Annotated in this window: 52 protein-coding genes and 4 tRNA genes (2 of these 56 cut by a window edge); 28 read left to right on the top strand and 28 right to left on the bottom strand. The window is 62.1% G+C overall.

Going from position 1 to position 56,671, the window contains the following annotated elements; genetic code table 11:
* The 3 genes from ACI3KW_RS12980 to ACI3KW_RS12970 all read right to left on the bottom strand — a co-directional run.
* On the bottom strand, positions 1–102 hold the 5' end (the start) of the coding sequence (locus ACI3KW_RS12980) for an SPOR domain-containing protein (RefSeq protein ID WP_404848423.1). Its footprint begins 1,941 nt before the window's first position; only the first 102 of its 2,043 coding nucleotides appear in the window; its start codon is at positions 100–102; the stop codon falls past the left edge of the window.
* A gap of 280 nt (positions 103–382) precedes the next feature.
* Entirely contained in the window at positions 383–2,128 is a 1,746-nt protein-coding gene (gene argS, locus ACI3KW_RS12975) for an arginine--tRNA ligase (RefSeq protein WP_404848422.1), read from the bottom strand.
* 30 nt (positions 2,129–2,158) lie between these two features.
* Positions 2,159–3,352 (bottom strand): deoxyguanosinetriphosphate triphosphohydrolase, encoded by a 1,194-nt coding sequence (locus ACI3KW_RS12970; protein ID WP_404848421.1) that lies wholly within the window; start codon positions 3,350–3,352, stop codon positions 2,159–2,161.
* An 86-nt stretch (positions 3,353–3,438) separates the two neighbouring features.
* On the opposite strand from ACI3KW_RS12970, the gene ACI3KW_RS12965 reads away from it, so the two are divergent.
* The 6 genes from ACI3KW_RS12965 to ACI3KW_RS12940 all read left to right on the top strand — a co-directional run bounded on the left by ACI3KW_RS12965 (position 3,439) and on the right by ACI3KW_RS12940 (position 8,559).
* Positions 3,439–3,789: a HesB/IscA family protein gene (locus ACI3KW_RS12965; protein ID WP_404848420.1), complete on the top strand. Its 351-nt coding sequence runs from the start codon at positions 3,439–3,441 to the stop codon at positions 3,787–3,789.
* A 53-nt stretch (positions 3,790–3,842) separates the two neighbouring features.
* On the top strand, positions 3,843–4,961 hold the full coding sequence (locus ACI3KW_RS12960) for a serine hydrolase domain-containing protein (protein WP_404848419.1): 1,119 nt from the start codon (positions 3,843–3,845) through the stop codon (positions 4,959–4,961).
* Between the two features lie 49 nt (positions 4,962–5,010).
* Entirely contained in the window at positions 5,011–6,120 is a 1,110-nt protein-coding gene (locus tag ACI3KW_RS12955) for a serine hydrolase domain-containing protein (protein WP_404848418.1), read from the top strand.
* Positions 6,121–6,146: 26 nt separating this feature from the next.
* Positions 6,147–6,926, top strand: coding sequence for an exodeoxyribonuclease III (xth, locus tag ACI3KW_RS12950; protein WP_113120610.1), 780 nt, complete (start codon positions 6,147–6,149; stop codon positions 6,924–6,926).
* Positions 6,927–6,937: 11 nt separating this feature from the next.
* Positions 6,938–7,147 carry a hypothetical protein gene (locus ACI3KW_RS12945; RefSeq protein ID WP_404848417.1) on the top strand — a complete coding sequence of 70 codons (210 nt, stop codon included), beginning with the start codon at positions 6,938–6,940 and terminating at the stop codon, positions 7,145–7,147.
* Positions 7,148–7,518: 371 nt separating this feature from the next.
* Complete coding sequence (locus ACI3KW_RS12940; RefSeq protein ID WP_404848416.1) at positions 7,519–8,559, top strand: hypothetical protein; 1,041 nt, start codon at positions 7,519–7,521, stop codon at positions 8,557–8,559.
* Between the two features lie 159 nt (positions 8,560–8,718).
* Here the strand turns inward: ACI3KW_RS12940 and ACI3KW_RS12935 are convergent, their stop codons facing one another.
* The 7 genes from ACI3KW_RS12935 to ACI3KW_RS12905 all read right to left on the bottom strand — a co-directional run bounded on the left by ACI3KW_RS12935 (position 8,719) and on the right by ACI3KW_RS12905 (position 17,467).
* Positions 8,719–9,528, bottom strand: coding sequence for a tetratricopeptide repeat protein (locus ACI3KW_RS12935; RefSeq protein ID WP_404848415.1), 810 nt, complete (start codon positions 9,526–9,528; stop codon positions 8,719–8,721).
* A 531-nt stretch (positions 9,529–10,059) separates the two neighbouring features.
* Positions 10,060–11,067, bottom strand: a complete 1,008-nt coding sequence (locus ACI3KW_RS12930) for a CorA family divalent cation transporter (RefSeq protein ID WP_113120613.1) — start codon at positions 11,065–11,067, stop codon at positions 10,060–10,062.
* Between the two features lie 8 nt (positions 11,068–11,075).
* A complete protein-coding gene (locus ACI3KW_RS12925) occupies positions 11,076–13,835 on the bottom strand; it encodes a valine--tRNA ligase (protein WP_404848414.1) in 2,760 nt (919 codons plus the stop codon).
* Positions 13,836–14,034: 199 nt separating this feature from the next.
* Positions 14,035–14,799 carry a PopZ family protein gene (locus ACI3KW_RS12920; RefSeq protein ID WP_404848413.1) on the bottom strand — a complete coding sequence of 255 codons (765 nt, stop codon included), beginning with the start codon at positions 14,797–14,799 and terminating at the stop codon, positions 14,035–14,037.
* Between the two features lie 197 nt (positions 14,800–14,996).
* Positions 14,997–16,349: a TolC family outer membrane protein gene (locus ACI3KW_RS12915; protein ID WP_162740100.1), complete on the bottom strand. Its 1,353-nt coding sequence runs from the start codon at positions 16,347–16,349 to the stop codon at positions 14,997–14,999.
* A gap of 146 nt (positions 16,350–16,495) precedes the next feature.
* Positions 16,496–17,152 carry a protein-L-isoaspartate O-methyltransferase family protein gene (locus tag ACI3KW_RS12910; RefSeq protein ID WP_404848412.1) on the bottom strand — a complete coding sequence of 219 codons (657 nt, stop codon included), beginning with the start codon at positions 17,150–17,152 and terminating at the stop codon, positions 16,496–16,498.
* A gap of 132 nt (positions 17,153–17,284) precedes the next feature.
* Positions 17,285–17,467 (bottom strand): hypothetical protein, encoded by a 183-nt coding sequence (locus ACI3KW_RS12905; RefSeq protein WP_262168248.1) that lies wholly within the window; start codon positions 17,465–17,467, stop codon positions 17,285–17,287.
* A gap of 201 nt (positions 17,468–17,668) precedes the next feature.
* Here ACI3KW_RS12905 and ACI3KW_RS12900 point away from each other — a divergent pair.
* Positions 17,669–17,742: transfer RNA gene (locus ACI3KW_RS12900), tRNA-Cys, on the top strand.
* Positions 17,743–17,752: 10 nt separating this feature from the next.
* Here the strand turns inward: ACI3KW_RS12900 and ACI3KW_RS12895 are convergent.
* Entirely contained in the window at positions 17,753–18,046 is a 294-nt protein-coding gene (locus tag ACI3KW_RS12895) for a hypothetical protein (RefSeq protein ID WP_262168250.1), read from the bottom strand.
* A gap of 352 nt (positions 18,047–18,398) precedes the next feature.
* Between ACI3KW_RS12895 and ACI3KW_RS12890 the strand changes: the two genes are divergently transcribed.
* The 6 genes from ACI3KW_RS12890 to cls all read left to right on the top strand — a co-directional run bounded on the left by ACI3KW_RS12890 (position 18,399) and on the right by cls (position 23,809).
* Positions 18,399–19,613: a benzoate/H(+) symporter BenE family transporter gene (locus tag ACI3KW_RS12890; protein ID WP_404848411.1), complete on the top strand. Its 1,215-nt coding sequence runs from the start codon at positions 18,399–18,401 to the stop codon at positions 19,611–19,613.
* Entirely contained in the window at positions 19,610–20,221 is a 612-nt protein-coding gene (locus ACI3KW_RS12885; RefSeq protein ID WP_262168253.1) for a molybdenum cofactor guanylyltransferase, read from the top strand. Before ACI3KW_RS12890 ends, ACI3KW_RS12885 begins: the two co-directional genes overlap by 4 nt.
* 103 nt (positions 20,222–20,324) lie before the next feature.
* Positions 20,325–20,400: transfer RNA gene (locus tag ACI3KW_RS12880), tRNA-Asn, on the top strand.
* A 133-nt stretch (positions 20,401–20,533) separates the two neighbouring features.
* Positions 20,534–20,998, top strand: a complete 465-nt coding sequence (locus ACI3KW_RS12875; protein WP_262168254.1) for an SRPBCC domain-containing protein — start codon at positions 20,534–20,536, stop codon at positions 20,996–20,998.
* 164 nt (positions 20,999–21,162) lie between these two features.
* Positions 21,163–22,212 (top strand): cysteine synthase A, encoded by a 1,050-nt coding sequence (locus ACI3KW_RS12870; protein WP_262168255.1) that lies wholly within the window; start codon positions 21,163–21,165, stop codon positions 22,210–22,212.
* Between the two features lie 145 nt (positions 22,213–22,357).
* The gene (gene cls / locus ACI3KW_RS12865) at positions 22,358–23,809 is read left to right on the top strand and encodes a cardiolipin synthase (RefSeq protein WP_262168256.1); all 1,452 of its coding nucleotides are present in this window, start codon (positions 22,358–22,360) and stop codon (positions 23,807–23,809) included.
* A gap of 207 nt (positions 23,810–24,016) precedes the next feature.
* Here the strand turns inward: cls and ACI3KW_RS12860 are convergent, their stop codons facing one another.
* The 5 genes from ACI3KW_RS12860 to ACI3KW_RS12840 form a co-directional block, all read right to left on the bottom strand.
* A complete protein-coding gene (locus ACI3KW_RS12860) occupies positions 24,017–25,051 on the bottom strand; it encodes an amino acid ABC transporter substrate-binding protein (RefSeq protein ID WP_262168257.1) in 1,035 nt (344 codons plus the stop codon).
* A gap of 105 nt (positions 25,052–25,156) precedes the next feature.
* The gene (locus ACI3KW_RS12855; protein WP_315974524.1) at positions 25,157–25,957 is read right to left on the bottom strand and encodes an amino acid ABC transporter ATP-binding protein; all 801 of its coding nucleotides are present in this window, start codon (positions 25,955–25,957) and stop codon (positions 25,157–25,159) included.
* Positions 25,958–25,961: 4 nt separating this feature from the next.
* Positions 25,962–27,083, bottom strand: a complete 1,122-nt coding sequence (locus ACI3KW_RS12850; RefSeq protein WP_404848482.1) for an amino acid ABC transporter permease — start codon at positions 27,081–27,083, stop codon at positions 25,962–25,964.
* Between the two features lie 9 nt (positions 27,084–27,092).
* A complete protein-coding gene (locus ACI3KW_RS12845) occupies positions 27,093–28,631 on the bottom strand; it encodes an amino acid ABC transporter permease (RefSeq protein ID WP_404848410.1) in 1,539 nt (512 codons plus the stop codon).
* A 202-nt stretch (positions 28,632–28,833) separates the two neighbouring features.
* Positions 28,834–29,853 (bottom strand): amino acid ABC transporter substrate-binding protein, encoded by a 1,020-nt coding sequence (locus ACI3KW_RS12840; RefSeq protein WP_404848409.1) that lies wholly within the window; start codon positions 29,851–29,853, stop codon positions 28,834–28,836.
* Between the two features lie 226 nt (positions 29,854–30,079).
* Here ACI3KW_RS12840 and metC point away from each other — a divergent pair, with 226 nt between their 5' ends.
* Complete coding sequence (gene metC, locus ACI3KW_RS12835; protein ID WP_404848408.1) at positions 30,080–31,267, top strand: cystathionine beta-lyase; 1,188 nt, start codon at positions 30,080–30,082, stop codon at positions 31,265–31,267.
* Here metC and ACI3KW_RS12830 read toward each other — a convergent pair.
* A complete protein-coding gene (locus tag ACI3KW_RS12830) occupies positions 31,255–32,001 on the bottom strand; it encodes a phosphatase PAP2 family protein (RefSeq protein WP_404848407.1) in 747 nt (248 codons plus the stop codon). The genes metC and ACI3KW_RS12830 overlap by 13 nt on opposite strands.
* A gap of 101 nt (positions 32,002–32,102) precedes the next feature.
* Here ACI3KW_RS12830 and ACI3KW_RS12825 point away from each other — a divergent pair.
* The 4 genes from ACI3KW_RS12825 to ACI3KW_RS12810 all read left to right on the top strand — a co-directional run bounded on the left by ACI3KW_RS12825 (position 32,103) and on the right by ACI3KW_RS12810 (position 34,299).
* Positions 32,103–32,179, top strand: a tRNA-Pro gene (locus tag ACI3KW_RS12825).
* A 77-nt stretch (positions 32,180–32,256) separates the two neighbouring features.
* Positions 32,257–32,562, top strand: a complete 306-nt coding sequence (locus ACI3KW_RS12820) for an ETC complex I subunit (protein WP_113120625.1) — start codon at positions 32,257–32,259, stop codon at positions 32,560–32,562.
* A 95-nt stretch (positions 32,563–32,657) separates the two neighbouring features.
* Positions 32,658–33,377, top strand: coding sequence for a sulfite exporter TauE/SafE family protein (locus ACI3KW_RS12815; RefSeq protein WP_262168263.1), 720 nt, complete (start codon positions 32,658–32,660; stop codon positions 33,375–33,377).
* 58 nt (positions 33,378–33,435) lie between these two features.
* Positions 33,436–34,299 carry a TraB/GumN family protein gene (locus ACI3KW_RS12810; RefSeq protein WP_404848406.1) on the top strand — a complete coding sequence of 288 codons (864 nt, stop codon included), beginning with the start codon at positions 33,436–33,438 and terminating at the stop codon, positions 34,297–34,299.
* Positions 34,300–34,307: 8 nt separating this feature from the next.
* Here the strand turns inward: ACI3KW_RS12810 and ACI3KW_RS12805 are convergent, their stop codons facing one another.
* The 8 genes from ACI3KW_RS12805 to ACI3KW_RS12770 all read right to left on the bottom strand — a co-directional run bounded on the left by ACI3KW_RS12805 (position 34,308) and on the right by ACI3KW_RS12770 (position 43,182).
* Positions 34,308–35,459, bottom strand: coding sequence for a Gfo/Idh/MocA family protein (locus tag ACI3KW_RS12805; protein WP_404848405.1), 1,152 nt, complete (start codon positions 35,457–35,459; stop codon positions 34,308–34,310).
* Positions 35,460–35,650: 191 nt separating this feature from the next.
* Complete coding sequence (locus ACI3KW_RS12800; protein WP_404848404.1) at positions 35,651–36,706, bottom strand: sugar phosphate isomerase/epimerase family protein; 1,056 nt, start codon at positions 36,704–36,706, stop codon at positions 35,651–35,653.
* A gap of 147 nt (positions 36,707–36,853) precedes the next feature.
* Complete coding sequence (locus tag ACI3KW_RS12795; RefSeq protein WP_404848403.1) at positions 36,854–37,996, bottom strand: Gfo/Idh/MocA family protein; 1,143 nt, start codon at positions 37,994–37,996, stop codon at positions 36,854–36,856.
* Positions 37,997–38,002: 6 nt separating this feature from the next.
* Complete coding sequence (locus ACI3KW_RS12790; protein WP_404848402.1) at positions 38,003–38,752, bottom strand: sugar phosphate isomerase/epimerase family protein; 750 nt, start codon at positions 38,750–38,752, stop codon at positions 38,003–38,005.
* Positions 38,753–38,923: 171 nt separating this feature from the next.
* Positions 38,924–40,015: an ABC transporter ATP-binding protein gene (locus ACI3KW_RS12785; RefSeq protein ID WP_404848401.1), complete on the bottom strand. Its 1,092-nt coding sequence runs from the start codon at positions 40,013–40,015 to the stop codon at positions 38,924–38,926.
* Positions 40,016–40,019: 4 nt separating this feature from the next.
* Positions 40,020–40,910, bottom strand: coding sequence for a carbohydrate ABC transporter permease (locus tag ACI3KW_RS12780; RefSeq protein ID WP_113123934.1), 891 nt, complete (start codon positions 40,908–40,910; stop codon positions 40,020–40,022).
* 12 nt (positions 40,911–40,922) lie between these two features.
* A complete protein-coding gene (locus tag ACI3KW_RS12775) occupies positions 40,923–41,750 on the bottom strand; it encodes a carbohydrate ABC transporter permease (RefSeq protein WP_262172098.1) in 828 nt (275 codons plus the stop codon).
* 187 nt (positions 41,751–41,937) lie between these two features.
* Positions 41,938–43,182, bottom strand: a complete 1,245-nt coding sequence (locus tag ACI3KW_RS12770; protein ID WP_113123932.1) for an ABC transporter substrate-binding protein — start codon at positions 43,180–43,182, stop codon at positions 41,938–41,940.
* Between the two features lie 223 nt (positions 43,183–43,405).
* Here ACI3KW_RS12770 and ACI3KW_RS12765 point away from each other — a divergent pair, with 223 nt between their 5' ends.
* Positions 43,406–44,443 carry a LacI family DNA-binding transcriptional regulator gene (locus ACI3KW_RS12765; RefSeq protein WP_404848400.1) on the top strand — a complete coding sequence of 346 codons (1,038 nt, stop codon included), beginning with the start codon at positions 43,406–43,408 and terminating at the stop codon, positions 44,441–44,443.
* Positions 44,444–44,507: 64 nt separating this feature from the next.
* Positions 44,508–44,584, top strand: a tRNA-Arg gene (locus tag ACI3KW_RS12760).
* 27 nt (positions 44,585–44,611) lie between these two features.
* Here ACI3KW_RS12760 and ACI3KW_RS12755 read toward each other — a convergent pair.
* Genes ACI3KW_RS12755 through ACI3KW_RS12745 form a run of 3 tightly spaced genes read right to left on the bottom strand, consistent with a single transcriptional unit; the run spans position 44,612 to position 47,385 of the window.
* Positions 44,612–45,745, bottom strand: coding sequence for an alanine racemase (locus ACI3KW_RS12755; RefSeq protein WP_404848399.1), 1,134 nt, complete (start codon positions 45,743–45,745; stop codon positions 44,612–44,614).
* A 54-nt stretch (positions 45,746–45,799) separates the two neighbouring features.
* Positions 45,800–46,438: a helix-turn-helix domain-containing protein gene (locus tag ACI3KW_RS12750; RefSeq protein WP_404848398.1), complete on the bottom strand. Its 639-nt coding sequence runs from the start codon at positions 46,436–46,438 to the stop codon at positions 45,800–45,802.
* Between the two features lie 2 nt (positions 46,439–46,440).
* The gene (locus tag ACI3KW_RS12745; protein ID WP_404848397.1) at positions 46,441–47,385 is read right to left on the bottom strand and encodes an N-carbamoyl-D-amino-acid hydrolase; all 945 of its coding nucleotides are present in this window, start codon (positions 47,383–47,385) and stop codon (positions 46,441–46,443) included.
* Between the two features lie 246 nt (positions 47,386–47,631).
* Here ACI3KW_RS12745 and ACI3KW_RS12740 point away from each other — a divergent pair, with 246 nt between their 5' ends.
* The 8 genes from ACI3KW_RS12740 to ACI3KW_RS12705 all read left to right on the top strand — a co-directional run.
* A complete protein-coding gene (locus ACI3KW_RS12740) occupies positions 47,632–48,639 on the top strand; it encodes a BMP family protein (protein ID WP_404848396.1) in 1,008 nt (335 codons plus the stop codon).
* Between the two features lie 40 nt (positions 48,640–48,679).
* Complete coding sequence (locus tag ACI3KW_RS12735) at positions 48,680–50,179, top strand: ABC transporter ATP-binding protein (protein ID WP_404848395.1); 1,500 nt, start codon at positions 48,680–48,682, stop codon at positions 50,177–50,179.
* Positions 50,176–51,255: an ABC transporter permease gene (locus tag ACI3KW_RS12730; protein WP_404848394.1), complete on the top strand. Its 1,080-nt coding sequence runs from the start codon at positions 50,176–50,178 to the stop codon at positions 51,253–51,255. Before ACI3KW_RS12735 ends, ACI3KW_RS12730 begins: the two co-directional genes overlap by 4 nt.
* A gap of 2 nt (positions 51,256–51,257) precedes the next feature.
* Entirely contained in the window at positions 51,258–52,208 is a 951-nt protein-coding gene (locus ACI3KW_RS12725; RefSeq protein ID WP_404848393.1) for an ABC transporter permease, read from the top strand.
* A gap of 6 nt (positions 52,209–52,214) precedes the next feature.
* Positions 52,215–53,006 carry a TatD family hydrolase gene (locus tag ACI3KW_RS12720; RefSeq protein WP_404848392.1) on the top strand — a complete coding sequence of 264 codons (792 nt, stop codon included), beginning with the start codon at positions 52,215–52,217 and terminating at the stop codon, positions 53,004–53,006.
* Between the two features lie 383 nt (positions 53,007–53,389).
* Complete coding sequence (locus tag ACI3KW_RS12715; protein WP_404848391.1) at positions 53,390–55,060, top strand: MGH1-like glycoside hydrolase domain-containing protein; 1,671 nt, start codon at positions 53,390–53,392, stop codon at positions 55,058–55,060.
* 109 nt (positions 55,061–55,169) lie between these two features.
* Entirely contained in the window at positions 55,170–56,459 is a 1,290-nt protein-coding gene (locus tag ACI3KW_RS12710; protein WP_404848390.1) for an ABC transporter substrate-binding protein, read from the top strand.
* A gap of 53 nt (positions 56,460–56,512) precedes the next feature.
* Positions 56,513–56,671, top strand: the start of a protein-coding gene (locus ACI3KW_RS12705; RefSeq protein WP_404848389.1) for a carbohydrate ABC transporter permease. Its footprint extends 750 nt past the window's final position; only the first 159 of its 909 coding nucleotides appear in the window; it begins with the start codon at positions 56,513–56,515; its stop codon lies off the right edge, out of view.

The raw sequence follows: 56,671 nt of genomic DNA, 5'->3' as shown, positions 1-56,671 counted from the left end.
AGGGCTTTGTTCAGGCTCGCGCCGCGGCGGAACAGGCTGTTGCGCAACCGGCTGCGGCGCCGGAGGCGTTTCGGCAGGACGATTGAAGTCGAAACGCGGCACGGGCGTTGGACTGGCTGCGGCAGGCGACTCGCCGCCCGGAATACGGACCGGGAACGGCGTGGGCTGAGGGGAAGCTGGCTGAGGGGTGGACGGCGCAGGAGTATCCGTGCGCGCATCCTGCGCCATCAATTTCGCGAGTTCTGCGATCAGGTCGTCTGCGTCAGATTGTCCGGCCATTGGCTGCGGTTTCGCTGTTGTCATCAAGCAGCGCCTTCTTGGTTACTGCAACGGCGCCCAATATAGGCATTTTGCCGCGAGTCATCACAGTAATGCGCCCGAATTATGAAAGCTCAGTCGGGGCGGAAACGCCTAGAATTGCTAGGCCATTCACCAGAACCTGACGGACGGCGTCGACGAGCGCGAGTCGAGCCAATGTCAGCTTGGGATCGTCAGCGTTAACAAACCGCAAAGATACATCATCCTTGCCCTTTGCCCAGAAGCTATGGAAGGCGCCAGCCAGGTCATGGACATAGAAGGCGATCCGATGGGGTTCATGCGCCACGGCGGCCGCCGTGACAGTGCGCGGCCAGGCGGCCAGAACCCGCACGAGGTCGAGTTCTTCGGGGGTCTGGATCAGTTCGATTTCGGCCTTGGCCAGCGCTTCGGGCGACAGATCGAGGGCCGGCAGATCGCGATTGGCGGTCTTGAAGATCGAATAGGCCCGAGCGTGGGCATACTGGACATAGAAGACCGGATTATCGCGGGTCTGTTCCTTGACCAGAGCAAAGTCGAAATCCATCGCCGCGTCATTGCGCCGGAACAGCAGCATGAAACGGGTGGCGTCGGCACCCACTTCATCCACCACATCGGCCAGGGTCACCAAATCGCCAGAACGCTTGGACATTTTGAACGGCTCGCCGTTCTTCATCAGCCGGACCAGCTGGCAGATACGGACATCCATATCGGCGGCATTGAGCGAGACGGCTTTGGTGGCGGCCTGCAGGCGTTTGACATAGCCGGAATGGTCGGCGCCGAGCACATTGATCATGTGTTTGAAGCCGCGCAGGAACTTGTTGCGGTGATAAGCGATATCGGCGGCGAAATAGGTGTAGGACCCGTCCGACTTGATCAGGGGGCGATCGACATCGTCGCCATAATCGGTGGCGCGGAACAGGGTCTGCTCGCGATCTTCCCATTCGTCCGGGGTCTTGCCCTTGGGTGGCTCGAGCCGGCCTTCGTAGATCATGCCTTCCTGGCGCAGCCAATCGAGCGTGGTGTCGATGGCGCCACCCTGCCCGTGCAGGGTCCGCTCGGAGAAGAAGACATCGTGATGGATATTGAGCTTGGCCAGATCTGCCTTGATCAGCTCGAGCATGGCGGCAAGCACCCGGTCCTTGACCAAAGCCAGGGCTTCGGGCTCAGGCTTGTCGAGCAGGCTCGTGCCGAACTCTTCCTTGAGCGCCTGTCCGACCGGGATCAGGTAATCGCCGGGGTAGAAGCCGGGGGGGATCTCGATGGTTTCGCCCAGGGCCTCGCGATAGCGCAGGAAAGTGGAGCGGGCGAGCGTGTCGATCTGGCTGCCGGCGTCGTTGATGTAATATTCGCGGGCCACTTCGTAGCCGGAATAGGCCATGAGCGCGGCCAGCGTGTCGCCGAAAACGGCGCCGCGGGTGTGGCCGACATGCATGGGGCCGGTGGGATTGGCCGAGACATATTCGATATTGACCGCTTCCCCCTGCCCTAGCGTCGAGCGGCCGTAATCATCGCCCTGCTGGGCGATGGAGCGCAGCACCTGATGCCAGATGGGCGTGGCGAGGCGGAAATTGATGAAGCCGGGGCCGGCGACCTCGACGGCTGTGACGTCAGGGTCCTTGCCGAAATGCTCGGCCAGCGTGGTGGCGATTTCGCGCGGATTCTTGCCCAGGGGCTTGGCGACGACCATGGCCGCATTGGTGCTGAGATCGCCATGGGCGCTATCTCGCGGCGGCTCGACCACGATGCGGGCCAGAAGATCGGCACCAACTTCGGGGTAGAGAACCGAGAGGGCGTTGGAAACGCGCGCAGCGAAAAGGGCGAAAACGTCCATGACAAACCTGAAAGTAGCGGAAAGCCGGGGTTAGCGGAATTCCACCCGAGCGTCAAACAGCCGGGCATATTCGTCGAGGGCATAGGGGTCGGTCATGCCGGCGATGAAGTCGGCAACGATGCGGGCGAGAGCGGTGTCGGTGGTCGCATTGGCGACGGCGAGGCCCCAGCGGCCGGGCAGATCGCGGGATTGCATGTAGCGGGCGAAAAGGTCGGTGACGACCGCCTCGCTCTGGCGGACGGGGACCATCACCGATTCATGGCGATAGACGCGCTCGAAAAGGAATTGCTTGAGGCCGCGTTCGGCCTCGGTGGTGGCGGGGGAGAAGGTGAGCAGGGTCTTGCCGGCATTGCGGACGTCTTCGACGGTGGTGATACCAGCGGCGGCGATATTGGCGGCGGTGGTGGCGATGACGTCTTCGATGGAGCGGGTGATGAGGCGCCGCTGGACTTCGTGGGCCTGGCGATTGGGTGCGATATCGGGGTAGCGGGCGAGGACTTCGCGCACGACCGGGCCGGCGAGCGGCACGTCGGCAAGGTCATCGAGGACGATGAGGCCGGCGCGCAAGGCGTCGTCGATGTCGTGGGCATTGTAGGCGATGTCGTCAGCAATCGCAGCGGCCTGAGCTTCGAGCGAGGCGTGGGTGGAGAGGCGCAGGTCGGCAATGGCGGGGATGTCATCGAGTCCGGCGGGGAGGCCTTCATGGGCGTATTTGCCATAGGGAGCGCCGTCGGGGTGGATCAGCGGGCCATTGTGCTTGAGGATGCCTTCGAGGGTTTCCCAGGTGAGGTTGAGGCCATCATGCTCGGCATAGCGGTTTTCCAGCCGCGTGACGGTGCGGATGGCCTGGATATTGTGATCGAAGCCGCCGAAGGGGGCCATGGCGGCGTGCAGCGCGCGTTCGCCGGCATGGCCGAACGGGGTGTGGCCCAGATCGTGGCTGAGGGCGACGGCTTCGGCCAGGTCTTCGTCAAGCCGCAGGGCGCGAGCCATGGAGCGGGCCATCTGGCTGACTTCGAGCGTGTGGGTCAGCCGATTGCGGAAATGGCGGCCTTCGTGATGGAGGAACACCTGCGTCTTGTGCTGCAGGCGGCGGAAGGCGGTGGAATGGATGATACGGTCGCGGTCGCGCTGGAATTCGGAGCGGGTGGGACTGGGGCCGGTGCCATAGAGGCGGCCCAGGGACAGTTCGGGCTTGGATGCGTAGGGCGCGGTTTCGCTCATCGGTGATCACAAGCCCCTTTTCATTTTCGGCAAGAGTTACTATTTTAGCCTGACCGTTATGACATTACGAACGGCATGGATTGCAAATGACCGAAGCTATGCTTGCCCCCACCCAAGTCGTGCTGACTGATCGCGCCGCCAAGCGCGTGTCGCGCATTCTTGCCAAAGAACCGGAAGGCACGGTGTTGCGCATTTCGGTGGCGGGCGGTGGCTGCTCCGGATTTCAGTATGAATACAACCTCGTACAGGAAAAGGCGGCCAGCGACGATATCGTTCTGCAAAAGGGCGATGCAGTGGTGCTGATCGATTCGATGAGCCTGGAATTCATGGGCGGATCGGAAATCGACTTCGTGGATAGCCTGATCGGCCAGGCCTTCGAGATTCGCAACCCGAACGCTATTGCCTCCTGCGGCTGCGGCACGAGTTTCGCCGTTTAGCTTCCCCTGGCGATAATGCCCGGCTAACGTCCTCCAAAAGTGGAGGAATCGGCATGGATATCGAACAGCGTCTGGATCAAACGGTTGCACGGGCAATCGCGGAAAAGCGCGTTGTCGGTTCGGTGCTGATTGTCCGCAATGATGGCAAGGTTCTCTACGAAAAAGCACAAGGATTTGCCGACCGGGAAGCCGGGCGGGCGATGGCGCTCGACGCGATTTTCCGGCTGTCGTCGCTGACCAAGCCGGTAATTGCAGCGACGGTGCTGGCGCTGGTGGATGCGGGCAAGCTGGCGCTGGATGATCTGGTGACCAAGCATTTGCCCGCTTTCAAACCGGCTTTGGCTGATGGCAGCGTGCCCGAGATCACCATCCATCATCTGTTGACGCATACGTCTGGGCTGAATGGCGCGCAGATTTTGAGCGCGGACGAGCAGGCCGCCGGGGTCAATCGCTGGCATTTGGGGGGCGAGGAGATTGTGGCGCGGATTGGCGCCCTGCCCTTGCTGTTTGCGCCGGGCACGGCCTGGTCTTATGGGCCATCCATTGATGTGCTGGGCTTTATTGCCGGCAAGCTCGTGGGCGGCACGCTGGAGGATGCGACACGGCGCTATGTAACTGATCCGCTGGGCATGGGTGATACGCGGTATGGCGTGACGGACAAGGCGCGGCTGGCGGCGGCCTATGCGGATAGCCCGGGTGGCGCGGTGTTGATGAGCGATCCGCATAGTGTGCCGAACATGTTTGGCAGCGTGACGACGTTTGATCCCGGCCGGATATTTGATGCCAAGGCATTTCAATCGGGCGGTGGCGGCATGGCGGGCACGGGGCCGGATTTCATGGCGCTGCTGGAAGCGCTGCGAACGGGTGGCGGCCCGATCCTGAAGCCGGAAACGCTGCGGGAGGGATTTGCCGACCAGACGCCGCAACTGGCTTTTTCGCAGACGCCGGGGTGGAAATTCAGCTATTTCGGCGCCTGGCTGGATGATCCGAAACTGGCGCAATCGCCGGCGGCGCGAGGCACCAATCGCTGGGGCGGCATTTACGGGCACAATTGGTTTGTGGACCCGGAGAATGGGCTGTCGGTGGTGTCGATGTCCAATACCGGGCTTGAGGGTTGCGACGGGCCGTTCAAGGATGAGGTGCGCGACGCTGTGTATGCCGGGCTGAAATGATTGCCCGCCCGGCTCCAGCCCATTCGTTTTGACCCTTTTGAGAACAGCCATGTCTTATTCAGTCGGCCGCGTTATCGACGATGCCATTGCGCAGAAATCCATTGTCGGGGCCGAGATATTGGTCGCCAAGGCGGGCAAGGTGATCTATCGGCGCGCGGCGGGGCATTTCGACCGCGAGGCCGGCATTGCCATGCCGGAAAACGCGATCTATCGGCTGGCCTCGGTGACCAAGCCGATTGTCGCGACCACGGCTTTGGCCATGATGGACAAGGGGCTGCTCAAGCTGAGCGATCGGGTGGATAGCTATTTGCCCTATTTCCAGCCACGGCTGGATGATGGCGCGATTGCCGAGATCACGCTGCACCATTTGCTGACGCATACTGCAGGACTGGCCTATGGCTATCCCGACGATCCGGCGATCACGACGGGGCTGGGCAATACGGACCTTGATCACGAGGCCAACCTGACGCTTGTGGCCCGACAAAAGCTGCTGTTCAAGCCGGGCACGGCGTGGAGCTATTCGTTTGCCATCGACGTGCTGGGGGCCGTGTTGGCCAAGGTGCATGGCGGCATGCTGGAGGACGCGGTGCGCGCCTATGTCACCGGGCCTTTGGGCATGAGCGAAACAGGGTTCTTCGTGGCCGACCGCGCCCGCCTCGCCCCGGCCTATGCCGATGACACGCACGAGCCGGTGCCGATGGAAGACACCCATGTGGTGATCGGAGAAAATGGCGATGGGGTGCTGTTTTCGCCGATCCGCATTTTCAACGAGAAGGCATTCCAATCGGGCGGCGCGGGCATGGCGGGAACGCCCAGCGATTTGCTGAAGCTGTTTGAGGCGTTGCGGCTGGGCGGCCAGGGGATTTTGCGGCCGGAGACGGTAGCGCTGGCGACGCGCAACCAGATCGGGGACCTGCCGCGCGACGCCAAGGGGCAGCGGTTTGGTTATCTCAGCGCGATTGTGGATGATCCGGTGGCGGCGGAGACGCCGTCGGCCATCGGCACCTATAATTGGGGTGGGGTTTACGGCCATTCCTGGCTGGTGGACCCGGAAAATGAGCTGGTTATGCTGTCGGTCAGCAATACTGCACTGGAAGGCTGCACGGGCAAATTCCCGACCAATGTGCGCAATGCGGTCTATGCCGATTTCGTGCAATAACAGCACGCACACAGAAGGAGAGCGCCATGCGCATTGCGACCTGGAACATCAATGGCATCAAGGCGCGGCTAGAAATCCTGCTGACCTGGCTGGCGCAGGAAAAGCCGGACATTGTGTGCCTGCAGGAAATCAAGACGGTCGACGAAGGCTTTCCGCGGGCCGAGATCGAGGCGCTGGGCTATAATGTGGAAACGCATGGCCAGAAGAGCTGGAATGGCGTGGCCATCCTGTCGCTGATCAAGTTCGACGAGGTGACGCGCGGGCTGCCGGGCGACGATTCGGACGAGCAGGCGCGGCTGATCGAGGGCGTGTTCTCGGTGGAAACCGGGGCGATCCGGGTGTGCAATATCTACCTGCCCAACGGCAATCCGGTCGATTCCGAGAAATTCCCCTATAAGCTCGCCTGGATGGACCGGCTGACCAGCTTTGTCGAGGAGCGGCTCGCGCTGGAAGAGCCCTTCGTGCTGCTGGGCGACTTCAACCTCATTCCTGCGCCGATCGATGCGCATGATCCGCAGGCATGGTGGGGCGATGCACTGTACCGCCCGGAAAGCCTGGCGCGATTCCGTACGCTGACCAATCTGGGCCTGACCGACGCATTGCGGGCGACCACGGCCGAGCCGGCCTATACGTTCTGGGATTTCCAGGCGGGCGCATGGCGGCGCAATGCGGGCATTCGCATCGATCACCTGATGCTGTCCGCACAGGCGGCCGACCGGCTGGACGGGGTCACCATACACAAGGACGTGCGCGGCTGGGACAAGCCGAGCGATCACGTGCCGGTGGAAGGGCAGTTCAGCTTTTAGAGGAGGTGGCTATGGCGACGGCAACGATTGTCGGGCTCAATCACGATCTGCGCGGGAAAAAGTCCTACGTGCAGCTGGTGTGGGACGATGAGGCGGACAAGCGCCTGTCCCTGCCGGTGCCGTTTGGGTGCAGTTTTGCCGATTTGCCGGCGGAGACGGATAAGGCTGTGAAGGCGCTGTCGGCGGAGACTGCGGCGTTGGTGATCAAGTCGGCGGAGTGAAGGGGCCTTCGGCTGCGTTGGAGGTTCGCGCAGTCGAGGATCGTCCGCCGCTTGTGCCGTGTTGGGAGCGGCCCTCGGGCCGAGCCCGAGGGAGATGCGGTGGGGAGGAGAGGCTTCGGCATGGATTCCGGCCTGCGCCGGAATGACATTGTGGGTGGGGGCATTGTGCCGCGACCTCGTGGTTCGACGGGCTCACCATAAGGTGTACTTTAAGGCCGGTTTTTCAGTAGACCTCACCCTGAGCTTGTCGAAGGACATAGCAAGCGGCCGGCACGTTCCAGCGGAAATCATTATATCTAGCGGGCTAGACTAAGACACAATTCAGGGGCTTTCTTGAGGGCGTTACTCTTCGGGCCGTTCAAGGGCTATCCGTGGTTATTTACGCTTATCCGGCTCGCTCCAATACAAAGATAAATCCCTTCAACGCCATATTGTCTGATGCGTTGGAGGATCTTGGCTATACCGTGACTGATCCCAGCCACGCCCAAGGCGTGTTTGGCAGAGCCGACATAGTCCTCATAAACTGGCCGGAAGCGGCCACCCAGCAAAAGTGGGGGATCGCTATCAGGCGGTCCTTTTTTCAATTGCTGACCCTGATCATACAAAGACTGCGTGGCGCAAAGATTGTCTGGATTGCGCATAATTCAACGAGCCATGACAGCGTTCGGCCAAGGATTGAACGCGCCTATATGCGGCTTGTGGTGCGGCTTCTGGCTGGCGTGGTGTTTTTGACCAAGGGGTCCAGGGCGCCGAGCATCGAGCAGCATCCGGGCCTGGAGAAATTGCCCTATGTCATCATGCGGCACCCGCTTTATGGCGACCACTATCCCCCCTCCCCGAGCAAGGAGGTGGCGCGATTGGCGCTGGGGCTGCCGGCCGGGCGGAAGATCGTCGGCATGGTTGGCGATCTCAAATCATATAAGGGGATCGACGATTTCCTGGTCGCCTTCGGCGCTGCCGAGGGTGGTGAACTGGATGGCTTATTGGCGGGGAAAGCGCAGGAAGCGGGGCTTGTCGCCAGTATCAAGGCGTGTGCAGCGCGTGTGGCGGAACGGGGTCGGATGCTGGTTCACATCGACAGGCGCGCGAGCGACCAGGAATTAGTCACGGCCCTGGCGGCGCTGGATCTGCTGGTGCTGCCATATAAGGGCGGCGAGAATTCGGGCGTCGCAATCCTGGCGGCTGAACGCGGCACGCCGATCCTGGCAAGGCCTATCCCGGGGATATTAGAACTAGGTGATGTCCTGGGAGCGGCGGTCCAATCCTATGCGGGAGAGCTTGGCGGAGCGGAGCTGGTAGCGGCGGTTTCTCAAGCGACGGCGCCGACAGAGGTGGTCCTTGAGAAATTCAGGCAAGATCATTCGGCCGCGGCGGCTGCCAAGGCTCTACAGGGCCTGTTCGAGGTCATCTAATTCATACCCAACCAAGAGCGGCCATGTTCCGCTGTCGCTAAACAGAGGTTCCCGCTTTCGCGGGAATGACACTGTGGGTTGGTGGAGTGATATCGTGGAGCGGCGCCGTAGAGGTGGCAGCGGCATCGATGATGCCAGCCGCCTTGCTCGACCTCGACTTTAGAAGCCCGCGAATTGGGGGGCGATGCTGGTGGCGAGTTTGGTGGCTTCGCCTTGCTGTTCGGGCGTAGCGATGGAATTGGCTTGGTTGATCAGGTCGTTGATCCAGGCGGCATCGGCGGTGCCGGTGCAGCGCTGCTGGGCCAGGTTGAGCCACATCAGGCCTTCAATGGGCTGGGCTTCAATGCCTTCGACGCCGTTGAACAGCAGGCGGCCAAGCTGGGCCTGGGCGGGGCAATGGCCCTTGCGGGCAGCCAGTGAGAACCAGCGGGCGCTTTGCAGCGGATTGACGCCCAACTCATCGGCATTGAGGTAAAGCAGGCCGACGCGATATTGGGCATCGGCATCGCCGAAATAGGTGGCGGCGTGCAGCAGCAGAGCGTGCGAGCGCTCGGCATCGGCGGGTATGCCGGCGTCGGGCAAGCCTTCCTTGTAGTAATCACCGACTTTGACGAAGGACTGGGCCACAATGTCGGATTCGACGCCGCGCGGCGCCGCGTCGGCATGTTCGTTGGCAATCTGGGCGAAATAGCCAAAGGCCTTGGCAGGGTCCTTGGCGACGCCTTCGCCATTTTCATACATGGTACCGAGCTGCCACATGGCCATGGGCTGGCCAGCTTCGGCGGCATTTTCGAGGGCGGCGAGCAGGGCATCGCCGGACACGCCACCGCCTGCCCCATCGAGCATATTGGCCATATCCAGCGCGGCATCGGCCGCGGTCTGCGCGTGCGCGGGCGTGATCGACATCGCCAAGGCGAGCGTCAGTGCCGTCGCAACGGAGATCAGGGAGGTATCCCTAATAGTCCGCATCATACTCCTTTTGCCTGCAGTCAAGCAGGCGGGCGTCGCTTGTGCGGCCCGGAAATCCGGGCTCATGATGGGCGCGCCAGACCGGCCGGCGGCGTCCCTTGTTGGTTTCAGCCAGTTTCTGCCGCGCGAGGCGGCGTGGAAAGCAGGCGTTAATGTTTTGGTAAACCCAGTTTGTGACCGGATTCCAGCCGTGCCGATCACAACTCGGCGCTCGGCTTGCCGAAACTCGGCAGGAATTGTCGCTGCTGGGTCAATCACGTCCAAAGTCTCACCCTCCCCGGCTCAAACTGCTTGTGTTTCCTGACTGTTTTGCTGTCAGGACCACAAATAGACGGCTGCCGGTTCCGGCATGGGGGAGGAATGTAGAAGCGTGCGCTGACGCGCCATCGCCACAGACCATCCGCCCCCAGATGCCTATGCCGTCTCGTTTAGGGTGAGATTGTGGCGGGAAACATCGCGAAAGTGTTGACGAGGCTGCCGCGCTAAGTGAATCGCCGACGTTGTTGCTGAATCGTCACATTTTGTCGCAGGCTAGAGCCAGTGACGGCCGCGCATCCACCAGATGATGCCGAGGGCAAGGGCCACAAGCCCGAGGCAGACGAGCCAGAAGGCGCTGTCGTGATCGGCAAAGGGAATGCCGGAGACGTTCATGCCCAAGGCCCCGGTGATCAGCGTCAATGGCATGAAGACCACGGTGACGGCCGCGAGGACGAGCATGATGCGGTTCATCTGCTCGGCACGATCGTCGATCATCTGTTCGTGCACGAGGACGGCGCGTTCGGACAGGGCCTGTAGCTCATCGCCCATGCGGGCGGAGCGGGCCGAGGCTTCACGCAGGCGCAGGCGATCCTTGGCGGTGAAGAAGGACAGGTCTTCGATTTCGAGCGTGTTGAGCACGTCGCGTTGCGGCCAGACCAGGCGGCGGAAATTGATCAGCGTGCGGCGCAGGTGTTCGAGATTGTCCTGGGCCTTGGTGTGATTCTTGAGGATCAGGGCTTCCTCGATCTCGTCGAGGCCGTCGCCCAGCATTTCGATCAGCGGTTCGAGGCGGTCGGCAGCGCGGAGGCCGAGACGGGCGACCAGATCGGCGGGGGAGACCGGGGCGTGGTGGGACTGCTCCCAGCGGGGCAGCCCTAGGAAATCGAGAATATTGAGCTCGGTCGCGATGATGACGCGGCCCTTTTCGATCCACAGAGTGAGAAGCTGGCGGCCGACATCGTCGGGCGCGGCGCCGGGACGGGCGACGCGGAGCATAACCAGGGCCTTGTCTTCCATCACCGTGCAGCGGGCGCGGGTGGAGGGGGCGGTCAGCAGATCGGCATTGAAAGCGCCCAGCTCCTCGCGCAGCCAGACCTTGAACTCGGGCGATTTTGAATTGCCCACGATGAGCTTGAAGCCGCGCAGCGGCACGGCGGGCGCCGTCGCCGAGGGCTCGTGGCGGGTGACGCCACCCTTGCCATCGAACACCAGGAGCGCGCCAACGCCCACCATGCCGTTGAACACGGAGCGGGCGGGCGGTTGGCGCGGGATATCATCCATGGCGGTTTTTAGCTCAGGCGCTTGAGGGCTTCGGCGATACGATCGCGCCGATCGATGGCAGCTTCACGACGGCTCTTCTGCTCCTCGATCACTTCCTCGGGCGCCTTGGCGACGAATTGCTCATTGCCCAGCTTCTTGTCGATCTGGGCGACTTCGCCGTCGAGCTTGCCGATCTCCTTTTCGAGACGCGCCTTTTCGGTGGGGATGTCGATGAACTCGGCCAGCGGCAGTGCCCAGGTGGCTTCGCCGACGACGAATTGCGCGGAACCACCGGGCACGTTGGCTTGGGGCGAGATTTCCTCGAGGCGAGCCAGGCGGGTGATCAGCGAGGTGCCGGCGACGAGGCGGGCCAAGGTGGTTTCCCCTGCCCCGACCACCACCATGGGCAGCTTGGCGCCGGCGGGCACGTTCATTTCGCTGCGGATGGAGCGGACATTGGTGATCACGTCGATCAGCCAGGTCAGCTCGGCATCGGCCGCGGGGTCTTCGAGGCCGGACAGGTCAGGCCATTCGGTCAGAATCAGCATGCTTTCGCGGGCCGGGCCGAACTTGCCGGTTTCCGCCCACAGCTCTTCGGTGACGAAGGGCATGAAGGGGTGCAGGATGGTCAGGATCTGGTCAAGCGCCCAGGCGGCGGTGGCGCGGGTTTCGGCCTTGGCGGCTTCGTCGGTGCCGTTGAAGACGGGCTTGGCGAATTCGACGAACCAGTCGCAGAAGGTGCCCCAGACGAAGTCATAGGCGGCGTTGGCGGCTTCGTTGAACTTGTAGTCGACAATCCCCTGGGTGACGGCGGCAGCGCCGCGTGCGGTGGCGCCGACGATCCAGCGATTGAGCGGGAGCTTGTTGGCGCGTGGGTCGTAGCCCTCGACGCGACGGCACTCGTTCATCTCGAGGAAGCGGGCGGCATTCCAGATTTTGGTGACGAAGTTGCGGTAGCCCTCGACGCGGTTGATCGCCAGACGAATATCGCGGCCCTGCGCCGCCATGGCGGCCAGGGTGAAGCGGGTGGCGTCGGCGCCATATTGGTCGATGAGCTCGAGCGGGTCGATGACATTGCCCTTGGTCTTGCTCATTTTCTGGCCCTTTTCGTCGCGGACCAGGGCGTGCATGTAAACCGTGTGGAAGGGTTCTTCCTCGAGGAATTCGAGGCCCATCATCATCATGCGGGCGACCCAGAAGAAGATGATGTCAAAGCCGGTGACCAGGACGCTGGTCGGGTAATAGCGCTTGAGCTCGTGCGTTTCGTCGGGCCAGCCCAGGGTCGAGAAGGGCCAGAGGGCCGAGGAGAACCAGGTATCGAGCACGTCTTCGTCGCGCTCGATCGGAGTCGGCTTGCCATAATGGGCGTCGGCCAGGGCCTGCGCCTCAGCCTCGTCATAGGCGACGAATGCCTCATTGTCCGGGCCGTACCAGGCCGGGATCTGGTGACCCCACCAGAGCTGGCGCGAAATGCACCAGGGTTTGATGTTTTCGAGCCAGGCGAAATAGGTGTTTTCGTATTGCTGGGGCACGAATTTCATGCGGCCTTCGCGCACCGAAGCGAGCGCCGGCTGGGCCAGCACATCGGCCTTGACCCACCATTGGTCGGTCAGGAAGGGCTCGATGACGACGAGTTTGGACTTCTCGTCATGGGGCACCATAATCTTCTTGTCTTCGATATGGTCGAGGCCTCGCGTGGGGTCTTCCTCGGCCAGGGCGGTCAAATCGGCAATGATGGCCTTGCGCGCAACGAAGCGATCCATGCCGCGATAGGCGGCGGGGATGGCTTCGGCGGAAACGATCTCACCCCGCGTGGTGAAGACGTTGATCTGTTCGAGATTGTTGCGAACGCCGACCTCGAAGTCGTTGAAATCATGGGCCGGGGTGACCTTGACGGCGCCGGTGCCCAGGGCGGGGTCGGCATATTCATCGGCCACGATGGGAATGCGGCGGCCGACCAGCGGCAGGGTGACGAACTTGCCGACCAGCGAGGCATAGCGCGGGTCGTCAGGGTGCACGGCAACGCCGCTATCGCCCAGCATGGTTTCGGGGCGCGTGGTGGCGACGATGATGTAGTCGCGGGTTTCCCACTCGGTGGGCTTGCCCTCTTCGTCGTGGGCAATCGGGAACTGATAGGTTACGCCATCGGCCAGCGGATAGCGCAGGTGCCACATATGGCCCTTGATCTCGATGTTTTCGACCTCGAGATCGGAAATGGCGGTTTCCAGACCCGGATGCCAGTTCACCAGGCGCTTGGCGCGATAGATCAGGCCGCGCTTGTGCAGTTCGACAAACACTTTGGTGACGGCGCGGACCATCTGGTCGTCGGCTGCGCCATTTTCACCCATGGTGAAGCGTTCGCGGGAGAAATCAGCCGAGGCGCCGAGGCGCTTGAGCTGGTTCATGATGGCGCCGCCGCTTTCGCCCTTCCATTCCCAGATGCGCTCGACGAACTTTTCGCGGCCCATCACCCGACGGTGCGGCTGCTGGCGTTCCATCAGCTGGCGCTCGACGATCATCTGGGTGGCAATGCCGGCGTGGTCCATGCCGGGCTGCCACAGCACGTCCTTCTTCAACATACGGTTGAAGCGGATGAGGATGTCCTGAATGGTGTTGTTGAGCGCGTGGCCGATATGGAGCGATCCCGTCACATTGGGCGGCGGGATGACAATGGTATAGGTTTCGGCGCCGGGCTTGGCCCCTGCCCCGGCCGCAAAAGCATTGGCCTTGAGCCAGTCGGCAGAAATGCGCGCCTCGACGGCGCCGGGCTCATAGGTCTTTTCAAGCATCAGGTCACTCGCAACAGCAACGACCCGCCAACGGATACCGGGCGGGCCGAATAAAAGGTTTGGCAGACTTCAAGCAAAAGCGCGGTGCGGGGTCAACTGAAAGCGCAACCGAAGAAGCGGAGGATACCCCCTCCTAGCCTCCCCCTGATAGGGGGAGGGACCGTTTTGTGGTCTCTGCGCTATCGTAGCTCGCAGGCGCTCAGTCGCCGCGGGAGATGCGGGCGATTTCTTTTTCTACCATGCGTTCGACGACGGAGGGCAGGTTTTCGTCCAGCCATTCCTTGAGCATGGGGCGCAGCATGTCGCGCATCAGGGATTCGATGGTGGCGCCGGGATTGCCAATGCCCAGGCCGGTGAGCCGGGTGATGGAGTTGCGGACGGCAGCCTTGGTAGCGGGCTCTAGCAATTCCTCGGCCATTTCCGCAGTGAGGGTCGGATCGGGCAGCGGCGCGGCCTGGGCCAACGGCGGGCGCGGGCGGAACGGCTCTGGCTCAGGTTCAGGCGCGGCACGGACCGGCTCCGGCGCGGCCTGTATTGGCTCGGGCGTGAAGGGGACACGGGCGGAGGGCGGCGGATTGAAGGATGGCAGCTCGGGCACGGGTTCCTCGGCGGCAAAGGTCACGTCGTCCGGCTCGACCAGCGGCGCTGCAGCAGCGGCCACGGGCGGGGCAACATGGTTTTCCGTATCGGCCAGGATGTCGTCGAAGCTCAGGCCTTCGCCCTCTTCGTCATCCACGATCTGGGTGGTCGAGAGCGCCAGCGGCTCGATATCGTCGAGCATGTCGCTGAGATCGCGATCGAGAGGGCCGGGAGCGGCGACGGCCGGGGCCGCCTGCATCGGCGGGGGAGCGGCCTGGATGGCAGGCCGGCGCGGCACCCCAGCGGCATCGTCATCGGCGATGATCTGCCGGATGGACGACAGGATTTCGTCCATGGAAGGTTCTTTTGCTGCCGGCTTGTTCATAAGGGCCTCTTACTCATGCGCGCTGGAACCGGAACAGGGGCCATCCGCCATCGCGGCCCCACCTGATTCGTTGCCATCAGCTTAACGCTGCCGCACACAATAAGGAATCGCGCACCCGCCACGATTTGCGATCTTCCACTAAAAGTTGTGGCCGGGCAGAGCCCAGCCACAAAATACGGATCGCGGTGGCGCAGATGTTACTCGGCGACGGTGCGCAGTTCCTGCCAGACGTCCTCGACGGCGTTGTTGTACTGCACCGCGGTCTTGACCTCGACGGGGAGGCCCAAATTGCTGGCGGTGAGGCGGCCCATGGAGGAGAGCAGCGAGAAGGTGGCGATGACCTTGTTGGTCTGGGCGTTAATCAGCGATTCACGGGCGGTGGTCAGTTCGGCCTGCGAATTGAGCACGTCCAGCGTGGTGCTGGTGCCCAGGTCGCGTTCCTGAATAGTGCCTTCGAGCACTTCGCGGCCGGCGGAAACGGCGGCCGTCGCGGCGGAGATCTGCGCATCGGCACTCTGGATGCCGGCCCAGGCGGCGATGACCGCCTCGCGGATCTGGTCATAGGCCGACATGGCGTCGACCTCGGACTTGATCTGGTCGAGATTGGCCTGGCGCACACCGGCACCGATGGCACCACCGGCATAGATCGGCACGGTGATGGAAAAGCCCAGCTTGCCGCTGATGCCCTGCAAGGCATTGGTGCCGGAGAGCGCCGTGCCGATCTGGCCGGAAACGGTGGCGGTGGGGCCGAAGGCGGCAGAGGCGGCATCGCTGCCGGCCTGCGCGGCGCGAATGGCAGCCTTGGCCAGCATGATCGCCGGGTGGCCGGTTTCGGCTTCCGAAAGGGCGCCCTGCAGGCTGTTGGGAATCAGGCGGCTGTAATTATGGGAAGCGTCGAGATTCTGCGGCGGGGCGCCGACATAGCGGGCAAAGGTCGCCTGGCTGATTTCAAGGCTGGCCTGGGAAGCGCGATAGGTCGCGTCGCCTTGCGCCAGACGGGCTTCGGCCTGGGCGACATCGATGCGGGTGCCCTCGCCCACATCCAGCCGATCCTTGGCCGACTGCAACTGCGCCTGGTAGAAATTGACGTTTTCCTGGCGCAGGGCGACGAGCTGGCGATTGCTCAGCACATCCATATAGGCCTGCACGACGGCCAGCAGCACATTCTGCTCGGTGTTGCGGATCTGGTATTCGGCAGCTTCAGCACCGGCGCGGGCAGCTTCGATCTGCGCTTCGGTCTTGAAGTTGTCGAAAATGGTCTGGTTGTAGGAGAGGCCGGCCGTGCTCAGCGTGCTGTCGGTGAAGTCGCCGCCGGCGATCGACCAATCATAGGTGCTGCCGACCGAAGCGCCGATAACCGGCAGCTTGCCGGCGCGGGCCAGCGCCACGTTTTCCGCCGAAGACTTGGCAGCCAGATGGGCCGAGGCCAGATCGGGCGCATAATTATAGGCCGCAGTCAGTGCCTGGGTAATCGATTGCGCCTGGGCGCCGCCAACACTCCACGCCGCCAAAGTCAGGGCCAGCACACTTGCGACCAAATTTTTCCGCATAACCATCGCCCCGGTCTCCAGACACTCAACACTATTGCGCCGCAGATGTGGGTACACAACCTTCTGCGGCAAGCCCTACCAAAATTTAAGGCACGATTAATGTTGTGACGTGATCGGGGAGCAACACCCCGCGCCACAATCGGCCTTCAGAACACAAATTCAACCGGGCGCGGCCCGGCATAAAGCGGTGGCAGCGTGGCGTTGAATTCCGCCCGCGCCGCAACTTTACCGCCAGTTTTCACGAATATATGGGCGATGGCAACGCTGCCTTCACGCATGAGAGCAATGAGGCGGCCGCCTTCATCGAGCAGATCGAACAGGGCCTCGGGCACCGCATCGACGGCGCCTTCGAGCATGATGACATCATAGCGCTGGCCGGACACAGCGGCCGCCATGCCGGGGATCACACTGGCATTGAGCAGGCCCAGATTGGCCAGATTTTGCGTCGCGGCGGCGGCCAGGGCGGCATCTTCCTCGATGCCGGTCACAGCCTCGCAGAGCCCGGCGATCACGGCGGTGGAATAGCCGGTCCCTGCCCCCAGATCGAGAACCCGATCGGCCGGCACAATCTCGGCCAGTTGCAGCAGCTTGGCGAAGGTGGCGGGCGCCGGCATGAAGCGCGCCGAACCGGCTGCGCCCAGGGGCTGCACATCATCTATATAGGCAAGGGAGCGGCGGGCTTCGGACAGGAACAGCTCGCGCGGCAAACGCCCCATCTCCGCCAGAATCCGGCGGTCGGTGACGTGGCTGGTGCGCAATTGATTGTCCACCATGAAGCGGCGCGCGCGCTCGTAGTCCACCATTCAACAAGGCCCTGCCGGATCAAACCATATGCCGGACGTGAATATCCCTCGCCCCAAATGATGGCAAGTACACTTATTATACCGCGACAATATGAACAGGGGATTGCAAAGGCGCGATGGCTGCCTATGGGCCTATTGCGTCTGGTTGTCGGCAGCGACCGGGGTTTGGTTGGCGCCGGGGGACACTCCGCCGACGCGGGACGAACCCATGGCCGACATGGAGATGAAAAACAGCGCGCCGGCAACCCAAAGCACCGCTACGCCCAGGAAAAACGGCTCGAGAAACGCGCCGTCACTATAATGCCGTTCGGCCATGATAGCCTCCCTTCATGCTTCTATATGGAGAGCAACCCGCAGCCCGCCCTGGCGGTTGCAAATGGCGCTGGCGGCGGAGCGTGGCGGGAGCGGATTTCAGAAAATTCCGAAGAGGACACGGGTGACTGTTCGGAAAATAACGCTTCGGAAACCTGAGGTATTGCATAACCCCTTGGCGCGCCGTAGATAGCAGCGCCTAGAGGCCACGTGGCGGAGTGGTGACGCAGCGGATTGCAAATCCGCGTACCCCGGTTCAATTCCGGGCGTGGCCTCCAATAGCAGTTTTCACTTGCCGCTGATGCGGTAGGCACCACCGGAAGCGTGGAACAGGCCGATAGCCAGCAGGCCAATCGATAGGCCGACCGCGCTGGCGACCGGGTTTGCAACCAGGGTTGCGCATTGGAAGAGTGCCAGTCCTCCTGCCAGGTTGAACAGAATCCATCCGCCAACAAGATTGGGGACTGCGCCCTCGCCGGCGAGTGATGGATAATTTTTCCTGCTGATACCGCTGACGAAATGGGGAATACCGTTGCCGAACAACACCCCAATGAGCACGGCAATGCCGAATGCCAACCACATGACGCTCTCTCCCATCAGGCCAGATTGACCTGCGCGTTCTACTTGGCGTGGGGTGAGTTGATTTTCAAGCTGGGATGGCCTGTAGGAAGCGGCCTCAAAGGCCGACCGAGAGAGCGGTCTTGTTGCGGCGGGGACCGCTCTCTCGTGGGCGTTCCCGGTTCATCCGGGCTCCCGCAAGTTGTGTAGCCTGGCGTGCCTGAACGCCAGCAAAACCATTCGTTCACCTTAACAGCAGCAATTTTACTGAACGGTCCGCCCTGCACTTTGTGCTTCACGCGCGCGGGCAGCTTGCATAGGTTTGCCCGGCCTTGTCTGTCGGGGCCGCATTGCCGCTCTATCCTGGGGGAACGCCGTGACGCATATACCAGCCGCCATCGCCGATGGCCGGCGCGACTATCTGCAACCGATCATGGCCGGCGCGCTGGCCGCCGTGGTGGGCTATGCCAGCACATTCACCCTGGTTCTGGCGGCGCTGACGGCGGCCGGCGCGTCCCCACAACAGGCGGGCTCGGGGCTGTTCTCGGTGTGCCTCGCCATTGGTGTGCTTAATATCGTGGTCAGCTCGCGGCTCAAGCTGCCGATCAGCTTTGCCTGGTCGACCCCGGGCGTTGCATTCATTCTGACGGTGGGCGAGCCGGTGGGCGGATTTCCGGCGGTGGCTGGGGCGTTTCTGGTGGCGGCGGGGCTGATCGTGCTGACGGGGCTGATCAAGCCGCTGGCGCGGCTGATCGCGGCGATTCCGGCTGCTATCGCCAATGCCATGCTGGCGGGCATGCTGCTGACGCTGTGCCTGGCGCCGGTCAATGCGGTGGCCGAAATGCCGCTGCTGGCGCTGCCGATTCTGCTGGCCTGGGTGATCGGGCTGCGGTTTGCCAAGCGCTATGCCGTGCCGATTGCGGTGGTGGTGACGGGAATCGTGCTGGCGACGACGACGCATCTGCCGCCGGGAACGCTGGACGGGACGTGGCCGAGTCTGGTGCCGGTAATCCCGGTGTTCACCTGGGACGCGATCATCCGCATCGGGCTGCCGCTTTATATAGTGACCATGGCCTCGCAGAATCTGCCGGGGCTGGCGGTGATGAAAGCCAATGGCTTTGAGCTGGCGCCGGCGCCGCTATTCGTCATGACCGGCATTGCCAGCGCGGTGACGGCGTTTTTTGGCGGGCATACAAGCAATCTGGCGGCAATTACCGCCGCGATCTGTGCCGGGCCTGAGGCGCATCCGGACAAGAGCAAGCGCTGGCCGGCGCCGGCTGCGGCGGGAGTTTGCTATCTGTTTCTGGGGGCAGCGGCGAGCTTGGCGGCGGCGTTTATTGCGGCCTCGCCGCCCTTGCTGATTCAGGCGGTGGCCGGGCTGGCGCTGCTGTCGAGCCTGGCGGCGGCGTTATCGGGGGCCCTCGCCATCGAGGAATCGCGGCTGCCGGCGATCTTCACCTTTGTCACCACCGCCTCGGGAATCACCATTTTGGGTGTCGGCGCGCCGTTCTGGGGGCTGGTGGGCGGGATCGCCATTTTGATTCTGTTGCGGCTGGGCATTGCGCGGCCCAAGGGTCCGGAGGGCATGTGAGCGCGCCCTACGCCGTCATCATCGCGGGCGGCCAGGGGCAGCGGCTGGGCGGCGTGCGCAAGGGCGATTTGCGGATCGGCGGGGTGAAGCTGGTCGAGCGGGTGCGGCTGGCGTTGGGCGATGTGGCGGAGCCACTGCTGCTGGCGACTGGGCCGGATGGAGATTCGTCGGCGGATGCGGGCTTGCTGGCGGTTCCTGATCTGGATGGACCGGTGGGCGGGCCGCTGGCCGGGTTGGCGGCGGCTGTGGACGCGCTGCAGCGCCGGGGGGTGCACAGCGGCGTACTGGTTTCGGTGGCGGTCGATACGCCATTTCTGCCGCAGGGATTCGCGGCGGCCATGGCGGCGGCGCTGGGGGATGCGGCGGCAGTCTATGCTGCGTGGGATGACGCCTTCTATCCGCCCAATGCGGCATGGAGGCTAGAAGCGCTGGGCGCTCTGCCCGGTCGGGTTCGTGCTGGTCTGTCGGCACCCAGCCTCAAGGCGCTGCATCAAGAGCTTGGAGCGCGCCGCCACGACTGGCGCGAGCGCTATGAGCAGGACCCATTTGCCAATCTCAACACGCTGGCAGACCTGATCGCGCTGCAGCGCCGGGCGCGTGAGCCGTGACAGCGATGTGAAGTTATTCACACCGGGCTGCAAAGAGGGCTTGGCAAAGCAAATCAAGTTCGGTACACGGACCTCGCCTTCGCAAGAAGGCCACCGAAAGTCTTCCGCGATAGCTCAGTTGGTAGAGCAAGCGGCTGTTAACCGCTGGGTCGTAGGTTCGAGTCCTACTCGCGGAGCCAATCGGTCGAAATACAAAAAGCCCAAGCCGGTCACCTGGCTTGGGCTTTTGTTTTGCTCCCTGCCAGCCGTGGCATTGCCTCGCCGCAGACGCGGGTTTAGGGAGGACATCACCCTGACAGAAAGGCGCCTTTCATGACCAGCAACGGCAATGGCAGCGATATCGACGGCGAAAGCCAGATCACCCTGACCCGCACGATCGACGCCCATATCGATGACGTGTTCGCGGCCTGGACCGATCCGGCGCTGATCGAGCAATGGCAGGCCGACGAGGCCGAGTTCGACGCGTTCGAGGGCGGCGAATATCGCTTCGTGACCTTTGGCGACGATGAAGACCCCGAGCAGCATGTGGTCAGCGGCGATGTGCTCAAATTCGTCGAGAACGAAAAGCTCGTCATGTCCTGGGTCAGCAAGGACGAGGACGAAGACGACAGCGATATGATCTTCGTGCTCGAAATCGACTTCAAGGCGATCGGCGAAGACCAGACCAAGGTGACCATTACCGAGCGTGGCCTGGCGCATGCCGATGCGGAATCGCGCATCTTTTCGATCGAAGCCTGGAATGCGGCACTGGAAGCATTGGCCGAGGTTATGGAATAGCGGGCGGATGGCGGGAATGATATTCCCGCCGATGACGCTATCGGCCAAAAGCCTTGCCTGACAATGGCTTGCGGCGAAATGGCATGCCATTCCCCTGCCGAAGGCTTGCGGCCATGAGTGGCGGCACATAGGTTCGCAGACAGTCCTTCAGAGATTGTCGATCCATGGCCAAGCACGAAGACCTGATTTCCGCGATCGGCAATACGCCGCTGATCCGTCTCAACCGCGTATCGGCGCTGACCGGCAGCGAAATCTGGGGCAAGGCGGAGTTTCTCAATCCTGGCCAATCGGTCAAAGACCGCGCGGCGCTGTTCATCATCCATGATGCGGTCAAGAGCGGTGCACTGAAGCCCGGCGGCACGATTGTGGAGGGCACGGCGGGCAATACCGGCATCGGGCTGACGCTGGTGGCCAATTCGCTGGGCTTCAAATCGGTGATCGTCATTCCCGAAACGCAGAGCCAGGAAAAGAAGGACGCGCTGCGCCTTTATGGCGCCGAGCTGATCGAAGTCCCGGCCAAGCCGTACAAAGACCCGAACAATTACATCAAGATTTCCGGCCGCCTGGCCGAAAAGCTCAACAAAGAGCTGCCGGAAGGCGCGATCTGGGCCAACCAGTTCGACAATGTGTCCAACAGGCGGGCGCATGTGGAAACCACCGGCCCCGAAATCTGGCAGCAGACCAATGGGCGGATCGATGGCTTTATCTGCGCCGTGGGGTCAGGGGGCACGCTGGCCGGCGTCGCCGAAGCGCTGCGGGCGCGCAGCAAGGATGTGAAGATCGGGCTGGCCGATCCGGAAGGCGCGGCGCTGTATAATTTCTACGCGCATGGAGAGCTGAAATCCTCGGGCAATTCGATCACCGAGGGCATCGGCCAGGGCCGTATCACGGCGAACCTGGAAGGGCTGACCGTGGACAATCCGTACCAGATTTCGGATGCCGAGGCCTTGCCTTATGTGTTCGACCTGCTTGAGCACGAGGGCCTGTGCCTGGGCGGCTCGAGCGCCATCAATATCGCGGGCGCCGTCCGCATGGCGCGGGATCTGGGGCCGGGCAAGACCATCGTCACCGTGCTGTGCGACTATGGCAACCGCTACCAATCCAAGCTGTTCAACCCGGAATTCCTGCGCGGCAAGGGATTGCCAGTGCCACGGTGGTTGGAAGAGCGGACGCCGATCGATATTTCGAGTGTGATCGCACCGGCGACGGTCTAGGCCGCTGCTGGCTTCGTGCCACGACCTCGTCCTTCGACAGGCTCAGGATGAGGTCTACTTGGGCTGTTTGGGTGCCGCGCAGCGCGCCCATTGTTCAACGCCGCTTGGCTGATACAGTGGCCCACCACGACTCCGGGCGGGCACATTGGTCGGCATTGAATATATTCTGGGCGCTATCATCGCGGATTTGCATGTTTTTGCGGCGATAACGGCCGCGATTTATCTGCTGGCGCTGGTTTGTGCGATTCGTGAAATCATGAATTCGCGGACATCGCAGGGCTCCATCGCCTGGCTGCTGTCGCTGACTGCATTGCCCTTTCCGACGGCTTTCATCTACCTGATCTTCGGGTGGAAGGCGTTTGACGACTATGCCACCGACCGCATCCGCAATGGCCGGTCCGCACGCCCGCTGCGGGCCAAGGACCTGGCGCTGATCGACCGGGAAACCAGCCATCTCTGGCCGGTACAGACCAAGGTATCGGAAGTGCCCTTCCTCACCGGCAATGATGTCGAACTGCTGGTCGATGGTCGCGCCACGTTCGATTCCATTTTCGAAGGCATCGCCAAGGCCAAAGAATACCTGCTGGTACAGTTCTATATCGTGCGCGACGACGCGCTGGGGCAGGAACTGGCCGAGCGGCTGATCGAGCGGGCGCAGGCGGGCGTGAAGGTCTACCTGCTCTATGACGATGTGGGCAGCACGGGCATGCCCAAGCGTTATCGCACGCAATTGCGCGAGGCCGGGATCAAGGTCGCCGGGTTCAACCAGCGGCACAAATTCCTGCGGTTTTATGGGCCGATGCGGATCAATTATCGCAATCACCGCAAGATCGTGGTGGTGGATGGCGAGCATGCCTGGGTCGGCGGGCATAATGTGGGCGTGGAATATCTCGGGCTGGACCCAAAATTTGGCCGCTGGCGCGATACACATGTGCGGGTGTCGGGCCCGGCGGCGCTCGGCTGTGCGCTGCTGTTCCGCGAGGACTGGCAATGGGCGACTGGCGAGGTTCTGCCTTCGACGCCGCCCGAAACGGTGGCAACGCCCGGCGACCAATCAGTGCTGGTGATGGGCAGCGGGCCGGCGGATAAGCTGGAAGAATGCGCCATTGCCTATACCGACCTGATCGGGCGGGCGCGGGAGCGGCTGTGGATCGTCAGCCCCTATTTCGTGCCGGACACCGATATCCGCACGGCGCTGTTTGCCGCCCAATTGCGCGGGGTGGATGTGCGGATCATGTTGCCCAATGAGCCGGACCATAAGCTGGTCTGGCTGGCCAGTATTTCTCATGCCGATGCGATGATCGAGCATGGCATATCGGTCTATCGCTATACCGATGGGTTCCTGCACCAGAAGGTGGTGCTGATGGATGACCAGATCGCCACGGTAGGCAGCGTCAATTTCGACAACCGCTCATTCGCCATCAATTTCGAGATCACACTGTGGTTTACCGACCGCAAGGCCATCGACGGGGTTGAGACGATGCTGCTGGAGGATTTCAAGAGCTGCCGGCAGGTGGGGCTGGACGAAGCCAAGGCCCGTTCCTGGCCGATGCGGTTCCTGACGCAGGCGGCGCGGCTGCTGTCGCCAGTGCTTTAGGTGCTAGGACCGATCGACATTCACCGATGCTGGCCTGCAAACGGCGGTTTACTGCGCTTCCGGTGCTCACGTACCCAAAAGTACGCTGCGCTCCGGTTCTCGAAAATCGCCATTTTCGACTCAGCCTGAGTGAATGTCGATTGGTCCTAAAAGCAAGGCCCACTCACATGGGCCGACTTCTCCCCCTAAGGGGGAGAGGTGAAGTGATCACATGATGGGCGGGGCGTAGAGGCGGCCGCCGTTGCTCCAGAGGGCGTTCTGGCCGCGCAGCAGGGCGGCGCCGGTTTGGGGCCCGAAATGGCGATCGTAGAGTTCGGCATAATTGCCGACGGCGCGGATGACATCGGCCATGAAGGTCTTCTTGAGACCCAGGGGCGCGCCGAAATCGCCTTCGACACCCAGGATGCGGCGGACCGCAGGGGTGCGCGCCGCCGAGAGCGACTCGATATTGAGGGCGGTGATGCCCACTTCTTCGGCGTCGATCAGGGTGAACAGCGTCCAGCGGACGATATTGAACCATTGGTTGTCGCCGTCGCGGACCACGGGGCCGAGCAATTCCTTGGAGATGCGCTCGGGCAGGATGCGGTGGCTGGCCGGGTCGGGCAGCGCGCGGCGAATGGCCTGCAATTGGCGGCCGGAGGCCGAGATCGCCTGGCAGAGGCCGCCTTGATAGGCCTGCGCCAAATCGGCCACGTCCTCATAGGGGACTTCGGTATAGCTGGCCTGGTTGGCGAAGAAGAATTCCTGCAGGCGCGCCAGATCCTCGCCGCCATCGATGACGCAGATGCTGATATCGTCCAGCTCGAAGGCGGAGACGACACCCAGCGATGACGGGACCATGAAGGCCTGGCCGTCGAAAAAGGCGGTGCCGACATAGCTCGCGCCGTAAAGGGTGTCGCGCCGCTCGGTCCAGGGACCGTTGCGGGTGAGCACGTCCACGGCGCCGGTCTGCAGCGGGGCGAAGCGGCTATCGCCGCGCAGCGGGCGGAATTCGATCAGGTTGGGATCGCCGAACACGGCGGCGGCAATGCCGCGGCAGAGATCGACATCGAAGCCGGACCAGCGGCCTTCGGCATCCTGCTGGGCGAAGCCGGGCAATTGGCTGGTGGCGCCGCAAATCAGAAATCCGCGGTCGCGCACGGTCTGCAATGTCGACTGGGCGGCAGCGGGCGCGACGGCAAGCGTCAGCACACAGGCGAGCCCTGCGGCGGCAGACAGTAATCGCGCGATGAAACGGGTCAAATCCGGCCGCCTTTCGGCGCACATATTGGCAGGCGCCCCCCGGCGGTCAAGCCACGCAAAGGAATGCCCTGCCGCTTTTCGACAGGGCATTCCGCTGTTTGCGATTTAATGCAGGATCTGGCTGAGGAACAGCTTGGTCCGCTCGTGCTGTGGCGCCGAGAAGAAGGCCTCGGGATCGTTCTGCTCGATGATCTGGCCCTGATCCATGAAGATGACGCGATTGGCCACCTGGCGGGCAAAGCCCATTTCGTGGGTCACGCAGATCATGGTCATGCCCTCTTCGGCGAGGTTGATCATCACCTCGAGCACTTCCTTGACCATTTCGGGATCGAGCGCGGAGGTGGGCTCATCGAACAGCATGATCTTTGGCTGCATGCAGAGCGAGCGGGCGATGGCCACGCGCTGCTGCTGGCCGCCCGAGAGTTGGCCGGGGAATTTGTTGGCCTGCTCGGGAATCTTGACCCGCTCCAGATAATGCATGGCGGTCGCCTCCGCCTCGGCCTTGGGAATGCCGCGCACCCAGATGGGGGCAAGCGTGAGGTTCTGCAAAATGGTGAGGTGGGGGAAGAGGTTGAAGTGCTGGAACACCATGCCCACTTCGCGGCGCACTTCATCGATGCGCTTGAGATCGGCGGTCAGTTCGGTGCCATTGACGATGATCTGGCCCTCCTGATGCTCCTCAAGGCGATTGATGCAGCGGATGAGCGTGGATTTGCCGGAGCCCGAGGGGCCGGCGATGACGATGCGCTCGCCGCGCATGACGCGCAGGTTGATGTCGCGCAGGACGTGGAAATCGGCATACCATTTGTGCATGCCGATCACGTCGATGGCGACATCGGTGTCGGACACGGTCATCTGCGAGGTGTCGATGGCGCGCTCGACAGTGGTTTCGGAAACTTGGCTCATGATCTTACCTCTTGTGCCCGGTATCCAGCCGCCGCTCCATCCAGAGCGAGTAGCGGGACATGGCGAAACAGAAAACCCAGAAGACGGCAGCAGCAAAGACATAGCCGGTCACGGCCTGGGTGGGCGATGACCAATTGATGTCGGAGCTGGCCGATTGGACGGTATTGAGCAGGTCGAAAATACCGACGATGGACACGAGCGAGGTGTCCTTGAACAGGGCGATGAAGTTGTTGACGATGCCCGGGATCACATGCTTGAGCGCCTGGGGCAGGATGATGAAATAGGTCCGTTTCCAGTAGCCCAGACCTAGCGACGCCCCGGCCTCATACTGGCCGCGTGGCAGGGCTTGCAGACCCCCGCGCACGGTTTCGGCCAGATAGGCTGACGAGAACAAGGTCACGCCGACCAGGGCTCGCAAGAGCTTGTCGACCGTCGTGCCGGTGGGCATGAACAGCGGCAGCATGATCGAGGCCATGAACAGCACGGTGATCAGCGGCACGGCGCGCCACAGCTCAATGAACATGACGCTGAGCGTCTTGATGATCGGCAGCTTGGACTGGCGGCCGAGCGCCAGCAGGATGCCGATCGGGATCGAGCAGATGATGCCGACGAGCGAGATGATCAGGGTGACGAGCAGGCCGCCCCATTGTTCGGTGGGGACATGGCGCATGCCGAACACGCCGCCATTGAGCAGGTAGAAGGCGACAATGGGGAAGACGACGAAGAACAGCACCGCATTGATGCGCTTGAACGGCGCCGAGGGCATGAGCAGCGGCACGATCAGCGCGGCGCCCAGCACGAAGACGATGTTGGGGCGCCAGTACTGATCTATTGGGTAGAAGCCGTAGATGAAGAAATTGAAGCGGGCATAGATATAGGCCCAGCAGGCCCCTGCCCCTTCAGCACGGCATTGTTCCACCGTACCGCCCGGCATGACGGCGTGGCCGATCAGGAAATTGTAGATCGGGGGCACGGCCCAGAGCAGAAACAGCATGCCCAGAATGGTGAGCAGCGTATCGGACGGTGAGGCGAAGAGGCTGCGGCGCAGCCAGGCGATGGGTCCCTCGGTGCCGCGGGGCGGCTGGCGGGCATCCACCATAGTGTCGCGAACGTAAGCGTGTTCCATGGTCATGTTCTAGCGCTCCACCATGGCCACGCGGCCGTTATACCAGTTCATGAAGGCTGAGGTCAGCAGCGAGAAGGTGAGGTAAACCGCCATGGTCAGGGCGATGACCTCGATGGCCTTACCGGTCTGATTGAGGGTGGTGCCGGTAAAGACGTTCACCAGCTCAGGATAGCCGATGGCCGCACCGAGGGACGAGTTTTTGGTGAGGTTGAGATATTGGCTGGTGAGCGGGGGCACGATGACGCGCATGGCCTGGGGGACGATGACCAGGCGCAGCCGGTCGCCTTCCTTGAGGCCAAGCGATTGAGCGGCTTCGGTCTGGCCCTTGTTGACCGAGCGAATGCCGCCGCGCACGTTTTCGGCGATGAAGGCGGCGGTGTAAATGGTCAGGCCAAAGACCAGAGCCACCAGCTCGGGCGGCAATTGCACGCCGCCGCGGAAGTTGAAGCGCTCCAGCACGGGCAGCTCGAACGCCAGCTGGGCGCCGGTGACCACATAGACCAAGGCGGGAATGCCGACCGCGATCAGGATCAGCAGTGCCAGTGGGAAGCGGCCTTCGCTGGGGGGACGACGCAGGGTGCCTTCGAGCGAAATCCAGCCCACGACGAGCCCGGCCACAGCCGCGCCGAGATCGATGGCGAATGGCGGCCAGCTCGGGAACATCGCCCGGAGCAGCGACGCCAGGATGACGAAGGTGATGGCGAAGGCGACCACGGCCCTGGAATACGGGGCAAAGCGGGTGAGCGAGGCCACGGCCGCAACTAGCGCCACCACCCAGGCAATTGCGGGTGAATTGGCCAAAACCGGCACGAATTGCGACAGCAGGGTAAAGGCCAGGGCGGCGACCAGGAAGATGACCACGGCGTCGGCTATCTTGGCGGCCTGTACCACCAGAGCGGGGTAACGGCCGGTGGCGGTGCGTTCGCGGGTGGCCCAGATGCCCACCGCTATTGCGGCAATGATGCTGATGGCGATGGCCAGCAGCACCCAGATGAACTCGCCATCGGGCATGGGGCGCGGCACCATAAGGCCGCGCTGGTTGATGAAGACATCCAGCGGCAATTCGAACGAGTTGCGGACTGCCGGCATCGCCTTGAGGACGGCGAAATACCAGAAGAACAATTGCAGCAGCAGCGGGATGTTGCGGATCGTCTCGATATAGACCGTAGCCACGCGGGCGATCAGCCAATTGGACGACAGCCGCGCTATGCCCAGGGTGAAGCCGAGCAGCGTGGCGAAGAAGATGCCGATGACGGCCACCAGCAGGGTATTGAGCAGACCGGCGAGGAAAGCCTGCCAATAGAATGAGGTTCGGCTCCAGGGGAACAGCGTGAAGCTGATGTCGAAGCCCGCGGTGCGGAACAGAAAATCGAAGCCAGTGGTCTTGTTTTGTGCGGCCAGGTTCTGGGCGGTGTTGACCACAATCCAGTAGAAGAAGGCGACGACCAGCCCGCCAACGATGATCTGGTAGAGGATACCCCGGAATACCGGGTCGTTCAGCAGCGAGGTGCGCGGGGCGCTGCTACCGATATTGTCTTGCACAGCCATTGGGCATGCATTCCTTTGCTGTGAACCGAGGCGCCGCTACGAACAGAGCGTCAATCGGGCATGACTTGGGCATAACCTGGCCTTCGCCAGGATCAACAAATCCCGCCGCCACCAGCAGGGCTGGTGATGTCAATTGTTCGAGGTCGCCGGTTCAAAACCAAAACCGGCGCTCCTTGGGGGAGCGCCGGGCTTGCGATTGCGATTAGCGGATCGGCGGCGCGTATTGCAGACCACCATTGGTCCACAGCGCATTGAGACCGCGTTCCAGCCCGATGTCGGTCGAGGGACCAACGTTGCGCTCGAAGGCCTCGCCGTAGTTACCGACCAGCTTGATGATCTGGTAAGCCCAGTCCTTGGTCAGCCCGATGGGGGCACCAAAGTCGCCTTCAACGCCGAGCAGGCGCTTGATGGCCGGATTATCCGAGCCGAGCATTTCATCAACATTGGCCGAGGTTACGCCCAGTTCTTCAGCTTCCAGAAGAGCGTAGTAAGCCCAACGGTTGATCTTGAACCACAGATCGTCGCCCTGGCGAACCACGGGGCCGAGGGGCTCCTTGGAGATGATTTCGGGCAGGATGATGTGATCATCCGGCACTGCGAACTTGGAGCGTTCAGCGGCCAGCGCCGAGGCGTCAGTGGTGTAGACGTCGCAACGGCCATCTTCATAGGCCTTCACGACTTCGTCCTGGTCGACGAACACGACGGTGTTGAATTCAAGATTGTTGGCAGCAAAGTAGTCGGCGGCGTTGAGTTCGGTGGTGGTGCCAGACTCGATACAGATGGCAGCGCCGGACAGGTCGAGCGCGGAGGCAATGCCATCTGCCTTGCGAACCATGAAGCCCTGGCCGTCATAATACATGGTGCCAATGAAGCTGATGCCCAGATCGGTATCGCGGCTCATGGTCCAGGTGGTGGTGCGCGACAGGATGTCGATTTCGCCGGCAGACAGCGCGGCGAAACGTTCCTGCGAAGTCAAAGGCGTGTAGCGAACCGAGTCGGCATTGTTGAAGATGGCGGCGGCAACTGCGCGGCAGAAGTCGACCTCGAGGCCGGCCCACACATTGTTGGCATCGGGAGCGGAGAAGCCGGCGACACCGCCGGTAACGCCGCATTGGAGATAGCCTTTGGCCTTTACATCGCTGAGCGTATCAGCGTGCGCAGCAGACGCACTGATGAGGCCTAGGGAGGCCGCAAGTGCGAACGTTACGAGCGTTTTTTGCATTGATTTTTGCCTTTAGTTTCCTGACCTGTGTCCCGAAAGCTCTTTTGACGAGAACGTCGTGGCTTCGGTGGCACCGCCGCCCTTTCAATGGCGGTTGTGATGCTGCTAAGCATGCAAGCGTCTATTGACCGTTGCGTCAAGGGCCGTTGACCCGTTGAGACAGTATGCCTGTCGCTTTATTAGACACTTATCCCGATTTGATGTGAATTTGAGCAGCGAGCCTAGCATGAGTGAGAACAAAAGCGGCAGTGCCGCTCAGCTTTCGGTGGAGACAATACTGACCCATCACGGGCGGCGGCCGGAGGACCAGTTCGGATTCGTCAACACGCCGGTCTATCGCGGTTCGACCATCCTGTTCAAAACACTGGATGATCTGGACGCGCAGGAGCAGCGCTTCCTATATGGCCGCGCTGGCAATCCAACGACCGAGAGCGTCGAGGCGGTGGTGACCGAGCTCGAGGGCGCTTACCGGACGAAGCTCGTACCTTCCGGCCTCGCCGCGATCACGATTGCGTTGCTGAGCTGCGTCAAGGCGGGCGACGACGTGCTGATCTGCGACAGCGCCTATGAGCCGGGACGCAAATTCGCCGATGGGTTCCTGACCAAGATGGGCGTGACGGCGCGCTATTACGATCCGCGCATCGGCGAAGGCCTGGCGGATTTGATGCAGCCCAATACCAAGGCCATCCTGGCGGAGAGCCCCGGCTCGCTGACATTCGAGGTGCAGGATATTCCGGCGCTGGCGCGGGTGGCCAAGGCGGGCGGTGCGCGGCTGATCGTGGATAATAGCTGGGCAAGCCCCCTCTATTACAAGCCGCTGGCGCTGGGGGCAGACCTCGTGGTGCATTCGGGCACCAAGATGTTTATCGGGCATTCCGACGCCTTTGCCGGCACGATCTCGACCACCGAAGAAGCGTGGAAGGATGTGGAGAACACGCGGGCGCTGCTGGGGTTCTTCACCTCGGGCGATGAGGCGTTCCTGGTGGCGCGGGGTCTCAAGACCCTCGCCATCCGGATGAAGGAGCATCAGGAGCGGGCGCTGGAGATTGCGCGCTGGCTGGAAGAGCAGCCCGAAGTTGCCTCGGTGTTGCACCCTGCCCTGCCCAGCCACCCGGACCACGCGCTCTTCAAGCGCGACTTTACCGGCTCGGGGAGCCTGTTTGGCGTGGTGCTGAAGCCGGCGCCGCGGGCCTCGGTAGCGGCCTTTGTCGATGGACTGGAGCTGTTCACCATGGGCTATTCATGGGGCGGCTATGAAAGCCTGTGCCTGCCGGTGAAGCTGGGCAAGAATCGCACAGCCAAGCCGTGGACGGAACCGGGCAATCTGTTCCGTCTGCATATCGGGCTTGAAGGCGTGGACGATCTCAAGGCCGACCTTGCGGCCGCTATCGCGCGCTACGTTCAGGCGCGCTGAGTAAGCAGCCGCCACACGCGGCGCAGATTTGGCACGCCACGGAAGCGGATCGTGCCGTCCGGCAATCTGGCAAAGAGCCAGCGCCGGGCGGCGAAGAAATTGCGCACAGCATAGGCCCCGATGCAGCCCAGGGCGAAGCCGGCGACCACATCGGTGGGATAATGCATGCCGATGACGATGCGCGAAAAGCCGGTCATCACGGCGATGAGCAGGAAGAGCTGGAAGAATTTGGGCGCCACGAAGCCGACAACCAGGGCCGTCGCCATGGCCGTGGTGGAGTGGCCCGACGGGAAGCTCTGGAACGTCGAATCATTGAGGATGCGCCTGAAGGCGAAGGCGCCGTGCTCGAGAAATTCGGCCGGCCGGCCGCGGCCAAAAAGCCGCTTGAGCCCATTGGCGAGGAGGCCCGGGGCGCCGACGCCGACGAAAATGAAGCTGGCCAGCATGGTCAATTCCCAGCTGGCCCGGCGATAATAGCCGGCGGGCAGCACGAAACGGCCGATCAGCGCCAGGATCATGACGATCAGCGAGGGGATCAGCACCCAGTCGGACAGGCCGAAATCGGTGAGGAAATAGAAAGGTCCGCGCCAGATATCGGGCCAGGCCGTCAGGCTTTGCGACACATAGGCATCGAAAAACATCAGCACGAACAGCACGGCAACCAGCACCGTGACGTAGTTGGGCCAGTTTTTCGAGGTGAGGCCGAGCGGCCAGCGTGCGGTCAGATTGGGCATGAGGGTTTGTGAACAACCACAATCAATCCGTCAACGGTGTGATATCGGCTTGGTTACGCTTGCCCTTTGGAAACGAACAGGCTAACGGAAGGCGGTGATCTCGGAGTGTAGCTCAGCCTGGTAGAGCACCGGTTTTGGGAACCGGGGGTCCAAAGTTCGAATCTTTGTACTCCGACCATCACATCAGCCGTTCCGGCGAGGTTATTATCGCAAGGCCTTCGGGCCTTGTCATGCGCATCGTGTTGAGGACTTTGCATGACCGCCCGCATCTATCGCCCTGCCCGCAACGCCATGCAGTCGGGAAAAGGCAAATCCCGGCAATGGGTTTTGGTGCATGAGCCGGCCGCGCCGCGCGAGATCGACCCATTGATGGGCTATACGACTTCCACCGATACCCGCCAGCAGATCAAGCTCAGCTTCGATACGCTCGAACTGGCAGAAGCCTATGCGCAGAAGAATGGCATCGCCTATACGGTGCAGCCGGCGCATGACGCCACGCCCAAGCGCGTGAGCTATCCGGACAATTTCCGTTCCGACCGCAAGACGCCCTGGACGCATTAGCCGGGCATGACATTTTGAATCCATAGAGCGCCGCAAGTGATTGTGGCGCTTTTGTTTTTGGAGATTGCAAACTGGAAACCGGCCTGCTGATCATATTGTGCGGCGCGGCCGCGGCCGGCTTTGCGCAGGGCGTGTCGGGCTTTGCCTTTTCGCTGGTGGCGCTGTCGTTCTGGGCTTGGGCGGTGGAGCCGCAATTGGCGGCGCCGATGTCGGTATTCGGGGCGCTGGCCGGGCAATTGGTCACGCTGCCCTGGGTGTGGCGGGGATTTGAACTTAGGCGGTTGTGGCCGCTGCTGGTCGGCGGGTTGATCGGGGTGCCGGTTGGCGTGGTGCTGCTGCAATGGCTTGATCCCACGGTGTTCAAGTTCGGGCTTGGGCTGTTCCTATTGATCTATTGCCCGCTGCTGCTGCTGTTGCCGGCTGGCTATACCTGGCGGCATGGCGGGCGTATTGCGGATGCGGTTTCTGGCTTTGTCGGCGGCACGCTGGGTGGCATTGGCGGCATGTCGGGGCCGGTGCCAACGCTGTGGACGACGCTGCGTGGCTGGGACAAGGACACGCAGCGCGGCGTGTTGCAGGCGTTCAATATTGCCATGCATGTGTCGACGCTCACCGCCTATGCCATTTCGGGCTCGATCACGGCACAGGCGCTGACTATGTTTGCCTGGATCACGCCGGCGCTGGTGGTGCCGGCTATTCTGGGCGTGTTGCTGTTCCGGCGGCTGAATGCCATCGCGTTTCGCCGGATTATCCTGAGCTTCCTGCTGCTGTCGGGCGCTTCGCTGGTGTGGGGCAGTGTCGCCGCCTGGCTGTGACTTTTCGGGTTTTGGCGCGGGCAATGTTCTGGCAGGGTGGGTCCAAAGGAGCCTTTGCATGACCAAATCGCTGTTTGCCCTCCCGGCCCTCCTCCTCGCGCTTGCGGCGCCCGCACAGGCGGCGCCAGCGCTGTGGTCGATCAGCGACGAGGACAGCACGATCTGGCTGTTCGGTTCGTTTCATCTGCTGCCGCCCGATCTGGAATGGCGGACCGATTTGTTCTCGGAAACGCTAGCAAAGGCCGATGTGGTCTACTTCGAGACCGATGTCGGCCCGGCGGCGCAGGCGACGCTGGGGGCCAAGAGTTTTGAGCTGGGCTTGCGGGATGACGGCAAGTTTTTAGCGCAAGCGCTCCCGCCGGATGTGGAGGCCCTGTTGCGCGAAGTTTCAGGCGAATATGCCGTGCCCATGCCGCTGCTCAATACGCTCAAGCCCTGGCTGGCTTCGATCACCCTGACCGCCGCGGTCGCACAGCGGGCCGGGCTCGATCCCAATAGCGGGGTGGATATCGTGCTGCAGCGGGAAGTGCCAGCAGAGCGGCAGGCGTATTTCGAAACGGGGGAGGAACAGCTTGCCTTGCTGGCCGATGGTTCGGAGCAGGAGCAGACCGACATGCTGGCGGCGACGCTCGCCGAGGTGGGCGGCATGAGCAAGATGCTCAGCAAGATGATCTCGGCCTGGACACGCGGCACGCCGGAAAACCTGGCGGCGTATTTCATGGAGGATCTGGGTACCGACGAGGCGGTGGTGATGGATCGCTTGATCTATGACCGCAATGAGCGCTGGGCGGAGACGCTGAAAGGCGTGCTGGCCGAGAATAAGAATGCGCTGGTGGTCGTTGGCGCCGGGCACATGATCGGTGATCGTGGGGTGCAGGCACTGCTTGAAGACGCTGGATTTGAGGTCCAGCGTCTTCAATAATTTGGGATTTAGACCGCGCTGAGCTTGGTCCACTTGCCGTCGGCCTGGCTCGAGGCCACCGACGCCATGATGAACTGCATGCCTTCGACGCCATCGGCCAGAGTGGGCAGCAGGCCTTCGTAAGCAGCGCCTTCACCGCGGATGACGGCGGCGAACTGGCTATAGAGCGTGGCAAAGGCTTCCAGATACCCTTCGGGATGGCCGGAAGGAATACGGACATTCATAGTCGAGGCGGCATTGCCGGAAATGGCACCGCCACGGGTCAGCAATTGCTTGGGCTTACCGAATTCGGTGAACCACATGTAATTGGGATTGTCCTGGCGCCATTCGAGGCCCCCCTTTTCGCCATAGATGCGCAGCTGGAGGCCATTTTCACAGCCCACGGCGACCTGGCTGGCCCAAAGCATGCCCTTGGCCCCGCCTTCGAAGCGCAGCATGATGTGGACATTGTCATCCAGCTTGCGGCCGGGGACGAAGCTGGTCAGATCGGCCGAGACGGAGTCCGTCTTGAGGCCGGTGACGAAGCGCAGCAGATTATAGGCGTGGGTGCCGATATCGCCGATGGCGCCGCCGGCGCCGGAGCGGGCCGGATCGGTGCGCCAGGCGGCCTGCTTGTTGTCGTCATCGGTGGCTTCGGCCAGCCAATCCTGCGGATATTCGGCCTGGATGACGCGAATCTTGCCCAAGCGGCCGGATTCGATCATTTCGCGGGCCTGCCGGATCAGCGGATAGCCGGTGTAATTGTGCGTCAGCAGGAACTTGGCGCCGTTCTTTGGCTTGATCTCGGCCAGCTTGCGGGCGTCTTCGATGGTCGAGGTGATCGGCTTGTCGCAGATGACGTGGATGCCGGCCTCGAGGAAAGCCTTGGCGGGGCCGTAATGCATGTGATTGGGCGTGACGATGGCCACGGCCTCGATGCCATCGGGGCGCGCGGCTTCGGCGCGGGCCATTTCTTCGTAGCTGGTATAGATGCGGTCTTCGGCAAAGCCGAGATTGCGGCCCGATTCCTTGGCCACTTCGGGGCGCGACGACAAGGCGCCTGCCACCAGATCGTAGTCTCCGTCGATACGGGCTGCCACGCGGTGCACATAGCCGATAAAGGCTCCCGTACCGCCGCCAACCATGCCCAGGCGAATGCGCTTTGCGCCGTTCTCAGCCATTGATGCCTCCTCAAGTTCTGTTCTTTTGCAACGCGATAAAAGCTCGCGCAAGACGGTCCCCTCCCCGTTGAGGAGAGGGTTAGGGTGGGGTGTCGAGCGCTCAGCCTACTCGATGGCCGAGCCCTACTGAAAGTACGACACCCCTCGCCCCTCCCCTCAAGGGGGAGGGGAGCCCACGTTGAGTGGGCAGGTCAGCTCAGACCCAAAATCTTCCGGTTGGCCGCCAGGTCAGTGCCGGCCGAGGCGAAGTCGTCGAAGGCGTGTTCGGTGACGTGGATGATGTGGTTCTTGATGAACTCGGCACCTTCGCGCGCGCCGTCTTCGGGGTGCTTGATGGCGCATTCCCATTCGAGCACGGCCCAGCCGGCAAAGTCATATTGCGCCATCTTGGAGAAGATCGAGGCGAAATCGACCTGGCCATCGCCCAGCGAGCGGAAGCGCCCTGCCCGGTTGATCCAGCTCTGATAGCCCGAATAGACGCCCTGGCGGCCGGTCGGATTGAACTCGGCGTCCTTGACGTGGAACAGCTTGATGCGCTCGTGATAGATGTCGATGAAATCGAGATAATCGAGCTGCTGCAGCACCATGTGGCTGGGATCGTAGAGGATGTTGGCGCGCGGATGGTTTTTCACGCGGTCGAGGAACATCTCGAAGGTGACGCCGTCGAACAGGTCTTCGCCGGGGTGCAGTTCGTAGCCGACATCGACGCCAGCTTCGTCAAAGGCATTGAGGATGGGCGTCCAGCGGCGGGCCAGTTCGTCAAAGGCTTCTTCGACCAGGCCGGCGGGGCGCTGGGGGAATGGATACAGGAACGGCCAGGCGAGCGCGCCCGAGAAGGTCGCGTGTTCGGTGAGGCCCAGATTTTTGGAGGCTTGGGCGGCCCAATGCAGCTGCTGCACGGCCCATTCCTGGCGAGCCTTGGGATTGTTATGGACAGATGCCGGGGCGAAGCCATCGAGCATGGTGTCATAGACCGGGTGGGCGGCAACGAGCTGGCCCTGGAGATGGGTCGATAGCTCGGTGATAGCGAGGCCATGCTTGGCGGCAGTGCCGGTCAGCTCATCGGCATAGGTCTTGGAGGTGGCGGCCTTTTCCAGATCAATCAGGCTGGTGACCCAAGTGGGGATCTGCACGCCCTTGTAGCCATAATTGGCGGCCCAGCCGCAAATGGCGTCGAAGGAATTGAATGGCGGCTTGTCTCCGGCGAATTGCGCCAGGAAGACTGCGGGACCCTTGATGGTGCGCATGAAATCTCTCTCCTCGTGAGGCGCTGAGGCGCCTTGGTCTTTTGCCGTTTTCAAACAGCGGACCTCACCCTGAGCGTGTCGCAGGGCGAGGTCCACTTTCAGCACATTGTTCGACAGGCCCAGGGGCCTGTCAATGAGGTACGAACCTCAAGCCTTCAAAAGCGCCTGTGCATCGGCGGGCGTGAGGGCCAGCGGACGCTCGCAGGTGGTCGACAGGGTGATGACCTGACCGGTCTCGCCGGCCTGGAGCAGGCTGGTGAGCACGTCGACAACATGCAGGGCGACATCGAGGCCGCAGCGCGCATTGTAGCCGCCATCGATCGAGGCGATCATGTCAGCCAGGCCCGCCGTGCGGTAATTGGCGCGGTGCACCGGCTTGTCGAGGTCCTGATTGGCGCGGCCAAAGGGGTGATCCCACGGAGTGACGGTGGTCTTGTCGCCGGCCCAATTGGTGGTGACCAGATCGCCGCCGAAGAAGTTCGGATCGGGCACAAAGATCGACCCGCCCGTGCCATAGAGCTCGATATTGTGGTGGCCATGGCTGGCAACGTCCCAGCTGGCGCCGATGGTGATCACGGCGCCATTGTGGAATTCGAGAATGCCGTGGATGGTCGTCGGCGTCTCGACCGGAACGGCCTTGCCCTTCATCGGACCTTCGGCAGTCACAACACGCTCGGTGCGCGCCATATTGGTGAAGGCCGAGAGGCGTTTTACCGGTCCGAGCAGGTGCACCAGGTTGGTGACGTAATATGGGCCCATATCGAGGATGGGGCCGCCGCCGGGCTTGAAGAAGAAGTCCGGATTGGGATGCCAGTGTTCCATGCCCGGCCCCATCACGTGGGTGGTGCCGCTCATGATCTTGCCGAGCTGGCCACTGTCGATGATGTCGCGAGCCTGCTGATGGGCGCCGCCGAGGAAGGTATCGGGAGCCGAACCCACTTTGAGGTTGCGCTCGTCGGCGGCCTTTTTCAGCGCCTTGCCTTCTTCGAGGCTGAGCACGAAGGGCTTTTCGGAATAGGCGTGCTTGCCGGCCGAGACGATATCCTTGGATACCGAATAATGGGTGGCGGGAATGGTCAGGTTGACGATGACGTCGAGTTCGCTGTTCTTGAGCAGCTCGTCGGGCGTCTGGGCGGCAACGCCGAATTCCTCGGCACGTTTCTGGGCCGCAGCGGGCAGAATGTCTGCCACCGCGCGGACCTCGAGCCCCTTGAACAGGGGCGCGAGGCGCAGATAGGCCGCGGAAATATTGCCGGCACCCATGATGCCGACGCCGTAGGTCTTTGCCATTTTAGCTTACTTCCACTTCTGGGCGGTAGCGATGGAGCGCGTGGCGAAACGCACTTCGTCGGAAGGCTTGTCGTGTTCGGCGACGAAATACTGCGCCTTGGTCTTGCTCTTCACCTTGGTGATGAGATTGTCCCAGTCGAGCGTGCCATAGCCCACATCGGCCCAGCCATCTTCATCGGCATTCTCGCCCGCTGGCGCGATGTCCTTGACGTGGACGGCGGTGATGCGGTCGCCATAGCGGTCGAACCAGGCGATGGGGTCGGCCTTGCCGCGCACGATCCAGGCTACGTCGGCTTCCCATTCGATATTGGGAGCGGTTTCGAGGAGGATTTCCATCGGGGTGCGGCCCGACGTGGTGGGCACGAATTCGAAATCGTGATTGTGCCAGCCGAAGCCATAGCCGTGCTTGGTGTAGGTCTCGGCGTGGCCGGCCAGCGTCTCCGCGAGCTTGAGCCACTTGGATTCGTCGGCGCTACGATCTTCGGCGCCGATATGGGGCACAATGATCTTCTTGATGCCGAGGGTTTCAGCGGTCTTAAGCGTGGCGGAGACGTCGGCGACCTGAGCCGGACCAAAGTGGCCGGTCGGCATGGTGAGGCCATTCTTCTTGAGATTGGCGGCCAGACCGGCCGCGTCTGCATAGAGACCACCGAAGCCTTCGACCTGCGTGTAGCCAAGCTTGCCAAGGGTTTCTAGGAAGTCGGGCAGCGAGGGGACGTTGCGAGCGCTATAGAGCTGGAATGACAGTTCGGTCATGGGGGCCTCTTGATAATTTTGGGCTGGTGCCCGGTCGACGGGCAAGGAGGTAGTGCGTTTGTGTTGCGCTGTCCCGCCGCAAAGGCAGGCGATCCGCCCGAAAAGTAATGTACCGGAGCGGCCAGCGGATGATGGGGCGCCGCGCAGTGCGCGACGCCTCGATAATGAGTGTCAGAGCCGGTTGGTCGAAGCCGTGTCGAACAGCGAGCCGCGCGCCGGATCGAAGCCGACCAGTACCTTCTGGCCGACAGTGAGATGCACATCGCTATCGGCGCGGAAGGTCACGGCATGGTTGCCGATCTTGGTCCAGGCCAGCGTGTCCGAGCCCATGGGCTCGACGATTTCGATTTCGACTTCGGTGGAAAAGGGCATGGCCTTGGCCGCATCGCCGAGCAGGATGTGTTCCGGGCGAACGCCGAGCACCGCCTTGGTCGAGCCAGTCGGTGCCTTGTCGAACACATAGCGGCCCACCGGAACGACAATGCCGTCATCAGTGGTGAAGATCGGCTCGGTCCCGCCGGCCAGCGTGCCGTTGAGGAAGTTCATCGAGGGCGAACCGATAAAACCGGCCACGTAGAGATTGACGGGCTTGTTGTAGATGGTGTGCGGATCCGACAATTGCTGGATCTCGCCGTTCTTCATGATGGCGATTCGATCGGCCAGGGTCAGCGCCTCGATCTGGTCATGGGTGACGTAGATCATGGTATTCTTGAGCCGCTGGTGCAGCCGCTTGATCTCGACGCGCAGGTCGCTGCGCAGCTTGGCATCGAGGTTGGACAAGGGTTCGTCGAACAGGAACACGTCCACGTCGCGCACCAGGGCCCGGCCGATGGCCACGCGCTGGCGCTGGCCGCCGGAGAGATTGGCGGGCTTGCGCTGCAGCAAGGGCTCGATCTGCAGGATTTCGGAGGCGCGCTTGACGCGGCTTTCGATCTCGTCGCGCTTCATGCCGGCAACGCGCAGGCCGAAGGAGAGGTTCTTTTCCACCGTCATCTGCGGATAGAGCGCATAGGACTGGAACACCATGCCGATGCCGCGATCCTTGGGCTCGGCCCAGGTGACGTTCTTGCCGCCGATGAAAATCTGGCCTTCGGAAACATCGAGCAGGCCGGCAATGCAATTGAGCAGAGTGGACTTGCCGCAACCCGAGGGGCCAAGCAGCACGATGAACTCGCCCTGCTTGACGTCGAGATTGAGGCTCTTGAGGACCTGGACCGAGCCGAAATTGAGCGACAGGTCTTTGACGGAAACGCTGGATTGCATGTGCTTATCCCTTCACCGCGCCAGCGGCGATGCCGCGCACGAACCATTTTCCAGAAACGAAATAGACGATCAGCGGAACGGCGGCCGTGAGAATGGTGGCGGCCATGTTGACGTTGTATTCGCGTACGCCCTGGACGGAGTTGACGATATTGTTGAGCTGGACGGTCATCGGGTAGTTCTGGGTGCCGGCGAAGACGACGCCGAACAGGAAGTCATTCCAGATGCCGGTGACCTGCAGGATGATGGCGACCGCAAAGATCGGTAGCGACATGGGCACCATGATCTGGAAGAAAATCCGCCAGAACCCTGCCCCATCCACACGCGCCGCCTTGAACAATTCCTGCGGCAGCGACGCAAAATAGTTGCGGAACAGCAGGGTCAGGATCGGCATGCCGAAAATGGTGTGGATCAGGATGACGGCCCAAAGCGTGCCGAAAATCTTCATCTGCGCGGTGATCATCACCAGGGGATAGAGCATCACCTGATAGGGAATGAACGAGCCGAGCAGCAGCACGGTGAAGAAGAATTCGGAGCCCTTGAACCGCCAGTTGACCAGCGCATAGCCGCTGACCGCAGCGATGAACACCGAGACGATGGTGGAGGGCAGCGTGATCTTGACCGAGTTCCAGAACCCGGGCGCCAGACCGTTACAGGTCAGGCCCGTACAGGCGCTGGTCCAGGCTTTTACCCAGGGCTCGAAGGTGACTTCGAGCGGCGGGGCGAAGATGTTGCCCCAGCGGATTTCGGGCAGGCCCTTGAGCGAGGTGGTGATCATCACATAGAGCGGCAGCAGGTAATAGAGCGCTGCGACGATGATGATGCCGTAGATGATGATCCGCGTAGGGGTAAAGAACGAGCGCGGGCGGGGTCCGCTGGCTTCTGCGTTTGTGGTCATGACCGGTCCTTCCTACGTGTGCTTCTTGGGGCCGAATTCGACGATGACCCATGGAATGAGCAGGACGAAAACGGTCAGGAGCATCACGGTGGAGGCGGACAGCGCCTGACCGAGATTACCGGCGGAGAACATGTAGTTGATGACGTATTTGGCGGGCACTTCCGAGGACAGGCCCGGACCGCCATTGGTGAGCGCCACCACCAGATCGTAGGTGCGGACAATGCCGGAGCCGACGATCACCAGGGTGGTGACGATGACGCCGCGCATCATGGGCAGCACGATCTGCAGATAGGTGCGCCAGGTTGGAATGCCATCGACGCGGGCGGCTTTCCAGATTTCGCCATCGACGCTGCGCAGACCGGCGAGCATCAGCACCATGACAAAGCCCGTGCCGTGCCAGAGGCCGGCGATGAGCAGCGCATAGAGCACCATGTCGGTATTGGTGATCCAGTCGAAGGTGAAATTGGTCCAGCCCAGGCCGCGCATGGTGGATTGCAGGCCCAGTGTTGGGTTCATGATCCACTGCCACACCAGGCCGGTGACAATGCCGGACAGCGCGAATGGATAGAGGAAAATGGTGCGGAAACCGTCTTCAAAGCGGATGCGCTGATCCATGAGCACGGCGAGCACGAAGCCCACCACCATGGTGAAAACGAGCGAGAAAATGCCGTAAGTCAGCAGGTTCGTCGCCGAAATGCGCCAGCGGCGCGTGGCGAAGAGACGCTGATACTGATCGAAACCGACAAAGGCGCCATTGGGCAATGCACGGGAATCGGTAAAGGAGAACCAGATGGTCCATAGCGTGCAGCCGATGAACACGACGAGCACGATGGCAACCATCGGGCTGGCGGCGAGCTTGGCGCTGATATTGCGCACGAATAAATTATACAACAGACCAGGCGGACGGGTCCGCTCCAGTGCAGTCGCCCCGTGCAGGGACTGGGCTTCGGTCATGGGTCTTGCCTACTCCGGCTAAAAGCAATTTGCGAAAATGGGGCAGCCCGCGAAGGCTGCCCCGGCGTCGCGCTTAGTCAGCGGCGTCGATGATCTGGGCGTAAGCCTCGATATAGTCATCGATCGGGTAGGACTTGTCGGCGAAGAATTCCTGATTGAGATCGTCCAGCTGCTGCTGGGTGTCGCTCGAGTTCAGGGTTTCGCCACCGGGCAGCAGGCCGTCCGGTCCCTTGAGGATTTCGATCGCCTTCTTCATGCAATCATTGGCCGACGACATATCGATGTCGGTGCGGATCGGCATGGAGCCCTTCTTGAGGTTGAAGGCAACCTGGGCTTCGGGAGAAACCAGCAGCTTTGCCAGCGTGACCTGGGCGTCGAGAACGTCCTGCGCCGTGCCTTCAGGCAGCTTGGGGAAGTAGAACGCGTCGCCGCCGCCTTCGATGCGGTTGGACAGACCCAGGCCTGGCAGGCATTCGTAATCCGTACCGGGAACGGCGCCGGCCAGCGCGAATTCGCCCTGGATCCAGTCACCATGGATGTTGCCGGCAGCTTCGCCAGCGATCAGCTGGTTGGCCACGTCGGCAAACTGCGGCACGACTTCAGCGGGATCGACAACATCACGGACAGCGGCCCAGGCTTCGGCAACCTTGCGGAATTCGGGGCTGCGGACAGCCTCGGCGTCGTGATCCTGGTTGATCTTGAGGTAGAGTTCAGGCCCACCAACGTCAGCCAGCAGCACGCCGGGAATGCCGTTCAGCGGCCAGCCAGCAGCCAGACCGAAGGGAATGATGCCCTTTTCGCGCAAAGCGGGGAAGGAAGCGACGTATTCGTTCCAATCCTTAGGCGTTGTCAGACCGGCATCCTTGTAGGCCTTGTCGCTCAGCCAGAGCCAGTGCCAGGAGTGGATATTGATCGGCACGCAATAGATCTTGCCGTCATAGGTGCAGGCGTCGAGCAGCTTGGGATCGGCAAAGAAATCGGCCCAGCCATCTTCCTGTGCAATCGGGGTCAGATCGGTCATCAGACCGGCTTTGATGAGTTCCTCGGCGTCACGACCGGTGTTCATCTGGGTGGCGCCCATCGGATTGCCGCCCAGAATGCGGCTGATGATCACCGGATTGGCGCCCGTGCCGGAACCGGCCAGCGCGCTATCGACCCACTTATTGCCGGTCGCGTCGAACAGACGGGCAAATTCGGCGACAGCGGCGGATTCACCACCCGATGTCCACCAATGGGTCACTTCGAGCTCAGCTGCCTGCGGCGCAGCCGAACACATCAAAGCAGCCGCCAAAGTGGCGGCCACGGCAAATTTTTTCATACTATAATCCTCCCAACGTCCTCATGAGGCTACTGCCTCCGCGAAGCCGCCGACCGCGGTGCATCTTCCTCAAGATGTCCGGACCGGCCGCATGTAATCGATTGCATCGCCACATCCTCAGACGGTGTGCAATCGATATAATAACCTTCGGCTACTTGTTGCGTCTCTGTCAAGATCGAATTAGACCAAAGTCTGAGGGAGCGAGGGAGAGGCGCCAACGGCGATGAACGAATTCAAGAAAACGCCGACAATTCAAGACGTTGCGCGTGTAGCTGAGGTTTCATCGGCAACGGTGAGCCGGGCATTGACGTCGCCGGAGCGGGTTTCGGAGGCAACGCGGGAGCGCATTACGGCGGCGGTTGTGGAGACGGGTTATACCGTGAACCAGATGGCGCGCTCGCTGCGCCTGCGGGCTGCCAAAACCATTCTCATCGCCATCCCCAATATCGGCAATCCGTTCTATTCGACGATTCTGGATGCCGTGGTGCAAGACGCGGCGGAACGCGGCTATGGCGTGCTGGTGGCCAACAGGCTGGGCGGCGATCCGACGCTTGGCCTCAAGGATTATTTCTATTCCAACCGCGCGGATGGGCTGCTGCTGTTCGATGCGACGCTGAATCTAGAAGCCCTGCAGGATCTGCCGCTGGTGCGGGGCAATCGCCCGCTTGTGCTATCCTGCGACGACATTCCCGATGCACCGCTGGATCTGGTGATGACGGATAATCGCGATGCGGCTGACACCGCTACGCGGCACCTGATCGAGTTGGGCCACAAAAGAATCGGCACCGTGCGCAGCCGCACTACGCCCAATGTGGTCAGCGAGCGGCATTCCGGGTTCGAGCGGGCGCTCAAGCGGGCCAATCTGCCGATCCGCCAAGACTGGATCTGGCAAGGCGACCACACCATTGGCGGCGGCATAGGTGCAGCCGAATCCTGGCTGGCGCTCAACGAGCGACCGACAGCCATGTTCTGCGGCAATGACGAAACAGCGATCGGCTTCATCTCCCGGCTGCGCCAGGCGGGAATCGACTGCCCGCGCGATGTGTCGGTGGTGGGCTTTGACGACATTGCCGTCGCCCAGCATCTCTCCCCTGCCCTCACCACGATGCGGCAGCCGCGCTACCATATGGGCAAGGTCGCAACGGCCCTGTTGCTGGACATTCTCGAGGGTCCAACAGCCGAGCGCACACCGACGCGGCGCATTCTGAAATCCGAACTCATCATCCGGGCTAGCACCGCCTCGCCGCGGGATTTCAACTAGCTTTGGGCAATGTCCGCAAAGCAGTTTTCCCCGGCGCAATGATAGGCTAAAGGGATGGCGCGTGGGTCCCGTAGCTCAGCTGGATAGAGCAGCAGCCTTCTAAGCTGTTGGTCGCAGGTTCGAGTCCTGCCGGGATCGCCAATATACTTCTTCGTCATCATCACGACATCAGGCGTCGACGGAAATCCGCATTGCTTTCCCCTCCACCAGTTCGGTGAGTTGGGAGGCCAGATTGGCCACGGGGCAGGCGTGGTTGGGCAGGATTAGCAGTTTGGTGCCGATGTCCAGACGAACGCCGGCGCAGTCAAGGAAACCATGTTCCTCGGACAGCTTTTCCACGCGAAGCGGCCCGCGGCCATCCGCCAGCCACGCCTCGCCGAAGCCAGTGCCTGCGCCGGTGCCGTGTGGCCCGATGTCGGAGCTCAGCGTCTTTGAACCGGCATCGATAATGGCATAGCGCTCATTGGCCGAGATCACGCTGGCGACAACTGCAAGCGCCAGATCGCTTCGGCGGGCGATGCCCAGGCGTACGGCCGTAAGATCGAGGAAGATGTAATTGCCCGGCCGTAACTCCGTCAGCCCCTCGAAGCCGGCATTGCACAAGGCTGTGGGCGTGCTGCCGACCGAAAGCTGGCTGGGGGCAAAGCCCGCTTTGGTGAGCCGGTCGTGCAGGCCGAGCAGCAGCCCGCGTTCGGCGGCGGCAATGTCGGCAATTTCGGCGGCGCCGGCGGCACCGTAGGAGTGGCCGGCATGGGACAGCAAACCGACGAAGTCGATGCCTTCGGCGGCGAGCAACCTGGCGAGTGTCAGCGCTTCGTCACCGACCGGATCAACGCCGCACCTTTTAAGGCCCACGTCGACTTCAATGAAGGCCTGTCCCTTGAGGCCGGTTTCCCGGCTGGCTTGAGCGAGCGCCGCCACGCCGTTCGGGCTGTCGATGACAAATCGCAAGCAGACCTCATGGTGCGATGCGAGCTTGAGCAAGTCAGTGGCGATCGCGGCATCGATGATCGGATAGGCAATGGTGACGACCGGAATGCCCGCCGCAATAAAGTGGCGGGCCTCTGTTGCGCGGGAAGCAGTGACGCCAGCGGCTCCGGCAGCGATCTGCCGGCGAGCGAGGTCGATACTCTTGTGCGTCTTGATGTGTGGGTGCAGTGCGACCTGGCCCGCCGCCAGCCCCTGCATGCGCTCGATATTGGTGCGCATGACGGCGCCGTTGAGCACAACGGCGGGGGTGGCAATCCGCTCAAAGCCGGCAAAACCCGGCAGGTCGGGTAGGTCGCGAGGTGGGTGATGCATCGAGCTAGCAGACCATCTTGAGCTGGCGAATAGCGGCTTCGAACCTGGAATTGATCATTCTGAAACGCCTGAATTGGAACTCAGGTCCGTTCCCGCAAAGCAGACCGACAGAATGCGTCCCGTTTCGGGGCCAACAGCATGAAAACCATGGTCCATGGCGCCATCGAAATAGACCGAGTCTCCGGTTGCCAATACCACCGGCGCATAGGGGTTCATCTCGAAGACCACGGGTCCGGCCAGGACATAGACGAATTCTTCGCCACGATGGGCGCTGCGCACGTTGGGACTTTGAGGAGAGCGCGGCAGGACATCGATCAGCATGGGCTGCAGCGACTTGGCCGCAAGGTCGGTACCGAGCGCTTCGTACAGGCCCATATCGTTGGAAAAGCGCGTGCCTTCCCCTGCCCGCGTGATAGCACGGGCGGCACCCGAAAAACGGGGATGGACGCTGCCCCCCAGGAGATCGACGAAGTCGATTTCGAGCCCGGTCGCCAACCGCGTCAGAACGCTATAGGCGGGCTGGGTCTGGCCATTTTCGATCTTCGACAGGGTCGAAATGGCAACGCCGGTCTTCTTTGACACTTCCGACAGCGTCCAGCCATTGGCCTTTCGCAGGTCCGAAAGGATGCGCGCGACGGCGGTTTCCTGGCTCGCCTCGGCGGCGGGGCGGCGATTGACGAGGGGGTCGCTCATGCTCACGGCTCCTGCGGTGGCGCCACCGGGCCCTTGCGCTCGACAATCAGGCGATAATTGTCGGGCTCGCGATGGCGTGCGAAGTCGAAAATGGTCCGCCGGTAAAGCGCCGCCATGTCGAGGTCGCAGCGGGCCGTGATGACTTCGTCGTCGGTCGTCGTTGCCATCGCGACGATCTGCCCCGATGGCGCGACGATCATGGACTGGCCGATCATGCGCGAACCCTCCTCATTGCCGGCCTTGGCCGTTGCCACGACCCAGGTCGAGTTCTGGTAAGCCCCGGCCTGCACCGAGAGCTGGTGATGAAAACCCGTCAAGCTGTCGAAATCGAAATTGCCGGTATGATCGTCCGGCGTGTTGTAGCCGAGGAGAATCATCTCCGCGCCCTGCAAGGCCATGACACGGTAGGTTTCGGCCCAGCGGCGATCGTTGCAGATGCACATGCCCATGACCGCGCCCATGCTGCGCCACACGGGAAAGCCCAGATTTCCGGGCTCGAAATAGTATTTTTCCAGATGCTGGCTGCTGCGTCCGGCTTGTGGCGCGTCATAGCCAGGCAGGTGCACCTTGCGGTATTTCCCCACTACGCGCCCGGCGCGGTCCACGAGGATGGACGTATTGAACCGCCGCGTACGCCCCTCCTCCGCGGCCAGCTCGGCATAGCCGAGATAGAAGCCGACCCCAAGCCTCCTGGCTTCCTCGAACAGCGGGAGCGTTTCGGGCCCCGGCATCTCGGTTTCGAAAAAGGCCTCGATCTCGGCCGAATCCGTCAGATGCCAGCGCGGGAAGAACGTCGTCAGCGTCAGTTCGGGAAACACCACAAGTTCGGCGCCACGGGCATGGGCCTGTCGCAAGGCGGCCAACAGACGCAGCACCACGTCCTTCCGCGTTGCGGAGCGGGCGATCGGTCCCATCTGGGCTGCTGCAACGACAATGGCGCGATCCATGACTGCTCCAAACTGATTTTCCGTACAGAAAAATGCAAACTCCATACGGGCCTACTGCAAGGAAACATGCAAGAATTTACCGGCGCTGCATAGGATTTTCCGAAGAGAAAATTTCTATGGACGGCCGGTAATCAAAACTTCATAGTCCCTGTCGCGTGGGAAGTCAGACGGTTGCGGCAGAGGGGCCGGAATACCGGCGAAAAGAACAGGCGGCGGGGCCGCTGCAAGGGATAAAGGTTCAAACTGATGAACGACAAACCGATGATGATTTCCAAGCGTAGGCGCCTCAAACTGCTGGCGGCGCTGGCTCTAAGCGTGGCGAGCGCGCCGCTTCTGGCAAGCGTCGCCTGGGCGGCCGACCCGTTGAAGGTCGCCATGATCTTGCCCGGGCCCATCAACGACAATGACTGGAATGCCGGCGGCTATGCAGGCCTGCAGGCGGCAGCCAAGAATCTGGGCATCGAAGTCGCCTACAGCGAAAACGTCGCCGATGCAGACGCCGAGCGCGTCATGCGCGACTACGCCTCGCGCGGCTATGGGCTGATCTTTGCCCACTCCTTCTCCTACGGCGACGCGACGCTGGCCGTTGCGGAAGATTTTCCGGACGTAGACTTCATGGCCGGCACCGCGCAGAACCTGGCGGACAATGTCGGCACCTATGACAATCCCGACTATCAGGGGGCCTATCTCACCGGCATGCTGTCGGCCGGCGCCAGCAAGTCCGGCATTATCGGTTGGGTAGGCGGCAATCCGGCGCCCAACATGCTCGCCAATTACCACGCCTGGACTGCCGGCGCGAAGGAAGTCAATCCCGACGTCACAGTGATGATCTCCTGGCTCGGTTCGTGGTTCGATCCCCCGAAGGCCAAGGAAGCCGCCATTGCCCAGGTTGAGCAAGGTGCGGACGTTTTGAGCGCCCAGTCGGTCGGCGTCATCGACGCCGCGGTGGAAAAGAAGGTGCTGGTCATCGGCGCAGTGTCGGACCAGAACCATCTCGGTCCCGAAGCCGTGTTGACCAGTGTCCTGTGGGACCTCGGACCGCTCGTCACTGAGGCGGCCAAGTCGGTGATCGAAGACCGTTGGGAGAGCAAGACCTGGAGCTACGGCATCAAGGAAGGCTCGATCCGGCTTGCCGATTTCCATGGCCTGGACGCCAATATCAGCCCGGAAGTCCTCAAGGCTGCCGAGGCCAAATTCGAGGCAATCAAGGCCGGCGACTTCGTCGTGCCGCATGACACCTCGATGGTCGAGTAACTTGGTCAACGCCATCTCTCAGCATGAGACGCCGCTCCGTTTGAGCGGCGTCACCGTTCGCTTCGGCAATTTCACCGCCAATGACACGGTGGATTTTGCCGTGGCGCGCGGCCAGATCCATGCCCTGCTCGGGGAGAATGGCGCCGGCAAGACCACGCTGATGCGGGTGGTTGCCGGTCTGCTGGTCCCCCAGGAGGGCAGTATTGCCATTGACGGGGTGCCGGTGAAGTTCGCCTCCCCGCTCGATGCCGCCGCCAAGGGTGTTGGCATGGTGCACCAGCATTTCATGCTGGTCCCCACCCTCACCGTCGCCCAGAATGTCTCGATCGGCATCGACAGGGCCGGCCGCTTGTTCCCTGATCTCAAGAAGGTCGCTCGCGAGATCGAGGAGATCGGCGCACGCTATGGCCTCAAGGTTGATCCGCATGCGCGGGTCGGCGATCTCTCGGTCGCCAGCCAGCAGCGCGTCGAGATCGTCAAGGCGCTGTATCGCGGCGCCCGCATTCTTGTGCTCGACGAGCCCACGGCCGTGCTCGCGCCGCAGGAAGTCGAGGGGTTCTTCCGCGTGCTGCGCATGCTGGCCGATGCCGGTACGGCCATTGTTTTTATCAGCCACAAGCTCAACGAAGTCATGGCCCTGAGCCACCAGGTCAGCGTGCTGCGCCACGGCAGGCTGATGGCCAGCATGCCGACGCGCGACACCAATCCCACCGAACTGGCCCGGCTGATGATCGGGGACGACCTGACCCTGCCCACAGTCGAGGGGGAGCAGACACCTGGCCGGCCGGTATTGGTGGCTGCCGGCGTAACGTTTCGCAATGAGCGGGGCGTCGAGCGCCTGCGCGATGTCTCGATGTCCGCCCATGCGGGAGAAATCGTGGGCATAGCCGGCGTTGACGGCAATGGGCAGCAGGAGCTCGCAGAGATTTTCGCGGGCCTTATCGCGCCCACCTCGGGAATTGTAAGCCTGCGCCGGGGGGAAAGCCTGATCGACGTCAGCCGCACCGGCCCCAGTTCGCGAATCGCGCTCGGCCTCTCCCACATTCCCGAAGATCGCCAGCGCACCGCCCTTGTCGACCTTTCCATCGCCGACAATGCCGTTCTCGAACAGGTCACCCACAGCCCCTTTTCCAACGGCGGCATTCTCGCCCATGGCGCCATTCGCTCGTTCAGCGAAGAACTGATTGCGGTCAATGACGTCCGTTGCACCGGGCCGGACCAGCGCATCCTGACGCTCTCTGGCGGCAACCAGCAAAAGGTGGTGCTCGGTCGGGCGCTCAGCCGCGAGCCGTCGGTGATCATTGCCGTGCAACCAACGCGTGGCCTTGATATCGGCGCCACGGCCTTCGTGCATGAGCAACTGCTGGCCCAGCGGGCGCGCGGCGCCGCCATTGTGCTGGTCTCCACCGAGCTGGATGAAATTCTCGCGCTATCGGACCGTGTCGTGGTGATGTTTGCCGGCAGCGTCGTGGGAGAAATCCTGCGCCGCGACGTCACGCTCGATCGTCTGGGCGCCATGATGACGGGACAGGCGGCATGAGCGCGACCAAAACCGAATCCCTTATGCCACCGCTTTCGCGTCTGCTGCCAAAAGGTAGTGGCGCATTGCTGTCCAGTCTTGTGGCCATTGTCCTCGCGCTGCTTATCGGCGCCATCCTGATTATCGCCTGGGGCGCCAATCCGCTCACGGCCTATCTGGCGCTGCTCGACGGTGCTTTCGGCTCGTGGAACAGTCTTGCCGAAACGCTGCTGCGCGCTATTCCCCTGATCTTTACCGGCCTCGCCATCGCCATCGCTTTCCGTGGCGGAGCCTTCAACCTGGGGGCCGAGGGCCAGCTTTTCCTCGGCGCAACTGCTGCTGCCTTTGTCGGCCTTGCCTTGCCGGACATGCCGCCGCTGGTCGTCATCCCGGCCATGATCGTCACAGCCGCGGTGGTTGGCGCACTCTGGTCGCTACTGGCCGGCGCGTTGAAGATGCGCTTCGGCGCCAATGAGCTGATCACGACGATCATGCTCAACTATATCGCCATCCTGTTCGTTTCCTTCCTGCTGCGCGGCCCCTTGCAGGAGGCTGCGGGCTACCTACCGCAGACCGAACGGCTTGCCAGCAATGCCCGGTTTCCCGCGCTGATCGAAGGAACACGCCTGCATTTCGGATTTCTTCTGGCGCTGCTCGCCGTCGCGGGCTGTCATTTCGCGCTCTGGCACACGACCTGGGGGTTCAAGCTGCGCGTCGTCGGGCTCAATGCGCGGGCTGCGTTCAATGCCGGCTACAAGGTCACCGCCATCACCATCTCGGCATTTCTCGTCAGCGGCGCACTGGCGGGGCTTGCAGGCTACATGGAAGTGGTCGGCGTGCAACGCCGCATGATCGAAAACCTCTCTCCAGGCTTCGGCTATACCGGCATCATCGTTGCTTTGCTCGGGCGCACCAATCCCATCGGCGTGCTTGCCGCGGCCATCCTCTTTGCGGCCTTGCAGGTCGGCGGCACCAGTATGCAGACCGCTTCGGGCGTGCCGAGCACATTGACCACCATCATACAGGGACTTGTCGTGCTGTTCGTCATCGGGCGCGGTGCTTTCGATTTCCTGGCCAAGCGCAAGCCGGTGGCCTGAACATGACCTTTGTCGACTATCTGACTGACCCGATCGCCGCCGGCTTCCTGCAGGCAACCACGCGCCTCGCCATTCCGATCATGCTTGCTGCACTGGGCGGCATGTTTGCCGAGCGCGCCGGCGTGCTCAATATCGGGCTGGAAGGCATGATGCTGCTTGGTGCCTTTGTCGGCTTTTCCGCCGCCTTCGTCTCGGGCAGCCTCTGGTTCGGCGTTGCCGCCGGCATGGCATCAGGCGCCGTGCTCGGGCTGGTGATGGCGTTCTATACCGTGCGCCTGTCGAGCAATCAGGTCGTGGTTGGCATAGCCATCAACCTGCTGATGGTGGGCGTCACCAGCTATGGTTTTCGCGCGGCCTTCGGCACGGGAACCAACGCGCCACGGATCCAACCCTTCCCGCCCATCGAGATACCCGGGCTATCCCAGATACCGGTGCTCGGCCCCCTGCTCTTCCAGCAAAGTATTTTAGTTTACCTGACGCTCGCCCTTGTTGCCGTGGCGGCGATCGTGCTCTCACGCATGTCGATTGGAACGGCGATCATCGCCGTCGGCGAGCACCCGGAAGCGGCCGAAACGCTGGGCATATCGGTCAGCCGGACGCGCACCTGGTGCCTCGTGGTTTCCGGGCTTTTTGCCGGGCTTGGCGGCGCCTTCCTGTCGCTGAGCGCCACCGGCCTGTTCCTTGACAACATGACCGCCGGCCGTGGCTATATTGCCCTGGCCATTCTGCTGCTCGGCCGCCGTCACCCCTGGGGCATCCTGCTGGCTGCCATGCTGTTCGGGGGCGCCGACGCCTTCCAGCTGCGCGGCCAGAATGCGGGCACCGGCATTCCCTATCAGTTCCTCGTCATGCTGCCTTATCTGCTGACCATCGTGGTGCTGATCGGATTTGCCGGGAAAGTGCGCGATCCGGCCGCACTGGGGCAGCCGTTCCAACGCAACAAGGCCGAGTAAGCACTCATGTTTGTCGATAGCCACCTGCATCTCGATTTCGATGAATTCGCCCATGACCGATCGGCGGTAATGGCGCGGGCGGCAGCAATCGGCATCGAAACCTATCTCACTATCGGCATAAAGGTGCGCGACTTCGGCCGGGTCCGTGCCGTCGCCGAGATGCACGACAATGTCTATTGTACGGTGGGCACGCTGCCGCATTTTTCCGACGAGGAGCAAGACGTAACGACCGAAGAGATCGTTGCACTCACCCACCATTCCAAGGTTGTCGGGATCGGCGAGGCAGGGCTCGACCGGGTCTATGGGACGGCTGATTGGACAAATCAAATGGCCGTCTTCGCCGCTCATCTTGCGGCGGCTCAGGAAACGCAATTGCCACTGGTAATCCATTCGGTGCGCGAAGACGAAACCATGGCGGCCATACTGCAGGAAGCCACCGCCGTAAAACCGTTCCCCTTTGTAGTGCATGCCTTTTCAGGTGGACCGCTTTTGATGGCAACCGCCCTCGAACTCGGCGGCTATTTCGGCTTTGGCGGCCTCCTGACCTATGAAGGCAACGATCACATCCGCCAAGCCGCGAGCAGCCTTCCACGCGACCGCATCCTGCTCGAAACCGACTCGCCTTCGATGTCCCCAGCGCCGTTCGAGACCGATCGAAATGAGCCGGCCAACCTATCCAAGATAGCCGAGCTGCTCGCAAAACTGCGCGGCGATGAAGTCGAGGATGTCGCCGGCTATACTACGGACAACTTCTACCGCCTGTTTGCCAAGGTTGCCCGGCCTCCTATTGCCCGCTGACGGGGTGAGTAAGGGAGCCGCCCCGTCATCCATAGCCTTTGATTGACAAGTTCCGCGGCCAAATCTACCATACAAGTATCGAAGGCGGATAAATTCCCGCTGAATGGCCGGAGACACGTCATGGGCTCGAGCAGCCCAGCCACGGTATGTTGGTAAAGCGTGCGCTACGCGGAACGTCTTTGGTTTGACCGGATAAACACGGACCATTGCTCGTTTCGACCTTCCGCAGGACCCCTCGTCGATCTCAGCTGTGCGGTCACGGTTGATGGATTGGTCCTTGCCCCTCCATCGCTCCCGCTTTTTGACCCGGTCCGCCGGGTATTGTTGCAGGCCGATCCACAACGGACGCCTGGGAGGGGACCGGTATTTGCCGGAAACGACGCATGGATTTTGGCGCCGATAGTCACACCCAAACATCCTCGCTGCTGAACAAGCTGCGCGCGATCGATGTGACGCAACGGGTAACGACCGACAACAACCCGTGGGAAGCCGCCATTCTTGCCGAATTCGCGCGCTCTGGCGTCGCCTTCACCGCGTCCTCACCGGCCATGGAAAACCGGTTTTACGACGCGGTGGCCGAGCTCATAGCCTGCATCAAGCCCACCGGCAGTGAACAACCCATTCTGCATGAGGGCGGCATTTATCACGGCTGTTGGCTGGAAAGCACCGGCACGATCAATGCCGAATTGCTGTCCCGTTTCGTGCCCTCCATCGCCGCCGCCACTTTTGCCGCCTTTGCCGAGCATCAGCGCGAAGATGGCCTCCTGCCCTATAAGTTGACGCCGAACGGGCCGGTCTTCTCCCAGATCCAGCTCGTCTCCCCCCTCGCCCGCTCGGTCTGGACCCATTACAGCCTCAACGGCAGCGACAAGGCGTACCTGGCCAAAATGTACCGCTCCATGGCCGCCTATGATGCCTGGCTGGCCGAGTGGCGCGACACATGCAAGACCGGCGCCGTCGAAGCCTTCTGTGCCTTCGACACCGGCCATGATCTGTCCGCCCGTTTCTGGCATGTGCCGGATTCCCCATTCAACAACGACACCAAGGCGTATAATCCCGACAATCCGGTACTGCCTTTCATAGCGCCCGATCTCACCGCCAATGTGGCCTGCCAGCGCCTGTACCTAGCCCGCATGGCCGAGGAATTGGGCGAGGACCCGGCCCCTTGGCGCGCCAGGGCCGAGCAGAGCATTGCGACCCTGTTCGAGCAGTGTTTCCACCCCGAAGATGGCTTCTTCTACGATCGCGACCGCAACGGCCAGCATGTGCGCGTGCAGTCGGATGTACTGTTGCGGGTCCTCGCCTGCGAAGTGGGCGACGACAGCTTTTTCGCCGAGGCTCTGAGCCGCTACCTGCTCAACACGCGCAAATTCTTCGCCAAATACCCTCTCACCTCGATCGCTCTCGACGATCCACGGTTCGACCCGGCCTATGACTATAATAGCTGGTGCGGTCCCACCAATTTCCTGACCCTGATCCGCACCCCGCATGCCTTCGAGCATCATCACCGCCATGTCGAGCTGACCTGGATTCTCTATCCGACCCTGTCGGCGCAGTTCCGCTCGACTCGCTTTGCTCAAACGCTGCATCCCTTCACGGGACGGGAGGGCTTCACCGAGACCTATTCGCCCTCGATCCTGTGCCTGCTCGATTTCGTCGAGCGGCTGAGCGGCATCCAGCCGCGCCCGGATGGCGCGCTGTGGTTCACCGGCCTTGTCCCCTACCAGATCGAGCACCGCGACGTGGCGCATGAAACTGCCTATGCCCGGACCGTCGACGGCCATCATTTCGAGCTGATCAACACCCGGACTCACTCCACCGCCTACCGCGATGGCGAATTGCTGTTCCACGCCCCCAAGGGAGTCCGCATTATCACCGACCGCGCCGGCGCCGCTACCGGGCTGATCGGCATGAGCGTCAACGCCATCACCGGCACCCTGCGTACTCCGGATGGAGAATTCGACTTCGCGGCGGTCGCCAATGAACACCTGCATTTCGAGAACGGAGCTTTCACCCGCCTGCACAATCCGGGGCTGGTCCACCCGACCTATTAATCACGCGCCGAAACCGGCCAATCGACCCAAGAATTTCGACCATTGCCGGCCCGTCCGTGGATCAGGATACGCCGACGATGAGGTACGTAGCTCACAATGGGAGGTATCCATGAGCACATTCAATAGACGCAAATTTCTCGGCACAGCCGCCGCCGCGGCCGGCTCCGCAGCAATCCTGTCGGCCACGGGCAATTCTGCCTTCGCCCAGGATCGTCGCATCCGCCACTTCTGGTGGGGCAACCCGGAGCGCGACAAGCGCACATTCGAAGTCATCCGCCTGTTCAACGAAAAGAACCCCGGCATCGTGGTCGCTGGCGAAACCCTTGGCTCGGCCGATTACTTCACCCGCCTCACCACCCAGATTGCCGGCCGCAACATGGCCGACGCCATCCAGATGGGCTATGGCGTGATGTTCGAATATATCAATCGCGGCGCCATCCTGCCGCTCGATGAGTTCGTCGGAAAGTCGCTCGACATCTCCCAGATAGACGAAAGCGCGCTGTCCGCCGGCCGGGTCGATGGCAAGCTCTATGCTCTCTCGATCGGCGCCAATTCGCACGTCTCGCTCTACAATACCCGCCTGTTCGACGCTGCCGGCATCAGTTTCGATCCCTTCGGCTGGACCTATGACGATCTGAAGCGCGTCGCCGGCGAAGTCACCAAGGCCACCGGCGTCTTCGGCACGGACGACAACACCGCCGATTACCAGAACTTCTCCGACTATGTGCACCAGCGCGGCGAGCGCCTGTTTGACGACGAGGGTAATTTCGGCGCTTCGGCCGAAACCATCGCCGACTATTTTGCCATCTGGGCCGACCTGCGTGCGGCCGGCGCCACCCCGCCGGGCCAGGTTTCGGCGGGTCTGGTCGGGGCCGAACTCTCCAATTGGGGCATCGTCACCGGCCAGACTGCGATTTCCTACGCCTGGAGCAACCAGATGGTGGGCGTGCAAAACCTCATGCAGGACAAGGTCGGCGCGGCCATGTTTCCCAATACGCCCGAAATGATCCCCGGCTCGATCATCCAGCCCAGCCAGTTCATCTGCCTCAGCCGTGACACGGTCGATGCGGAAGCGGCCACGACCTATATGAGCGCCTTCGTCAACGACCCGGAAATGACCGCCGTGCTCGGCCTTGAGCGCGGCATTCCCGCCAATGCCCAGGTGCGCGCGGCACTGCAGCCCAAGCTCACCGAAATCGAAGCGACCTCGGTCGCCTTCTTTGACGGCATTCAGGGCAAGACCATGGATCTGGCGCCGCCGCCGCCCTCCGGCGCACAGGAAATCGAAGCCATGTTCGAGCGTGTCGCCGTGGCCGTACTGCTCGACCAAGCGCCCATCCCCGATGTCGCCAACCAGATCCGCCGCGAAGCCGAAGGCATCCGCCGCCGCGCCCGCTAACCAAATTGGCCCGCCGGGACGTTCCCGGCGGGCCATAGCTTCACGACGCAAGGATGACAGGAATGTCTATTCGATCCAAATTACGCCGCAGCTGGCCGGGCTATGTGTTTCTCACACCCTGGCTGATCGGCTTTTTCCTGCTCTCGATCTTTCCGATCCTGGCTTCGCTCTATCTCGCCTTCACCGATTATGACGCGGTCAATGCCCCGGTC

This window comes from Devosia sp. ZW T5_3 (assembly GCF_044987315.1).
Taxonomy (GTDB): Bacteria; Pseudomonadota; Alphaproteobacteria; order Rhizobiales; family Devosiaceae; genus Devosia.
Note: the sequence above shows the minus strand (reverse complement) of the source record. Positions and strands in the feature narration are given on the sequence as shown.

Bases quoted from the DNA above. Each gene is read 5' to 3' on its own strand.
- ACI3KW_RS12810 (WP_404848406.1), top strand. From the start codon at position 33,436: ATGACCAAATCGCTGTTTGCCCTCCCGGCCCTCCTCCTCGCGCTTGCG.
- ACI3KW_RS12745 (WP_404848397.1), bottom strand. From the start codon at position 47,385: ATGGATCGCGCCATTGTCGTTGCAGCAGCCCAGATGGGACCGATCGCC.
- ACI3KW_RS12920 (WP_404848413.1), bottom strand. From the start codon at position 14,799: ATGAACAAGCCGGCAGCAAAAGAACCTTCCATGGACGAAATCCTGTCG.
- ACI3KW_RS12790 (WP_404848402.1), bottom strand. From the start codon at position 38,752: ATGACCGAACTGTCATTCCAGCTCTATAGCGCTCGCAACGTCCCCTCG.
- ACI3KW_RS12875 (WP_262168254.1), top strand. From the start codon at position 20,534: ATGACCAGCAACGGCAATGGCAGCGATATCGACGGCGAAAGCCAGATC.
- ACI3KW_RS12755 (WP_404848399.1), bottom strand. From the start codon at position 45,745: ATGCATCACCCACCTCGCGACCTACCCGACCTGCCGGGTTTTGCCGGC.
- ACI3KW_RS12840 (WP_404848409.1), bottom strand. From the start codon at position 29,853: ATGCAAAAAACGCTCGTAACGTTCGCACTTGCGGCCTCCCTAGGCCTC.
- ACI3KW_RS12830 (WP_404848407.1), bottom strand. From the start codon at position 32,001: ATGCCCAATCTGACCGCACGCTGGCCGCTCGGCCTCACCTCGAAAAAC.
- ACI3KW_RS12930 (WP_113120613.1), bottom strand. From the start codon at position 11,067: ATGGATGATATCCCGCGCCAACCGCCCGCCCGCTCCGTGTTCAACGGC.
- ACI3KW_RS12785 (WP_404848401.1), bottom strand. From the start codon at position 40,015: ATGCAATCCAGCGTTTCCGTCAAAGACCTGTCGCTCAATTTCGGCTCG.
- ACI3KW_RS12905 (WP_262168248.1), bottom strand. From the start codon at position 17,467: ATGGCCGAACGGCATTATAGTGACGGCGCGTTTCTCGAGCCGTTTTTC.
- ACI3KW_RS12870 (WP_262168255.1), top strand. From the start codon at position 21,163: ATGGCCAAGCACGAAGACCTGATTTCCGCGATCGGCAATACGCCGCTG.
- ACI3KW_RS12765 (WP_404848400.1), top strand. From the start codon at position 43,406: ATGAACGAATTCAAGAAAACGCCGACAATTCAAGACGTTGCGCGTGTA.
- ACI3KW_RS12970 (WP_404848421.1), bottom strand. From the start codon at position 3,352: ATGAGCGAAACCGCGCCCTACGCATCCAAGCCCGAACTGTCCCTGGGC.
- ACI3KW_RS12720 (WP_404848392.1), top strand. From the start codon at position 52,215: ATGTTTGTCGATAGCCACCTGCATCTCGATTTCGATGAATTCGCCCAT.
- ACI3KW_RS12960 (WP_404848419.1), top strand. From the start codon at position 3,843: ATGGATATCGAACAGCGTCTGGATCAAACGGTTGCACGGGCAATCGCG.
- ACI3KW_RS12945 (WP_404848417.1), top strand. From the start codon at position 6,938: ATGGCGACGGCAACGATTGTCGGGCTCAATCACGATCTGCGCGGGAAA.
- ACI3KW_RS12770 (WP_113123932.1), bottom strand. From the start codon at position 43,182: ATGAAAAAATTTGCCGTGGCCGCCACTTTGGCGGCTGCTTTGATGTGT.
- ACI3KW_RS12915 (WP_162740100.1), bottom strand. From the start codon at position 16,349: ATGCGGAAAAATTTGGTCGCAAGTGTGCTGGCCCTGACTTTGGCGGCG.
- ACI3KW_RS12910 (WP_404848412.1), bottom strand. From the start codon at position 17,152: ATGGTGGACTACGAGCGCGCGCGCCGCTTCATGGTGGACAATCAATTG.
- ACI3KW_RS12725 (WP_404848393.1), top strand. From the start codon at position 51,258: ATGACCTTTGTCGACTATCTGACTGACCCGATCGCCGCCGGCTTCCTG.
- ACI3KW_RS12850 (WP_404848482.1), bottom strand. From the start codon at position 27,083: ATGGAACACGCTTACGTTCGCGACACTATGGTGGATGCCCGCCAGCCG.
- ACI3KW_RS12820 (WP_113120625.1), top strand. From the start codon at position 32,257: ATGACCGCCCGCATCTATCGCCCTGCCCGCAACGCCATGCAGTCGGGA.
- ACI3KW_RS12710 (WP_404848390.1), top strand. From the start codon at position 55,170: ATGAGCACATTCAATAGACGCAAATTTCTCGGCACAGCCGCCGCCGCG.
- ACI3KW_RS12895 (WP_262168250.1), bottom strand. From the start codon at position 18,046: ATGTGGTTGGCATTCGGCATTGCCGTGCTCATTGGGGTGTTGTTCGGC.
- ACI3KW_RS12925 (WP_404848414.1), bottom strand. From the start codon at position 13,835: ATGCTTGAAAAGACCTATGAGCCCGGCGCCGTCGAGGCGCGCATTTCT.
- xth (WP_113120610.1), top strand. From the start codon at position 6,147: ATGCGCATTGCGACCTGGAACATCAATGGCATCAAGGCGCGGCTAGAA.
- ACI3KW_RS12715 (WP_404848391.1), top strand. From the start codon at position 53,390: ATGGATTTTGGCGCCGATAGTCACACCCAAACATCCTCGCTGCTGAAC.
- ACI3KW_RS12935 (WP_404848415.1), bottom strand. From the start codon at position 9,528: ATGCGGACTATTAGGGATACCTCCCTGATCTCCGTTGCGACGGCACTG.
- ACI3KW_RS12965 (WP_404848420.1), top strand. From the start codon at position 3,439: ATGACCGAAGCTATGCTTGCCCCCACCCAAGTCGTGCTGACTGATCGC.
- ACI3KW_RS12805 (WP_404848405.1), bottom strand. From the start codon at position 35,459: ATGGCTGAGAACGGCGCAAAGCGCATTCGCCTGGGCATGGTTGGCGGC.
- ACI3KW_RS12855 (WP_315974524.1), bottom strand. From the start codon at position 25,957: ATGAGCCAAGTTTCCGAAACCACTGTCGAGCGCGCCATCGACACCTCG.
- ACI3KW_RS12800 (WP_404848404.1), bottom strand. From the start codon at position 36,706: ATGCGCACCATCAAGGGTCCCGCAGTCTTCCTGGCGCAATTCGCCGGA.
- ACI3KW_RS12795 (WP_404848403.1), bottom strand. From the start codon at position 37,996: ATGGCAAAGACCTACGGCGTCGGCATCATGGGTGCCGGCAATATTTCC.
- ACI3KW_RS12740 (WP_404848396.1), top strand. From the start codon at position 47,632: ATGAACGACAAACCGATGATGATTTCCAAGCGTAGGCGCCTCAAACTG.
- argS (WP_404848422.1), bottom strand. From the start codon at position 2,128: ATGGACGTTTTCGCCCTTTTCGCTGCGCGCGTTTCCAACGCCCTCTCG.
- ACI3KW_RS12780 (WP_113123934.1), bottom strand. From the start codon at position 40,910: ATGACCACAAACGCAGAAGCCAGCGGACCCCGCCCGCGCTCGTTCTTT.
- ACI3KW_RS12775 (WP_262172098.1), bottom strand. From the start codon at position 41,750: ATGGTTGCCATCGTGCTCGTCGTGTTCATCGGCTGCACGCTATGGACC.
- ACI3KW_RS12955 (WP_404848418.1), top strand. From the start codon at position 5,011: ATGTCTTATTCAGTCGGCCGCGTTATCGACGATGCCATTGCGCAGAAA.
- ACI3KW_RS12730 (WP_404848394.1), top strand. From the start codon at position 50,176: ATGAGCGCGACCAAAACCGAATCCCTTATGCCACCGCTTTCGCGTCTG.
- ACI3KW_RS12845 (WP_404848410.1), bottom strand. From the start codon at position 28,631: ATGGCTGTGCAAGACAATATCGGTAGCAGCGCCCCGCGCACCTCGCTG.
- ACI3KW_RS12750 (WP_404848398.1), bottom strand. From the start codon at position 46,438: ATGAGCGACCCCCTCGTCAATCGCCGCCCCGCCGCCGAGGCGAGCCAG.
- metC (WP_404848408.1), top strand. From the start codon at position 30,080: ATGAGTGAGAACAAAAGCGGCAGTGCCGCTCAGCTTTCGGTGGAGACA.